Genomic DNA, 54966 nt, shown 5'->3' with positions numbered 1-54966 from the left:
GCCGATCACCACGACCCGCGGCTTTGCGTGGCCATCGGCGCGCAGCATCGGCGCGGCAAGGCTCGCCGTAGCGGCAGCCCCGGTGCCGATAAACATTCGTCTGTCGAGTTTCATTCCGGTCTCCTCCCCATCTGCCCTCAGTTGCCGAGGGTCGTGAAATGCGCAGCGAGCGCGGCGATCTCCTCATCTCCGAGCCGGCTGGCGATCAGCTGCATGGCGGGGTTGGCACGGTGTTTTTGTTTGTAGGCATGCATTGCCGTGACAAACGCCTCCTGCTGCATGTTGATGATAGCGGGAATGCCGTCATTGTCACCGTCGGCCTGATGGCAGGTGGTGCATTCCGCGGCGAGATAGGCGCCGTACTCCGCGTCCCCGTCCAGCGCGAGCACTTCCGGGGAGAGGGCAAAACCCGCCGCCTGCGGGGCCGCGGTGCCTTCGGAGAAGCTGGCGAGATAGGCGATGACATCGGCGCGATCCTCGGGCGCGGCGAGGCCGCGAAATCCCATTTTCGTGCCCGGCATGTAGGCGCGCGGGGAGGCGAGGAACCGGTTCAGCGCCTCGGCCGTCCAGATCAGCTCCTCCGCGCCGGCCTTCGCCATCGCCGGCGAATAGCGGTAGTCGCCCTGCGACGCGGCGGGGGCGCCGAGGATGTCATTGAGCTGCGGCCCGGTGCGGTGGCGCGCGTCCGGCCCGACCTGATGGCAGGCGATACATCTGCGGAAGACCTGTTCGCCCGCCTTCGCGTCGCCCCCAAGCTCGGCGCCCGCCACCGTGGCGAGCAGCGGCAGCGCGCAGATCAGCGCGGCACGCGGCGCGCGCATCAGGAGCCCTCTCCAAAACTGGCGAGATAGGCGGAGATCGCGGCGAGATCCTCCTCCGACCGCAGGCCCGAGAAGGACATTTTCGTCCCCGGCATGTAGGCGCGCGGCTTGGCGAGGAACTCCGCGAGGGCGGCCTCGTCCCAGACGCGCCCCTCCGCTTGCGCCGCTCGGAAGACATCGGAGTATTTGAAGCCGTCGACGCTGCCCATCTCCCGACCAAGCAACCCGTTGAGATGCGGGCCAGAGCGGTTCACCGCCCCCTCGCCGACCTGATGGCAGGCCTTGCATTTGCGGAACACCTGCTCGCCGGCAGCGACCAGCGCGTCGCCGGCGTCGGCGTCGGCGGTTTCCACTTCGGCGGGCGCGGCGGCCTCTGCGGCGGCGGTAGGTGCCTCCGCCGGGGCAGCAGCGGGAATGAACGACGGTCCATCGGCGGTGAAGGACGGCAGGGCCACATCCCGGTTCGGGTTCGGGATCGACTCAGAGCCCCCCTCGGGCGGCGTGCCCACGAGGAAGACCGATCGCATCGTGATCCGCGCCTCATCCTTGCACTCTTGCATGCACGGCTCGGCCCGCCATGCGGGGTATTCCGTTTCCGGGCGATCATCGACGATGAACCCGTCACTATTGTGCATCTCGACCTGAGCAAAATTGGCGTCGCTCAGCTCGAAATCATCGTCCACGAGGTCGTTGGAATAGAGGATGTAGGCCACGATGGCATAGGTGTCGTCGGCACTCAGCGTGCCCGCTTCGCCGAACGGCATGGAGCGGTGGATGTAGTCCCAGGCGGTGGAGAGATAGGGCCAGTAGGAGCCGACCGTCTTGACCGGATCCTCGCGGTCGAGCGTGTCGAACCCGCCCGCGAGGACCGGCCAGTTGCCGACCCCTTCGGCGAAATCGCCGTGGCAGGAGGCGCAGCTCTCGGCGAAAAGCTCCTCGCCGGTCTCCACATCGCCCGCCCCCGGGGGCAGACCCCGCCCGTCGGGCAACACGTCCACATCCCAGGCCGCGATTTCCTCCGGATGCGCTTCGCGCCCAAGCCCGAAGGCGCCATCGGGCAGCGGCGCGGCGGCGGCCTGGATGGGTGCTGAACGGGACGCGGCGGCGGCCTCGGCGACGAGCGTTTCAAGCTCGGCGATGCGCGCGGTGCCGTCTCCGGCGGCGGTTTGTGCGGCGCGCGCCTCGTTCCGCGCGGCGGCAAGACCCGCTTCCAGCGTTTCGATCCGGTCCTGCCCGTAGTCACGATTGACGAGCGCGATCGCCCCGGAGAGCGCCAGCGCCGTCCCGCCAAAGGCCGGCAGGAAGATTTGACTAAGAGGTTTCGACATTTTCAGCGATCCCTTCCGCGTTCACGTACCAGGTCTGGATGCAGTTGTTGTGATAGACCGAGTTCTCGCCACGCACCTCGCGCAGCTGCTCTTTCGTCGGCTGGACATAACCCGTCTCGTCCATCGCGCGGGCCTGCAGGAGCATCGGCGCCCCGTCCCAGTCGATATCGAGATAGAACCGCGTCAGCGCCTTGCTGTCGCCCTGCCGCCCGAGCCGCGCGGCCTCCCATGTGATGCCGCCATCGCGCGAGACATCGACCCGGGCGATCCGCCCATGGCCGGACCAGGCGAGCCCGGAAATTACCAACGGGCCGGGCCCGTGGGGGATCGGCATCTGCGGGCTGGGCGAGGTGATGACGGATTTGGCATCCATCACCCATGTCCATTTCCGCGCGGTGCCGTCTTCGAGCACATCGGTGTATTTCGACGTCTCCTCCCGGCTCTCGACCGCCCGGTCGAGCACCTCGATCCGGCGGAGCCACTTGACCCACATGTTGCCTTCCCAGCCGGGGACCACGAGGCGCACCGGGTAGCCATGCTCCAAGCGCAGCGCCTCGCCATTGGCCTTGAACGCCACGAGCACATCGTCGAGCGCCTTCTCCATCGGGATCGAGCGGCCGTTGGACGAGGCATCCGCCCCCTCGACATAAACCCACTTGTCCGAAGACATATCCGCCCCCGCCTCCCGCAGCAGCGCGCGCAGGGGGATGCCGGTGTATTCCATGTTGTGGATCATGCCGTGGGTGAACTGCGCGCCGTTGAGCTGCGCGCCCGCCCATTCCATGCCGGTGTTGGCCGCGCATTCGCAGAAATAGACATGGGTTTCGCGCGGGAAGCGTTCCAGATCGGCATAGCTGAAGACGAGGGGCCGCTCGACCAGCCCGTTGATCATCAGCCGATAGTCCTCCTTGCGCAGCGAAATCGCGCCGGAATGGTGGCGCTCGAAGGCGCAGCCCTGCGGTGTGATGGTGCCTTCCAGCGCGTGGATCGGCGTGAAGTTGATCGAGGAGATCGGCGAGGCGGTGAGCCATTCGACATTGCGCCGCACCACGTGGGACTCAAACTCGATCGGCATCCCGTAAGGCACCTCGTCGACGCCCACCCCGGTGTAGGAGGCCCAGTCCTGAAGCTCGGTGATCAGCGGGTCGGGCGCGCTCTCGGCGGCAACGGCCCCCGCGGCGCCGCCCGCGGCCATCGCCGCCCCGCCCCGCAGGAAGGCCCGGCGCGAAGGTTTGAAAAATCCGTCCATCTCACATGTCTCCCTGTGTGCTGGCTCAGAGCCCGGTCACCACGACATCGTCGCGCGGCGTGACCGCGACGGTGCCTTGGGCGCGGATGTGGTTTTCGACCACGTCCCAGATCTGAGGCCCTTCCGTTCCCTCGTTGACCGAGGCCCAGCCGGCGACAACGTAGCTTTTGCCCGGATCGATCGGCTCGCCGGTGGCGAGGTGTGTCATGTTGGAAATCCGGCTGCCCTGCGGTTTGGTGATATCGATCGCGTAGCCGAGCCCGCCGGTGCGGACCATGTCGCCGCCCTGCTGATAATAGGGGTCGGGGTTGAAGATGTTGTCGGCCACGTCTTCCAGCACGAGCTTGAGGAAATCGCCGGTCATTTCGGTGCGGTAGGCCTCGCCATAGCTCATCGAGGTCACGTTCCAGATGTCCTCGCGGGTGATGTCCTGACCCGGGATGAGCGAGGGGCCCCAGCGGACGCCGGGCGAGAGCGCAATCTCGGCCTCCCGCTCGCTCAGGAGCGCGTCGCAGATGAGGTCATCCCAGCTTCCGTTGAAGTTGCCGCGCCGATAAAGCAGCCCCTCCGTCTGGCCGATCACCTCGGTGAGCCGGTCCAGATGCGGCGCGCGCTCGGCGTCGATCAGGGCGGCAACCTCCGGGTCGGGCGCGATCACGTCGGAGAAGATCGGGATCAGCTTGGAGCGATAGCCCATCATCCGGCCGTCGCGGATGTCGAGGTCGATGCGGGTGACGAACTTGCCGTTGGAGCCCGACGGGAAGATCAGAGTCTCGCCCGCGAGCACCGGATCGGGCAGCGCGTCATGGGTGTGGCCCGAGAGGATCACGTCGATCCCCGTGACGACCGTGGCCATCTTCTTGTCCACGTCGAACCCGTTGTGCGACAGAACCACGACGCACTCCGCCCCTTGTGCGCGGACCTCATCGACCATCGCCTGCATGTTCTCGTCGCGGATGCCGAAGGCGTATTCGGGGAACATCCAGCCGGGGTTGGCGATGGGCATGTAGGGGAAGGCCTGCCCGATGACCGCGATCTTGGTGCCGCCGCGTTCGAAGAAGGTGTAGGGCGGGAAGAGCTCGGCGGGCTCGTCCCACTCGGCGTCGAAGATGTTCTGGCCAAGCGCGGCGAAGGGCAGCCCCTCGACCAGCTCGGCGACGCGGTCGCTGCCCAGCGTGAACTCCCAGTGGAAGGTCATCGCGTCGGGCTTGAGCGCGTTCATGACGTTGACCATGTCCTGCGCCTGGGTTTGGTAACAGGTGTAGGACCCGTGCCAGGTATCGCCGCCATCGAGCAGGATCGCATCGGGCCGGTCGGCGCGGATGGCGTTGATCACCGTGGCCACCCGGTCGAGCCCGCCCATGCGGCCATAGCCGCGGGCCAGCGCCGAGAAATCCCCCGAGGAGAGCGCGTAATGCGCGGGCGAGCCATCATCGATCCCGTAGAGCCTGCGAAATTCCGCGCCGGTCACATGGGGGACCTCGCCGCGATTGGAGCCCACGCCGATGTTGACCGAAGGTTCGCGGAAGTAGATGGGCTTGAGCTGGGCGTGGATGTCGGTGATGTGGATCAGCGACACGTTGCCGAATGTGTCAAAGTCCAGCAGCTGATCCTGCGTCAGGGCCTGCTGCGCCGCGAGCCGCGACCAGGTTCCGAACCCGGAAGCGCCAAGGAGCGCGGCGGCGGACATGCCGACCTGGAGAAAGTCGCGGCGCGAGATCATGGTGTGCATCCTCTTATCATATGCGCATTTGTGAATGCCTTGGGGGCGAAAAACCCCCGCGAGGCCGGAGCCTGCGGGGGCCTTGGTCGTCTACTGTCGGACTGCGGGCGTCTCGACCGAAAGGCCGTTGGCGCGCGAGGCGACGTAAAGCTCCAGCGCACGGAACTCGTCAGAGCCCTCGGCGAAGGTCTCGGCGCGGGTGTCGCGGATGCAGCCGCGGAACCGGTTGTGGCGCGAGATGAGCTTGGCCTGCTTCAGACGGTAGGTCGGGAAACCGTTGGTCTGGCCCTGCGAGAGGTGGTCCGCGCGGATCATCATGCCGTAGTTGTCTTCGTGGCAATTGGCGCAGCTCAGCTCAAGCTGGCCGTAGCGCGTGTAGTACATCTCCTTGCCGAGCTCCCAGTAGGGCGCGGCCTCGCCGTCGATGGCCACATCCACCGGCATGCCCCGCGACTGGAGCCCGATGAGGGCGACCATCTGCTGCATGTCCTGGCTGGACCATTTCCACGGCTCTTCGCCTTGCGTCTCGGCGCGGTGCCCGTTGAGGAAATCCTCGGTGGTGGTGAGCTTGCCATCCATCACCTTGGGCATCGCGGCGGTGAAGCCCGCGAACTCTTCCGGCCCGTTCTCGTGGCAGGTCGAGCAGGCGTTGCCATTGGCCCCCGCCTCGTCAAAGGCGTCGAGCGCCTGATCGATGAAGACAAACGCCGGGTTCTCGAAGTCGTCAAGCTGAAGCGACTGGGTCTCGTCGGTGCGGAAGCGCCAGCCGGAATAAATCGTCCGCAGATTCTCCAGATGCTCCGGAGCCTCGGTTTCGGTGACGATCTCCAGCCCCTCGATGTTCATCTCGTCGCTGTCCTGCGCCCAGGCCGTGCCTGCGGCGGCAAGCCCCGCGATGATCAGCGCGATAGGTCTGATGCCCATATATGAAGTCCTCCCTTGGCTGGCCATGGTCTGGCTGGCACGCGCCCCGCCACCGGGGCGCGCGGTCGTGTCGTCCTCAGGTTACCGAAATCGATTGGGCGGCCTCATAGACATCCCCGTCGTCATCGTACCATGTGAAGGTGAATTCGCCCGAGGCCGGAACCGTGGCCTGAAACTCGAAATAGGGGTTGGTCGAGATCGCGGGCTCGAGGGCCACATCGATCACGGTCTCGCCGTCAAAGGCCGCCACGAACCGGTTGATGATCGAGCGCGGGATCGGATTGCCGTCGGAATCCTTGCGCTGACCGCTCTCCATCGTGTGGCTGATGAGCGTCTTGATAGTGATCGCCTCGCCCGCCGCTGCGGTCTTGGGGACTTTCACCCGGGGTTTGACACCTGATGCCATGTTCTTGTCCTCCTGTTCGCGGCCTCAGCCGCCGCACCCGCCGATGGTTACCTTGACGTTGGCCGACGCCTTGGCGAACGAGCCGTCCGCCATCTGCGCCACCGCGATCACGTCTTGCGTCCCCGCAAGGCGAATGCGAGTCGCGGCGGACTGGCTTGCCGCGAGCGGGCCGAAGGTGAAGGTGGCCACGTTGGGCACCGGGTTGCCAGCGGCAAAAAGCGCGATCGACACGGCGCCGGGCGCCGACACGTCGATCGGGACGGTATTGCCGTTCTCCGCGATTTCCGGGGCGTTGATCGTGACCCCGCCCTCCACCAGATCCGCGCCGCCGGTAAAGGCCGCGATGGCATCGTCGGTGGCCGAGGCGAAGGCCGGCAGTCCGGGCAATGCGGCGATGGCCAGCGTGCCGGACCCGATCGCGAGCATCTTGCGCCGTGTGAGTTCCATGGATCCCTCCATTTGGTCCAGTTAGTCTTCGGTCAGGGTCAGGAGGAACGATACAACGTCCTCGATCTCCTGCGCGCTCAGAAGGGGCGCAACCTCGCCATCGGCGTGGGCCTTGCCGGTATAGGCATTGCCGAGGCGCACGAACCCTTCGGTCTTGTAGAAGGACGGCATCATCGAGCCGTCGAAGGTCAGCTTGGCATTGGCGACGATCCCGCGCAGCTCTGCCTCGCTCCAGCGATCGGCGACCCCGTCGAGCGGCGGGCCGATCTCACCGTGAAAGGCGAGGTGGTCGAGCGCCGAGACCTGATGGCAGGCGATGCAATTGCCCGCCCCCTTGTTCATGATCTCCGCCCCGCTGTCAGGATCGCCCGGCGCACCGCTCAGTGATGTTGCGACGGCGCCGTTTTCATAGACGACCTCCGTCGGCGCGACGATGTCAGCCAAGGCATGGGACGCGCCGAGCGCCACCACCAGCCCGAGTACTGATGCGTGTTTCATGCATCCTCCCTAAGACGATTCTTATCGTTCGTTGCCTCACTCTAAGCGAGCGGTTCCCGGCCGCGCAACAACAAATTCAAAAGCATGAATTCTTTGATGTTTCCCGGATCCCGTTTTTCTGCACGGAAAAGCCACGGAAAACAATAGCATCACTCGCCCTGCGCCGGAATATTACGCGCATGGTATTTTTGGAAAGGCTCGTCGGTCTCGTAGCCTTTCTCCACCACCCACTTGAGCATGTTGAGCGTCGTCCAGCGGCCGAAGGCGCCCGGCATATGGGCGACGGCGGCCTGCGGCGCGGTCTCGTCCGGGCCGACCTCTTCGGGGAAGAAATAGATCGTCGGCGTGAACAAAGCGCCCCAGCGTTTGGTCATGTCCTTCTCCGGGAGGGTCTCGCCGTCGAAATCGGTGACCTCCACATCGCCGAACATGTTGATCTGGACCGCGAAGAAATTCTCCTCGATGAAGGCCTTGACCTCGGGGTCGGCAATGACCTCCTCGTGCATCTTCTTGCAATAGATGCAGCCGCGCTGTTCGATCATGACCATCAGGCGCTTGCCCTCGCCTGTCGCCTCCTCCAGATCCTCGCCCAGATCCTTGAACGTCTCGCGGAGCCAGGGCTGCTTGTGGAGCCCGTCATCGCCGATCTCGGCGCCGGCGGGGGAGGTGATGGCAAAGGTGAGCGCCAGAAGGGCGGCCAGAAGTCGGGTCATGATCCAGTCCTTTCGCGGTCAGCCAATGGTGCCGAAGACCGGGAAGGTCTCCAGCATCCACTGGGCGATATGGTTGACGGAATTGGTGGCGATCAGCACGCCGAAAACGATGAGCAGCGCGCCCATGAGCTTTTCGATGCGGCCCAGATGGCGGCGAAACCGCGTCATCCACGCCATGAACGGCCCGATGAACAGCGCCGCGGCGATGAAGGGGAGTGTCATCCCCAGCCCGTAGGTGAAGAGCAGGGCGGCGCCCTGACCGGCGCTCTCCTGCCCCGCGGCGGTGAAGAGGATCGCGGCGAGGACGGGGCCGACGCAGGGCGTCCAGCCAAAGGCGAAGGCGAAGCCGATGACGTAGGCGCCCAGCAGGCTCGCGCGCGAGGTATCGCCCGCATCGGCGCGGAACTGCCGGTAGAGCAACCCGATCCGGAGCACGCCGAGGAAATGCAGCCCCATCGCGATGATGATCGCCGCGGCGACCCAGCGCAGCACATCAAAATACTCACGCACCAACCCGCCGAAGACCGTGGCCGTCGCCCCGAGGCCGACGAAGACGGTGATCATCCCCAAGGCAAAGGCGCAGGCCGCGAGCACGGCCCGCAGCCGCACCGCCGGAGACAGCCGGGCGTCGGCGGAGATGTGATTCATGCCCACTCCGGCCAGATAGCTGAGGTAGAACGGGACGATGGGCAGGATACAGGGCGACAAGAAAGAGAGCAGCCCCGCGACCAGCACGCCAAAATAGGTCAGATCAAACATGACTGCGGCCGCCTGTGGCTTGAGATATTCAAAAATCAGATTATGATATAGGTACAACCTTCGTCAATGCGATCCTGATCGCGCCGCAATCCGGGGCCCCATGTTGAAACCACTTCTTCTGTTGCTGGCCATGCTGCTGAGCTTCGGGGCGCCCGGCCCCGCGGCCGCCGAGCCGCGGCTCCTCATGGCCGAGGAGGTGGGCTGCCCGTGGTGCGCGCGATGGAACCGAGAGATCGCGCCGATCTATGCCAATACGCCCGAGGGCAGGGCCGCGCCGCTTGTGCGCTTCGACATCCACGGGCCGAAGCCCGATGTCGAATTTGCCCGCTCGGTCCGTTTCACGCCGACCTTCATCCTCGTCGATGAGGGCCGCGAGCTGAGCCGGATCGAGGGCTACCCGGGCGAGGATTTCTTCTGGGGCCTGCTCGCGCGCATGCTGGTCGAGGCCCGAATACCCTTGGAGGCAGATAGCTGACCCGCTATGACAGTCCCTGTGAACATTGAGCAAAACAGCCCCGATGGCACCGCATCGCGCCTGCCCGTCTTTTCCAAGGACATGTGCGCCGAGGATCTCGACCAGATGGTCGCGAATGCCCAGCAGGCCGCGAATTTCCTCAAGGCGATAAGCCACGAGGGGCGGATGATGATCCTGTGCCATCTGGCCACCGGCGAGAAATCGGTGACCGAACTGGAGGAGCTGCTGTCCGCGCGTCAGGCGGCGGTCTCGCAGCAACTCTCGCGCCTGCGCCTTGAGGGGCTCGTCACGCCGCGCCGTGAGGGCAAGACGATCTACTACAGCCTGACGGACGACCGTCCGCGTCAGATCATGGAGGTGGTCTACGACTTGTTCTGCCGGCGGGACTGACCGCCGCATATCCGCATCCGCTGTTGGGAGGGCACGATGCTGGAGTTCATGGGAGAAGCCAACAGCGCCGCGCTGATCGGCCTGCTCGGGGGCATCGCTCTCGGTCTGGCCGCTCGGATCGGGCGATTCTGCACGCTCGGCGCGATCGAGGACGCTCTCTATGGCGCGGATGACCGGCGCCTGCGCATGTGGGGTATCGCCATCGGCACCGCCATCATCGGCGCGCATCTGGTCATGCATCTTGGCCCGTTCGATGCCGGCGCGACCGTCTATCTCGACCGGGTCTGGAACCCGCTCGCGACCGTGCTCGGCGGGCTCGTCTTCGGCTATGGCATGGCGTTGAGCGGCAATTGCGGCTATGGCGCGCTGGCTCGTCTGGGCGGTGGGGATCTGCGCAGTTTCGTCATCGTGCTGGTCATGGGGCTGAGCGCCTATATGGTGCTCTCCGGCCCGCTCGCGCCGCTGCGCATCTGGCTCTTTCCGGTCGAAGTGGGCGCCGCGCGTCCGCAAGGACTCTCGGCCGCGCTCGCCGGCCACGGCATCCCCCCTCTCCTCACCGCGCTTGCCGCCGGGGGCATGCTGATCCTGCTGTCCCTGAGCTCGGCGGCCTTTCGCGGCGCGCCGGCGATGATCCTCTGGGGCGCGGTTGTTGGCCTCGCGGTGGTCTCGGGCTGGGCGGGCACCGCCTGGATCGCCGCCACCGGTTTTGCCGCCGAACCAGTCGAAACCCACACCTTCGCCGGGCCGATCGGCGACACGATCTTCTACGCGATGACCGCCTCGGGCAACGCGTTGTCCTTCAGCGTCGGCTCGGTGGTCGGGGTGGTGATCGGCGCGGCGGCGGGCTCGCTATCCAAGGGGCATTTCCGCTGGGAAGCCTGCGACGATCCGCGCGAATTGCGCCGCCAGATGCTCGGCGCCGCGCTCATGGGCCCCGGCGCGGTGATCGCGATCGGCTGTAGCGTGGGCCAGGGGATCTCGGCCTTCTCGCTGCTCGCCTACAGCGCGCCCGTCGCCCTCGTCTCGATCTTCATCGGCGGCGCCGTCGGCTTGCGCCAGCTCATCGCCGGGCTCGCCCCGGCCGAATGAGATGCCGCACGAGCCGCGTCGCCCCCAACCGCGTTGCCCACGCGCGCGGGAGACACTCGGGCGACCGGGCCGACCTCTTGGGAAAATCGTGGTGCCGCTGAAGGGACTCGAACCCCCGACCCCATCATTACGAATGACGTGCTCTACCAGCTGAGCTACAGCGGCGCTCCGCGCGGCTTCTAGCGACAAGCGCGGCGCAGTGCAAGCGGGCTTGTCACGCGCGCAGCGGCGCCCAAGCCCACGCCTATGCCCAAGCCCGCCCTCTGCCCGCGCAGACAGCGCAGGGGCGGGAACCGGGGCGGCTTCCCCAACGTTAGGCTGGTGCACCCGCCGGGCAAATACCCTAGGTTCATCACACCCCGGATTCGCCCTCTGCGGCAGGGCGGAGATCAGGGGCGCGACGACGGGCGATGCATAAAGGAGCCGGATGCTTGAAGCTCATGGTGTTTACCGATCTCGACGGGACCCTGCTCGATCATGACAGCTATAGCCACGCCCCCGCCCGCCCGGCGCTGGAGGCGCTTGCGGCGCTCGAGATCCCGCTGATCCTTGCCAGCAGCAAGACCGCGCGGGAGATCGCCCCGCTCCATGCGGAACTCGCGCTCGCCCCCTGCCCGATCATCGCCGAAAACGGCGCGCAGATGGTGACACCGGGAACGGAGGCCGCCGAGGACCGCAGCGCCTATCGCAAAATCCGCGCCGCGCTGGAACGGATGCCCGCCGAGCTGCGTTCATGTTTCACGGGATTTGGCGATATGGACAGGCAAGGCGTGATCGAGGCCACGGGACTGGACCCGCAAAGCGCGGGCTTGGCACAGGCGCGGTGCCACAGCGAGCCGGGCCTCTGGTCCGGGACGGAGGAGGGCTTCGCGCGGTTTGCCGACCTGCTCGGGCAGGAGGGAATTTCCTCGCGCCGGGGCGGGCGCTTCGCGACCCTTTCTTTCGGCGCGACCAAGGCCGACCGGATGCGCGAATTGATCGCCGCGCACGCGCCGGACCATACCATCGCGCTTGGCGATGCCCCCAACGACATCGAGATGATCGAGACCGCCAGCCACGGCGTGATCGTCAGGAACACGCACGGCCCCGGCCTGCCCCCGCTCGACGGGGAGCGGGCTGGCACCGTGCGCCGGACACAGGCCCCCGGGCCGCAAGGATGGAACGAGGCTGTTCTGGATATTCTGGAAGAGCTCGAACTGCACAGGAGAGCAGACTGAAATGGCGGATTTTCATCAAAGCGGCGGTGTCGCGGAGTTTCACAACCTGCGCTCGCGGCCCGTCGAGGACCTGATCAAGGAGCTCGAAAGCTTCTCCCGCAATCGCAAGATCTCGCTGATCCTGCCCTGCCTCTACTCCGAGCTCGAGGGCCCCGCGCTTCAGAACATCCTGAACGAACTCTCGCAGGTCAAATACCTGCACCGGATCATCATCGGCCTCGACCGCGCCAACGAGGAGCAGTACCGCCACGCGCGGGAGTTCTTCTCCGTCCTGCCCCAGGACCACACCGTGATCTGGAACGACAGCCCGCGGATGCTCGAAATCGGGCAGCGGCTGGAGACCCTCGGGCTCGCCCCCGAAGAGCCGGGCAAGGGCAAGAACGTCTGGTCCTGCATGGGCTATCTCATCTCCTGCGCCGACAGCGCCGTGATGGCGATCCACGACTGCGACATCCTCACCTATGACCGTGAGATGCTGGCGCGGCTGGTCTATCCGGTGGCCAACCCCAATTTCCCCTACCAGCTCAGCAAGGGCTACTATCCCCGCGTCGGCGACGGCAAGATGAACGGGCGGGTGACGCGCCTGCTGGTGAGCCCGCTTCTGGTTTCGCTCAAGAAGGTGATCGGCCCGCGCGATTACCTCGATTACCTGCACAGCTTCCGCTACCCGCTCTCGGGCGAGTTCGCGATGCGCACCGGGATGCTCCCCGACCTGCGCATCCCCTCGGACTGGGGGCTGGAGATCGGGGTGCTGTCCGAGGCGTGGCGCAACCTTGCGCCGCTCGCGGTCTGTCAGGTGGAAATCTCCGATGCCTATGACCACAAGCACCAGGAGCTGAGCGCCGAAGACGCCTCCGCCGGGCTCAACCGCATGTCCATCGACATCTGCAAGGCGGTCTACCGCAAGCTCGCCGCCGATGGCACCGTGTTCACCTCCAACGTGATCCGCACGCTCAAGGCCACCTATCACCGCAGCGCGCTGGACTTCCTCGAAGCTTATTACAACGACGCGCGGATGAACGGGCTGGCCATCGACCGCCACACCGAGGAGCGCACGATCGAGGTCTTTGCCGAGAACATCGTCAAGGCCGGGCATCTCTTCATCGAGAACCCGATGGAGACGCCGTTCATCCCGACGTGGAACCGGGTGCAGGCCGCCGATCCGGACCTGCTCACCGATTACCGCAACGCGATTGCCGCGGACGCGGAGGAATTTCGCTGAGGCTCAGGCCCGGTTGGTGAGCCACATGCACTGATAGGGCGCGAGCGTGACCGAGCTGCGCGTCGGATCGAACGGCTCGCCCGACAGCAGATCGACCCAGCTTTCGTCCTCGATGAGGTTCATCAGTTCGGTCGAGACGGTCACCGTCTCGGGGCTCACATTGTGCAGTGAAAAGATCGACTGGCTCCGGTCGAGCGACTGGCGCCAGTTGCCGAAGATGCGGTGATCGAGCGGCAGGGTGAAATGCGTGGCGTTGGGGTGGAACGCCGGCTGCTGCGCGCGGATGCGGAGCCGGTCCGACAGCGCCTTGAGCACCCGCGCGTGCTGGGTCTCGGGATCCGACAGCAGCTCCTTGAGCTTGGGGTAATCCCAGCGGTGGCGGTTGATCGCCCGGTTCATCCCCCGCCGCTCGACTCCCTCGAAATCGTTGGGCGTGGCCAGCATCGAATGGATGTAGAAGGCGGGAATGCCCTCCATCGACATGACGATCGTCTGCGAGCAGATGAACCGCGCGACGTGGTGGGACTCGTCGCCATCAAACGCGCGCCGGGTGGCCTCGAAGAAGGAACTGTTGAGCTCATAGGGCGCCTCGCCGCCATCGGGCAGCGCGCGCATCGACACGAGCCCGCCCGTCTCGCGGACGGTGGCGATCATCCGGTCGATCTCGGGCTGCGGCAAGACGCCCTCGGCGGGGCGCATCCCGATGCCGTCGTGGCTCGCGGTGAAGTTGAGGTAGGCGCAGCCCATCGGCGCAGGCGGCATCGCCCGCTGCCATTCCGTGAGGTACTTGGTGTTGCCCGACAGGACCGCGTGCAGGATGAGCGGCGGCAGCGGGAAATTGTAGACCACATGCGCCTCGTTGCCCTTGCCGAAGTAGCTCAGGTTCTCGGCCTTGGGCACGTTGGTCTCGGTGAGCAGGATCACCGGCTCCAGCTCATAGTTCAGCAGGTGGCGCAGGAGCTGGACGATAGCGTGGGTCTGCGGCAGGTGGATGCAGTTTGTCCCGATCACCTTCCACAGGAAGGCCACCGCGTCGAGCCGCAGGATGCGAATCCCCTGATCCACGTGCAGCCGGATGATCCGCAGGATTTCCAGCAGCACCTCGGGATTGCGGAAATCGAGATCGACCTGATCATGGCTGAAGGTGCACCAGACATTGCGCGGCCCGTCGGATGTCTCGACCTCCTTGAGAAGCGGCGTCGTGCGCGGGCGCGTGACTTGCGAAAGATCCTCGGACGGGTCGGCCTCGAAGAAGAACCGGTCATAGGGCGGCTGCCGCTGCAGGTAGGCGTTGAACCAGACCCCCTGGCTCGAGACGTGGTTGAGCACGAGGTCGGACATGAGGTGAAACTCCTGCCCGATCCGCCGGATATCGGCCCAATCCCCGAGGTTGCTGTCGACCTTGCGATAATCGGTGACGGCAAAGCCATCGTCCGAGGTGAAGGGGAAGAACGGCAGGATATGGACCCCGTTGACCACGCCCTTGAGCCGGGTGAGCAGGAAATCATGCAGCACGTCGAGCGGCTTGTGCGCCCCATCCACGAGCGAGTTGCCATAGGTGATGAGCACCGCGTCGCGCTGCGACCAGAGCCGGTTGCCGTTGGTGCGCGGGCGCATGCGCCGGTGGGTGCCTTCGGGCCAGAAGGTTTCGATGATCTGGCTGGAGAGGATGTCCGCATCGAGATCGGGATAGACCTGTTGCAACAGCTCCTTGAGCTTGGGTCCGAAGGCGTTGGATTTGGCTTTCATGCTCGTCTCTTCGTGTTGCGGCGGGTCGGGCGTCTGATCGGGTTGGGCGTTGGATCGGGTTGGGCGTTGGATCGAGTTGGGCGGTCGGGCTCAGTTCAAACGAGAGCCGCGCCGGGCTCAAGCGCAAACCGCCCGCGCTTTGGTCGCTGCCGCTTTTTTAGGCAAAATACCGGCGCTTTGGAGCGCGCGGCCTCAGGGGATGGGGAAGCCGATGCGGATCTGGACCGTCTCGATCCCGGGGTTCTGGTCAAACAGGCCGGCGTTGGAGCGATGGTCGTAGCCGATGCCGTAGCGCAGGCCGCTTTCCGTCTGGTAGCCGATCTCGATCCCGGAGCGGAATTCCAGCGGCCCGCCGAGGTCGAACCCGGTGTTTTCGGCGTAGAGCCCGGGCATCAGGTGCATCTGGAAATAGCCGCGGTCGCGCGCGAATTGCGAGGTGTAGGTGATGCCGCCACCGAGCCAGACCTCTCCATCCTCGGCCGCCGAGAGCCCGGCCGCGAGGCCGAACGGGCCGCGCAGCTGGGGCAGCTGGTAGCGCATGTAGATCTCGCTCTGGCGATCCGCGCGGCGCTCGACCACCTCGCCATAGGACAGATCCATCCGCGCCTCTGCCGGGCTTTTCGCAAGGCAGCCGCCATCCGCGCCGCAGTGGTTCGCGCGCATGTCCATCAGCCCCGCCAGAAGCAGCAGCCCCGCCATTGTCCCGTTCGCCATCCGCAGCCTCTCCTCTGCACTCCCGGGCCCATGGGTATGCGCGGGACGGGCGCAGCGTCAAGCGGCGGGAGGCGCGATATCGTGAGCGTGTCCTGCGTGCCCCGGTTTGCGGGGGTCAGTGGAAATCCCGGCTGGGAAACAGGCGCTTGGCCTGATCGCGGGGGTGCATGGCGCGGGGTTGGGGCCGCGGGCGCGGGGCGTCGTCGGCTTGCGGCGCGGTGAGCCCCACGGCCCCGTCCATCGGATGGCCCAGACGCGACAGCGCGGGCGAAAGGTCCTCGATCCGCTGCGCAATGAGATGCACCACGATACCCTCGCGCTGGAGATACCCCGTGACCCGCAGCAGCCGCCCGCCCATCACGCTGCGCCGATAGCGCTCATAGACCTTGGGCCAGACGACGATGTTGCTCACCCCGGTCTCGTCCTCCAGCGTGAGGAAGATGACGCCCGACGCCGTCCCCGGGCGCTGCCGGGTGATGACGAGGCCGCAGACGCTATAGCCGCCCGGCGGCACGGTGGCGAGCTTGTCATGGGGCGTGAGGCCGGGCAGCTCGGGGCGCAAGAGCTCCATCGGATGGGCCCTGAGCGTGAGCCGGGTCGAGACGTAGTCCTCCACCACCTCCTCGCCCAGATGCATCGCCGGCAGGGCCACATCCGGCTCGCGGATGCCCTCGCCATCGATCGGGTCGTTGAACAGCGGCAGCGGCGCCTGCCCCCGGATCGCGCGGACCTTCCACAGCGCATCGCGCCGCGTCAGGTCCATCCCCGCAAAGGCATCGGCCTCGGCCAGCCGCTCCAGCGCCGCAGGCGCCACCCCGGCCCGCAGCCAGACGGCCTCCGGATCGGGGTAGCCGTTGCCCCGCGCCGCCACGATCCAGCCCGCGTCCTCCTCGCGGAACCCCTTGATCTGGCGAAACCCGAGCCTGAGGGCCAGCGCCCCGTCGGCCCGGCGCTCCAGCGTGTTGTCCCACTCGCTGGCGTTGACGCAGATGGGCCGCACCTCGACCCGGTGCTCGCGCGCGTCGCGCACGATCTGGGCGGGGGCATAAAAGCCCATCGGCTGGGAGTTCAGCAGCGCGCAGGCGAAGATCGCCGGGTGGTGGCATTTCAACCAGGCCGAGACATAGGCGAGCATGGCGAAGGCGGCGGCGTGGCTCTCGGGGAAGCCGTAATCGGCAAAGCCCTCGATCTGGCCGAAACAGCGCTCGGCGGCCTCTTGGGTGTAGCCGTTGGCCAGCATCCCGGCGATGAACGTGTCGCGATGGGTGCCGATCGTGCCCATGCGGCGGAAGGAGGCGAGGGAGCGGCGCAGGTGGTCGGCCTCCTCCGCGCTGTAGCCCGCGCCCACGACAGCGATCTGCAGCGCCTGTTCCTGAAAGAGCGGCACGCCAAGGGTCCGGGCCGTGACCTCTTCCAGCGCGGGGCCGAAAGCCTGGGCTTTCTCCAGCCCCTGCCGCCGCCGGATATAGGGCTGGACCATGCCGCCCTGGATCGGGCCGGGCCGGACAATGGCGACCTCGATCACCAGATCGTAGAACGTCCGCGGCAGCATCCGCGGCAGGAAGTTCATCTGGGCCCGGCTCTCGACCTGAAACACCCCCACCGCATCGGCCACGCAGAGCATCTCGTAGGTGGCCGGATCCTCCTGCGGGACGTTGTCGATGCGCATGGTCTGGCCCTCGTGCTGCTCCATCAACGCGAAGGCCTTGCGGATGCACGAGAGCATCCCCAGCCCCAACACATCGACCTTGAGGATGCCGAGCGTGTCGATGTCGTCCTTGTCCCACTCGATGAGCGTGCGATCCTCCATCGCGGCATTCTCGATCGGCGCCAGTTCGTCGAGCCGCCCCTTGGTGATGACAAAGCCGCCCACGTGCTGGCTCAGGTGGCGCGGAAAGCCGATGATCTCGCCGATGAGCCGGATGGTCTGGGAGAGCCGCCGGTCCTCCGGATCGAGCCCCAGCTCGCGCAGGCGCTCTGGGTCCGCCCCGCGGCTCGACATGCCCCAGATCTGGCCCGAGATTCCCGCCGTCACGTCCTGGCTCAGCCCCATGACCTTGCCGACCTCGCGGATCGCCGCGCGGCTCCGGAAGTGGATCACCGTGGCGCAGAGCCCGGCGCGGTGGCGGCCGTATTTCTCATAGATCCACTGGATCACCTCCTCGCGGCGCTCGTGTTCGAAATCCACGTCGATATCGGGCGGCTCGCCGCGATGTTTGGAGATGAAGCGCTCGAAGACCATGGCGATCTGGTCGGGGGCCACGTCGGTGATGCCCAGCAGGTAGCACAGGATCGAGTTGGCCGCCGAGCCGCGCCCCTGACAGAGGATGCCCTGCGAGCGGGCGAACTGGACGATGTCGTAGACGGTCAGGAAATAGGCCGGAAAGCCGAGCTCGGCCACCAGCGCGAGCTCCTTGGCCATCAGCGCATGGACCCGCTCGGGGGCGCCATCGGGGTAGCGCCGGCGCAACCCCTCCTCCGTCAGCCGGGTGAGCCGCGCCTGCGGCGTCTCCCCCTCGGCGACCTCGTTGGGGTACTCGTAACTGAGCTCGCCCAGATCGAAGCTGCACCGCGCGGCGATCTCCCAGGTCCGGCGCAGCGCGGCGGGATGATCGCGGAAGACCCGCTCCATGTCCCGCGCGCCCTTCAGCCGCCGCTCGGCATTGGGCAAGGCCCGGATGCCGATCTCGTCGATGGTGATATGCGCGCGCATACAGGTGAGCACATCGGCCAGCTGGCGCCGCGCGGCGCGGTGCATCAGCACATCGCCCACCGCCACCATCGGCGCGGAGGCACGCAGCGCCAGCCGCGCGCAGGTCGCGAGATAGGCCTGGTCCGAGCCGTCGTAGCGCGGGGCGGCCCCGAGGAAGACATGGCCGGGAAAGCGGCGCTGTACCTGCCGGAGCTGCGGCTCCACCTCTGCCGGCGCGCCCTGCGGCAGGGCGATGAGGATCATCCCGCCGCACCCCTCCATCATGTCGGCCAGATCGAGATGGCACTCCCCCTTCTCCGCCCGGCGCTTGCCCAGCGTGAGCAGCCGGGTCAGCCGGGCATAGGCGGCGCGATCCGTGGGCAGGGCGATCCAGTCCGCCGGGCTGTCGCGCAGCACCAGCCGGCAGCCGATGATGAGCTTGGGCAGCGCGCCCGGCTCGGGTCCCGCCTCGGCCTCGGGCCCCGTCTCGGCATCAAGGCCCGTTTCGGCATCAAGGCCCGGCTCGGCATCAAGACCCGGCCGGCCGATCGGCTCCGGCGTCCCGATCTCCTGCCGCGAGCAGGGGTCCACCCGGTGTTGCGAGCGGATGGGAATGCCCGCCCCGGTCTCGCGCCCGAGCTCCTTCAGCGCGCGATAGGCCCGCACCACCCCGGCCAGCGAATTGCGGTCGGTGATCGCGATTGCCGAAAGCCCCAGCTCGGCGGCGCGCACCACCAGCTCCTCGGGGTGCGAAGCCCCGGTCAGGAAGGTGAAATTCGACATCGCGCAGAGCTCGGCGTAGCTCATGGGAATTCCCCCTCGACGAACCAGCCCGGCGCCTGCGGCGTGTGGAAGAGCCAGAGCCGCCGCCCCTGCCGCGTCTCGACCCGCCAGTAATCGCGCACCCCGCTGCGCCAGCTTTCATCGGAAAGCCACCACTCCGGCGCGATCCGTTCCGGCCCGGTGGCGCGCAGCACCTCCAGCGAGAGTCGCCGCCAGCGAAAGCGCCGCGGCGGGCGCGGGCCGGTGCCGGGCACGGGCTCGGGCGGGAACAGGCTGAGCGGGCGCGCGCGCGGGCTGGCCCAGCCGCCGCCCGGCTCGGAATAGGCCGCCACCGCGACGGTATAGGCGCGCTCGGGGATGTGACTGTCAGCGGGCAGAACGCGGCGGATCTGCTCCAGCCCGACGCGGGTCCCGATCCGGCTGATGAGATCGTCCAGCCGGTCGGCCTGCCCGGTGGAGACATGGCTGAGCTGGCGGGCGGGGAGCGGGGCCACCTGCGTGGCCTCGAGGCGAAGCTGGTCGATGCCGAAGCCCGCGTCGATCTCCCCCGCCCCGCGCGCCAGAAGCGGCAGGATCCTCTCGGGATCGCGCAGCGGGCGGGCGAGCCGCAGCTCCACATGCTGGGCCCCCTGATCGACCCGCCGCAGGGTGAGGCAGAGCGCGCGCGCCCCCGCCTCCCGCGCCGCCAGCCGCGCGCAGAGCCGGTCCAGCAGGCGGGCCGCGCCGGCCATGACATCGGCCTCAAGCCCGATCGGCTCGGGCAGGGTCATGCGCACGCCGTAATGCGGCGGCTCGGCCTGGGGCGTGATCTCTTCGGGCTGGCGGCTGAGCGCCTGATCCAACCGCAGCATGAGGCCGGGGCCGAAGCGGCGGGCGAGCGGCGCGCGGGCCGCCGCGTCGAGCGCGCCGATGGTCCGCAGGCCGAGGCGTTGCAGCGCGGTCACGGTCGTCTCGTCGAGCCGCAGCGCCGCCACCGGCAGCCCGGCCAGCGCCTCCAGCGGCGCGCCGGGCGACGCGCAGCCCTCGCCGTGGCGGGCCAGGGCCCAGGCCGCGCCGCGCGTATCCCCCAGCCCGATCCGCGCCGAGAGCCCCGCGCGGCTGAGCCGCCGCCGCATGTCCACAAGCAGCATCGCCTCGCCGCCGAAAAGATGCGCCGCGCCGGTGATGTCGAGCACCAGCCCGTCGTCGCCCTCAAGCCCGACCCAGGGGCAATAGCGCGTCGCCCAGCGGCGCAGCACCCGCAAGAACCGCGCGTCCCCCGCCGGATCGGCCGGGCAGCTCTCCAGCTCGGGACAGAAGGCGCGCGCGTCGGCATAGGTCATGCCCGGCTCCAGCCCCTGCCGCGCCGCCGCCGGGTTGAGGCAATAGAGCCGCTCGGCATTGGCCTGTTTCAGCGTCACCACGAAGGGCCCTTCCGCCGCCGCCCCAGAGGCGCGCAGGCGCAATACCCGGTCGCTCGCGAGCCGGGGAAACCAGATCGATACTATGCGCCGCTGCTGCGCTCGGCCCATGCGACTCGGCCTCCAGGTCCCGTTTTAGTTCCCGCTTTGTTCTTTTTAGATCCGCGCCCCGCCCCTGTCGAGTCACAGGTTGTCGCGTCACGCGGAATCAGCCCTCGGGCGGATCGTCCTCGTCCAGCAGAATCCGCGCGGCATTGCCGCTGTCATCGTCATATTGCCGGCTGCGAATCGTCCACAGGAACCCGGCAAGGCCGAGCCCTCCGAGAAAGAGCGAGACCGGGATGAGCACCAGAAGAACGTTCATGACCTGACCTTTCGCACCCGCATCGCATTGGCGAGAACCGTGAGCGAGGAGGCCGACATCGCCAGCGCGGCGATGAGCGGGGTGGCCAGCCCCACCAGCGCCACGGGCACGGCGATGGCGTTGTAGCCCAGAGCGATCCCGAAATTCTGCATCGAGAGCCGGCGCGCCCGCTCGGCGGTTTGCAAGACCATGGGAAGCGCCCCGATATCCTCGCGCGTCAACACGATATCGGCCGCGGTGCGTGCCGCATCGATGGCCGAACTCGGCGCGAGCGAGACATGGGCTGCGGCGAGCGAGGGCGTATCGTTGAGCCCGTCGCCCACCATCAGGACCCGGCAGCCCTCGGCGGCCAGCCGCTCCAGCACGCGGTGTTTTTCCTCCGGGACGACCCCGGCGATGACCTCCTCGATCCCGAGCGCCCGGGCGATGCCCTCGGCCGCCTGCTGCCGGTCCCCGCTCAGCATCACGATCCGTTTGCCAGTCGCGCGAAGGCCCGCCACGGCCTCCTCGGCGCCGGGCCGCAGCCGCTCGCGCTTGGCCAGCGGCGCATTGCGCGCGCCGATGCGGTAGCCGAACCCGCCGACGCGCGCGCCGATCCAGCTATCGTTCCCGAGCCGGACCTCCTGGCCCCGGTATTGGCCCTCTATCCCCTGTCCCGCGACTTCGTGGATCTGGTCGAGCGCCGCCGGGCGCTCCTCCGCCAGAGCCTCGCGCAGCGCGCGGGCGAGCGGGTGGGACGAGGCCTGCGCCAGCCCCAGAAGGATCGGCCGGTCCTCCGGCGCGATCCCCTCCACCGCCACACCGGGCAGGGTCAGCGTGCCGGTCTTGTCGAAAACCACCGTGTCCGCATCGGCCAGCCGCTCCAGCGCGCTGCCCGATTTGACGAGGTAGCCGCGCCCGTAGAGCCGCGAGATCGCCGCCGTCGAGACCGCCGGGACGGCAAGGCCGAGCGCGCAGGGGCAGGTGATGATCAGCACCGCGATGGCGACGTTGAGCGCGTGTCGGATGTCGCCATCCCACAAGGCCCAGCCGAGGAAGGCGGCGAGCGCCAGGAGATGCACCGCGGGCGCATAGATCGCCGCGGCGCGGTCAGCCAGATCGGTGTAGCTGTTGCGCGCGTTTTCCGCCGTCTCGACCATCGCGGCGATGCGGCGCAAGGTGGTGTCCTCGCCGACCGCCGTGGCGCGCAGGGTGAGCGGCGCGCCGAGGTTGACCTCGCCCGCATGGAGCCGCGCGCCCGCGGCGGCGGTCACGGTCTCGCTCTCACCGGTGAGGAAGGCGCGGTCAAGCTGGGCGCTCTGGGACAGAAGCTCTCCGTCCACCGGCAGGCGCATCCCCGTCGCGATGAGCAGCCGGTCGCCCACGGCGAGATCGGCGATCGGCGTCGGGATCGCGCGGCCCGCATCGTCGAGCCGGTCCGCCCGGAACTGCTCCAGCGCCGAAAGCTCGCGCGCGGCGGAACGTGCGGCGGCGCGGGTGCGGTGGTCGAGATAGCGCCCGATGAGCAGGAAGAAGGTCAGCGAGAGGGCGGCGTCGAAATAGGCATGCGCCCCGCTGTGCAGCGTCTCGTAGAGCGACATGACGGTCGCGAGCAGGATGGCGAGCGAGATCGGGACATCCATGTTGAGCCGGCGCGCGCGCAAGGCGCCCGTGGCGCTGGCAAAGAACGGCTGGCCCGCATAGACGACCACCGGCGTCGCCACGAGGGCGGAGATCAGGTGGAAGAAATCGCGGGTCGCATCGGTCGCGCCGGACCAGACGGCGACGGACAGCAGCATCACGTTCATCATCGCAAAGCCCGACAGGCCCATGCGCCAGAGCAGATCGCGGCCCGTGGCATCGCCGCCGCCTTCGAGCATCTCGGAGGAGAGCGCATGCGCCTCGAAGCCCGCCTCGGCCAGCGCCGCGATGATCCGGTCCTCGGGCAGAGACGTCCCCACGGACACGCGCTTGAGCGAGAGGTTCACCCGCGCGAACCGCACGCCGGGCAGCGCGCCGAGGCTCTCCTCCACCCCGCGGATGCAGCCCGCGCAATGGATGCTCGGCAGCGACAGGGCCATGTCCGCCACCCCGTCCCGCGCCCGCTGGGCGGCGATCGGCGCCGCGGTGCAGGCCGGGCAGGCCATGCTCATCGGCGCGTCTCCACCACGAGGCGCTGTTGAAAGACCGTGCCGTCCTCGGCTTGGGCGACGAGCCGGAGGTTCCAGTTGCCGCGCCCCGCGCGGACCTCGGCGATGTGGCGCGTGCCGTCGAAGGCGAAGGCGGGGCTCTGATCCTCGGTCACGTTGGTGGCGCGACCGAAGACGGCGCTTTCGATCCGGGGGGCGACGGGGCGGCCGTCCTGCGCGATCTCCAGCACGAGCCGGTCGCCGTCGAGCCAGGCGCTGACCTCCCAGCCGAGCGCGGTCTGGGCGGCGCGATCGGCGTCAAACGACTGGCTCGCGACGTAGGAGTTGCGGACTTCGAGACCGGGGAAGGTGCGCACCGCGTTGAAGGCGAGCGTGAGGTTGACCGCGATGATGATCCCGAAGCCGAGCCCGAAGCCCGCCAGCACGTGCCAGCCCTTGATTTCCGTCATGGTTGCACCCTTCCGTTGAATGTCGTGGCCCGGCTTGCGCGCGCGCCGCTGGCGAGATCTTCGACCCAGAGCCGCAGCTCGGTCACATCTTGCGAAGCGGCCGGCGCGCCGGGCTCGGCGGTGATGTAGATGCGTTGCAGCCGGGTGCTGTCGGCGTCGATCTCGATGTCCTGCGCGGGGCTGCCCTCCACGGCGATGTCGAGATCGGTCTCGGCGCCGAGCGACAGGCGGAACACCCGGGCCTCCCCCAGCTTGTTGCGCAGCCGCACGTCATAGATGTTGCGCACCGAGCCGTCGGACTGGACCACGAACGTGGGGTTGCGCAGGGGCGCGACGGTGAGATCGATGTCGGAGCGGATGAAAAGCGCGTAGAGCATCCCGACCCCGATCGCGCCCCAGAGCGCCGTGTAGGCGATGGTGCGCAGGCGGTAGATGTGTTGCCAGACGGGGCGCGGCGGCTGGCCCGCGCGTTCGGCCGGCTCGTCGGAAAGCGCCAGATAGTCGATCAGCCCGCGCGGCTTGCCGACCTTGGCCATGATGTCATCACAGGCGTCGATGCAGAGCGCGCAGGTGATGCATTCCATCTGTTGGCCGTCGCGGATGTCGATCCCCATCGGGCAGACGGCGACACAGGCGTTGCAGTCAATGCAATCGCCGAGCTGGTCGGATTGGGCCGATTTGCGGTGCTTGCCCCGCGGCTCGCCGCGCCAGTCGCGATAGGCGACGGTGATGGTGTCGGGGTCCATCATCGCGGCCTGAATCCGCGGCCAGGGGCACATGTAGATGCAGACCTGTTCGCGCATGAACCCGCCGAAGACGAAGGTCGTCGCGGTCAGGATGGCGATGGTGGTGTAGGCGATCGGATCGGCCGAGGCGGTCAGCAGATCGCGCGCCAGCGTCGGCGCGTCGGTGAAGTAGAAGACCCAGGCCCCGCCGGTCGCCATCGCGATCAGCAGCCAGACCGCCCATTTGAAAAGGCGCAGCCGCGCCTTGCGCAGATCCCACGCGGCGTTGTGCAGGCGGATGCGGGCGTTGCGGTCGCCCTCGATCCAGCGCTCCACAAGGATGAAAAGATCGGTCCAGACCGTCTGGGGGCAGGTATAGCCGCACCAGACTCGGCCAAGAGCCGAGGTGAAGAGAAACAGCCCCAGCCCCGCCATGATCAGGAGCCCGGCCACGAAATAGAACTCATGCGGCCAGATCTCGATCCAGAAGAAATAGAACCGGCTGTGGGCGATATCGACCAGAACGGCCTGATCGGGCAGGTTCGGCCCCCGGTCCCAGCGGATCCAGGGCGTCAGGTAATAGATGCCGAGCGTGACCAGCATGATCCCCCATTTCAGGCGGCGGAAGGTGCCGGAGACACGTTTGGGGAAGATCGGCACGCGGGCGGCGTAGAGGCTGGCTGGCTGATCGGTCATGCGGCGTGGTCCCTTGGGTCGCGCCATCCTAGCCGGGGCGCGGCAGCGCCTCATTGATCGAGGTCAATCCCGGGGGCGTTTGGGCGGTGAGAACGAGGCCCGGGCCCCCGGTTTGAACAGGGGCCCGCGGCGGGAGAGCTATGCCCGGCGGCTTCGGTCTATTCGCCACCGCCCAGGGCGTGGACATAGACCGAAACCGCGCGGACATCGGCCTCGGAGAGCCGCTGACCCCAGGCCGGCATCACGCCGAAGCGTGCGTAGCGGACCGTCTCCTCCAGAGCGGCGCGATCGCCTCCGTAGAGCCAGATCGCATCCCCGAGGTTGGGCGCTCCGAGACCGCGGTCGCCGGAGCCATCCTCCATATGGCATGCGGCGCATTGCGCGGCGAAGACCTCCCCGCCCGTCGCGGCGAGGGCGCTGTCGGCCTCCGCGCTGGAGAGGGAGACCACGTATTCGACCACGGCCTCGATCTCGCCATCCGAGAGCATCTCGTCAAAGGCGGGCATTTCCGAGTAGCGGGCGTCGATATCGGTATCGTTGCGGATGCCGTGGCGGACGCTGTAGGCGATATCGTCCATCGCGCCGCCCCAGAGCCAGTCGTCATCGAGCAGGTTGGGATACCCGCGCGCGCCGGCGGCGCCGGAGCCGTGGCACTGGCTGCATTGCGCGCGAAAGACCGCCGCCCCGCGCGCCACGCCGTAGCGGTGCAGATCGTCGCTGCTGCTCATCACTGCGAGATCGGCCTCGACCAGCCCGATCGCAAGATCGGCGTTGCGCGCCTCGTGGGCCTCGATGTCGGCGGCCACATTCGCGCGGGTCGACCAGCCGAGCACGCCGCCCGTCGCCCCGCTGATCATCGGCCAGGCGGGATAGGCGATGGTATAGCCGATGCCCCAGATGATCGTGAGGTAGAAGGTCCAGAGCCACCAGCGCGGCAGCGGGTTGTTGAGCTCTTCGATCCCGTCCCAGGAGTGGCCGGTCGTCTCGACCCCCGTGGCATCATCGATTTTCTTGTGATCACTCATCGTCTCGGTTCGCAATGCTCTGGTTACGGAAAGGGATCATGCTGGCGTCGTCCCGGTCGCTTCGCAGGCTCGGCCAGTAGGCCCAGAGACCCACGCCGAGAAAGAAGAGGACCATGCCCAGAAGGACCCAGCTGTCGGCGAATTCACGCAAGAGGGAATAGGTATCCATCGGCGCCTCCTATCGGCTCGGCTCGGGGGTGAAGGTCGAGAAATCGACCATCGTGCCCAGCACCTGCATGTAGGCGATGAGCGCATCCATCTCGGTCAGCGCCTCCTGCCCGTCGAAATTGCCGATGGCCGCGCCGGGATAGCGCTCCAGCAGCCCGTCGGTATCGGCATCCGGGTCGGCCTGGGCATTGAAATCCGCGTAGGCCGCGCTGATCTGCTGGTCGGTGTAGGGCACGCCGACGAAGCGGTGCGTCTCCATCAGGGCTTCGATGTGATCGGGCTCGATCGGGGCGCGGGCGAGGAAGGCGTATTTCGGCATGACGCTTTCGGGCACCACCGATTGCGGATCGGTGAAGTGATCCACGTGCCACTCGTTGGAATAGCGCCCGCCGACCCGCGCCAGATCCGGCCCGGTGCGCTTGGAGCCCCATTGGAACGGGTGGTCATACATGCTCTCGGCGGCGAGGCTGTAGTGCCCGTAGCGCTCGACCTCGTCGCGCATCGGGCGGATCATCTGGCTGTGGCAGACGTAGCAGCCCTCGCGGACGTAGATGTCGCGCCCGGTGAGTTCCAGCGGGCTGTAGGGGCGCACGCCCTCCACCTCCTCGATCGTGCTTTCCAGCCAGAAGAGCGGCGCGATTTCCACGATCCCCCCGATGGTCACCACCAGCAGCGAGAAAGTCAGCAGCAGCGACGGGCTTTTTTCAAGAACCGCGTGTTTGTCGAGAATGGCCATGATCGCGTTCCTTATTCAGCCGGTGCCGCGTGGGGCAGCGGGGCGTGGGCGGGCTTGGCGCCGCGGATGGTCGCCCAGATGTTCCAGACCATGACCAATGCACCGGCGAGGTAGAGAACACCGCCCAGACCGCGCACCACGTACATCGGGAACTTGGCGCTCACGGTGTCGGCGAAGGAGTTCACGAGGAAACCCTGGTCATCGACCTCACGCCACATCAGCCCCTCCATGATGCCGGTCACCCACATCGAGGCGGCGTAGAGAACGATGCCGATGGTCGCGAGCCAGAAGTGGGCATTGATCGCCGAGATCGAGTGCATCGCCTTGCGTCCCCAGAGCCGCGGCACGAGGAAGTAGAGCGCGCCGAAGGTCACCATGCCGTTCCATCCGAGCGCACCGGAGTGCACGTGGCCGATGGTCCAGTCTGTGTAGTGGCTGAGCGAGTTGACCGCGCGGATCGACATCATCGGGCCCTCGAAGGTCGACATGCCGTAGAAGGCGAGGGAGATGACGAACATCCGGATGATCGGATCGGTGCGCAGCTTGTCCCACGCGCCCTGCAGCGTCATGAGCCCGTTGATCATCCCGCCCCAGGAGGGCATCCAGAGGATAATCGAGAACACCATGCCCAGCGTCGAGGCCCAGTCGGGCAGCGCGGTATAGTGCAGATGGTGCGGCCCCGCCCAGATGTAGAGGAAGATCAGCGCCCAGAAGTGGATGATCGAGAGCTTGTAGCTGTAGACCGGGCGGCCCGCCTGTTTCGGGACGAAGTAGTACATCATCCCCAGAAAGCCCGCGGTGAGGAAGAAGCCCACGGCATTATGGCCGTACCACCACTGCGTCATCGCATCCTGCACCCCGGAGAAAACCTGCACGGATTTGGAGCCCCAGATGCTGACGGGGATGCTGATGTTGTTGACGATGTGGAGCATCGCCACGGTGATGATGAAGCTCAGGTAGAACCAGTTCGCCACGTAGATATGCCGCTCGCGGCGCACCACGATGGTCCCGAGATAGACCACGAGATAGGCGACCCAGACGATGGTCAGCCACAGATCGGTGTACCACTCGGGCTCGGCGTATTCCTTGGATTGCGTCCCGCCCAGCAGGTAGCCGGTCGCGGCCAGCACGATGAAGAGCTGGTAGCCCCAGAAGACGAACCACGCGAGCTTGCCGCCGAAGAGCCGCACGCCGCTGGTACGCTGCACCACGTAGAAGGAGGTCGCGATCAGGGCGTTGCCGCCAAAGGCGAAAATCACCGCGCTGGTGTGCAGCGGGCGCAAGCGGCCGAAGTTGGTAAAGGGCTGCCCCCATTCGAAATTCAGCTCGGGAAAGGCGAGCTGGAAGGCGATGAACGTGCCCACGAGGAAGCCGACCACCCCCCAGAAGGCCGTCGCGATGACGCCGTAGCGGATGACATCGTCGAAATAGCCGGTGTGCGGGTCGGCCACGGGTTTGGGCTCGTCGGTATTGCGCAGCACCCAGATGAACATCGCGGAGGCGATCAGCATGATCAGAACGGCATGCACCTGATAGGACAGGTCATGGGCGTAGTTCGCCCCCATCGCCGCAAAGAGCGCGATCAGCCCCAAAATACTCAGTTTTAGATAATCCATGGACGCCTCTGAAGTTGCATCTGCCCGCGTGGCCGGTTGGTCTTTGGACCCGTGCTACCGGGCCCGGGGCCGCGCTTCGTTGATCTGGGTCAATCGGGCCGGCCTAAACGGCCAGGCTGTGGCGGTCGGGGGAAGGTCTCGCCGCATCGAGCGCACTCGCGACGATCCGGATGAACGGGGTATGGTGCGGCCCGACCCGGAGCACCGCGCCATCCCACTCCAGCAGATCGGGAAATTGGCGGAGCAGGTCTTCGGCCAGTGCCTGCGGGTGCACCTGCGCATCCTGAAACACCCGCGACAGATCGCTCACATGGATCGACCCGTAGCACATGACCTCCTCGATCATCGTGGCGATCACGCAATCGGACACGCTCATCTCATGGCCCTTGGCGCCGGCCAGACCGTGGCGCCCGATCCGCTCCTGATAGGCCGCCGTGGCCACCGCGTTCTGGACATAGCCTTGCGGGAAGCGCGAGATCGCCGAGGCCCCGAAGCCCAGCAGGACCTCCGCGGGATCATCGGTGTAGCCCTGAAAATTCCGCTTGAGCCGCCCGGCCCGCTGCGCGAGCGCCAAGCCATCGGAGGGCTGCGCGAAATGGTCGATGCCGATCGCGACATACCCCCCGGCGGTGAGCCGGTCCGCCGCGCGTTCGGCCATCTCCAGCCGCGCTTTCGGGTCCGGAAGCGCCTCGTCCGGGATCATCCCCTGCCGCTTGGACATCCAGGGCACATGGGCATAGCCATAAAGCGCCAACCGGTCTGGCCGCAGGCGCAGGACCGTCTCGATCGTCTGCATCAGGCTCATCTCGTCCTGATGCGGCAACCCGTAAAGCAGATCGAAATTGATGCTCCGCAACTTGGCCGCCCGGAGGTAATTCACCACGCGCACGGTCTGGGAGACGGATTGCATCCGCCCGATCGCCTTCTGCACACCCGGCTGGAAATCCTGAATGCCGATGGAGGCGCGGTCGAGCCCGTGGGCCAGCAACACATCGAGCACCTCTTCGGGCGCGTCCGTCGGATCGACCTCGACCGAAAACTCGAAGTCCGGCGCCGTGCCGAAGGCAGAGAACACCGCCGTGAGCAGCCTGTCCATCAGCGCGGGCGCGAGGATCGTCGGCGTCCCGCCCCCCAGATGCAGCCGCGACATGCGGATCCCGGGCGCCAGATGCCGCCGCGCGCTCTCTATCTCCCGCAGCAGGTGCTCGACATAGGCCTCCACCGGCCGCATCGTCTGTGTCCCCTGCGTGCGGCAGGCGCAAAACCAGCAGAGCCGCCGGCAGAACGGGATGTGGATGTAAATCGAGACGGTCTCGTCATCGTCCAGCGCGTTCAGCCAGACGGCCTGACGGCGATGCCCCATCCCGTCTTCGAACCGGTTGGCGGGCGGGTAGCTCGTGTAGCGCGGCACCCGCGATGAAAACAGGCCATACTTTTCAAAAAGATCATGCTCCATGCCCCCCGCTCTACGCGACGCCGGGCCGGTAACGTTTGATCTGAATCAAAATCCTCGGTCAAAGAGGGCGCCGCGCGTCGTTTCGCGGGGGTTTGGATCCAGGCCGGCTCCTCAGGATCCGCTTGCCCAATGGCCCGGCTCCGCGTCCCGGTCCGGCCCTTTCGGCGCGCGCACCCGTGAGGCCAGCCAGTTCGGCCCGGCGAGAAGCGCGCCGAGCACCGGCGCCTTGCGGGCCTTCGCCTTGAGCTTCTCGATCTGCATCACGTCGTCGATCCGCCGATCGAGGAACTCCCAGGTCTGCTGGTGCCCGGGGCTGGTATCGCCCAGCCAGTAGAGCACCGTCGAGGAGTAGACGCCCGACAGCGTGGCGCGCTTGGTGTACCAGTTGAGATCATCCGAGCTATCGCCCAGCGTGGTCCAGATGAGATCGCACGTCCCCCAGATCAGCTTGGCCCCTTCCGGCGCATGAGGCGGCAGGGCAAAAAGCGTGACCCCGCGGCGCACCGCTTCCTTGTCTTGCGTCGCCTCCAGCCGGTAGCGCACCGCCGCCGCGATCCGGTCGCGGAACCGCATCCCGGCCAGATCCGCCGCCTCCAGCCGCGCCACCATCTGCGCATCCCCGCGCCGGTGAAAGGCGACCGCGAGGTCCAGCGCCCCGCGCGGACAGATCGCCTCGGCCAGCGCCGGATCGATGCCGGAATCGCGCACCGCCGCGGTGAAACTGGCCCGGGTCCAGCCATCGAACGGCACATGCATCAGCGCCGCATCAAGCAGCTTTGCGCGGATATCCTCATCGTCTGCGGTCATCGTTTCACCTTCCCTGCACGGCTCTGGACAAACTAGGGCACCCTTGCTATACGGCCACCTCCTGCAAATCTTTGCAACTCAAACTAGGAAGGTGGTGACAACCACATGCAGGTTAGTGTTCGCGACAACAACGTCGATCAGGCACTGCGCGCCCTGAAGAAAAAACTTCAGCGCGAGGGTGTGTTTCGGGAAATGAAGCTCAAGCAACATTTCGAGAAACCGTCCGAGAAAAAAGCGCGGGAGAAGGCCGAAGCGATCCGCCGTGCGCGTAAACTCGCGCGCAAGAAGGCGCAACGCGAAGGGCTCCTCTAAGAGCTTATTCTACGAGAGCTTTGCTCAGACGACCCCCGCGGCCCCGCCCCGGGGGTTTGTCGTTTTTGGGGGGTGCCTTTCGCGAGTCAGCCGCGGCCCCCAACGCAAAACGCCCGAGCCATGGCCCGGGCGTCTGTTTCGATTTCATGGCCTGCCGGCCCGCGCGATCACTTCTTGAGAAGCTCGCGGATATCCATCAGCAGGTCTTTCTCGGAGGGGCCCGTGGGGACCTCTTCGGCGACATCCTCATCGCGTGTGGCCGATTCCTTGACGCGGTTGACCATCTTCACCAGCATGAAGACGACCCATGCGATGATGAGGAAGTTGATGATCGCCATGATGAAGTTGCCATAGGCAAAGATCGCACCGTCTTCGCCTTCGCTCAGGCGGATGCCGAGGCCGGAGAAGTCTATACCGCCGGTGAAGAGGCTGATGATCGGGTTGATCAGATCGCTCACGAGCGAGGTGACGATTGCGGTGAAGGCCGCGCCGATGATGATACCAACGGCCATGTCCATGACGTTGCCCTTGGCGATGAAGTCCTTGAATTCCTGAAGCATGTTCACTGTCCCTTTGCGGAATAAACCTTGGCCGTTTTGGCCATTCACTTGTTGATCGACATGCGTCCCATGACGAGCACCCAGCATCGATGGGGCTCGGTTAATGTGACTTCGGGGCAATGTCCACAGTTTGAGTAAAGAATGGGCGGGCGGCGCAAAGCGACGTTAGGTCATTTCCCGCCCCGGCGATCTGACGCCGGGGTTGCCAATCGTCGGCGCGATCAGCCGGGCAGCGCGCCCGTCAGCACGTAGCGCAAGATCTCCACCACCTGCCGCGGCTCCGAGGCCACCGCGAGCGCCGCGGCGTCCACCTCCTTGAGCGCGTGCTGGTGATCCGGCCCGTGCAGGATGATCAGCGACTTGCCGAGCGCCGCCGCATAGCCCGCGTCAAACGCCGCATTCCACTGCTTGTACTTCTCGCCGAACCGGACGACGACGACATCCGCGTCCTCGATCCCCTTGCGCGTGCGGATCGCGTTGACCATCGCGCCCTTGTGGTCGTGCCAGTACTTGTCGGCCTCGGCGCCGAGTATCGCCACGCCGCAGTCATCGGAGGCCGCGTGATCGGTCACGGGGCCGTGGAACGCCACGTCGAGCCCCTCGGCGCCCGCAGTGATCTGCTCGCGCCAATCGGTGTGGATTTCGCCGGAAAGATAAACCTTGAGGGTCATGACTGTCTCCTTTTTGCGCCTCAACCGCGCAACGTGCCACCGGTGGCCTTGGCCACTTTCTCCACGATCTTGGCCGACACCGCTTCGATATCCGCGTCCTTGAGCGTGCTGTCCCTGGGCTGCAGGCGCACGGTGATCGCGAGGGATTTCTTGCCCTCGCCGAGGCTGCCGCCGATGAATTCGTCGAACACGCGGACCTCGTCGATCAGCGCCTTGTCCGCGCCCTGCGCCGCGTTCAGCAGCGTGAGCGCCTCGACGCCCGCGTCCACCACAAAGGCGAAATCGCGCTCGACGGCCTGAAGGTCATTGAGCTCCAGAGCCGGGCGCGAGACGCTGGCATTGCGCGCCATGGGCACTTCGGCTGGCCAGATCACGAAGCCCACCGCCGGGCCTTTGACATCCAGCGCGCTGAGCACCTTGGGGTGCAGCTCGCCGAAGACCGCCAGCGTTTTCTTGGGCCCGAGGCAGATGCGCCCGTGCCGGCCCGGATGCCACCAGCCCTCGCCACCGCGCAGGATCTGCACTTTGGCGGGCGCCCCGATCGCGGCCAGCACCGCCTCGCAATCGGCCTTGGCATCATAGAGATCGACGGGCCGCGCCGCGCCGTGGACATCCTTGTCGCCGGTCTGTCCGATGAGCACCCCGGCCACCGAGAGGCTCTGCTCCTCCGGCTCCCCGCCGTGGAACGTCGCGCCGACCTCGAAGAGCGCCATGTTGCCCGCGCCCCGCGCCTGATTGCGCGCCGCGGCCCGCAGCAGGCCCGGCAGAAGCGAGGGGCGCATGTGGCTCAGATCGCGGCTGATCGGGTTGGCGAGCATGGTGCCGTCATCGCCGCCGCCGAAAAGCTTGGCCGCCGCCTCGTCGATGAAGCTGTAGGTCACGCATTCATTGTAGCCGAGCGCCGCCGTCGTCCGCCGCGCCGCGCGCTCGCGCAGTTGCGCCGGCGTCATGACCGGGGCGGGTACGCCGTCCGAGAGCCGGGGCATGGGTTTGCCCTGAAGCCGGGTGAGCGAGGCCATCCGCGCGACCTCTTCGACCAGATCCGCCTCGCCCAGAACATCGGGCCGCCAGCTCGGCACATGGGCCATATCGCCATCCAGTCGGAAGCCGAGCTTGGTCAGGGTCTGGCGCTGTGCGCTCTCGGAAATCTCCATCCCCACGAGCGATTCCACCCGCTTGGCATTGAGCCGATAGGCGCGCGACGTGTCCGGGACCTTGCCCGCAGTCACCACCTCCGACGCCTCGCCGCCGCACAGCTCGAGGATCATCGCCGTCGCGGCCTCCAGCCCCTCGGGCGTGAACGCGGGATCGACGCCACGTTCAAAGCGGTAGCGCGCGTCGGAATGGACCTTGAGCGCGCGGCCCGTGAGCGCGATGCGCACCGGGTTCCAATAGGCACTCTCCAGGAAGACATTGACCGTCTCACCGGTGCAACCCGTCTCCTCACCGCCCATGATCCCGGCGATGCTTTCCGGCCCGTTGGCATCGGAAATCACCAGCATGCCGGGCTCGAACCTGTAGGTTTTCTCGTCGAGCGCCTCCAGCGTCTCGCCGCCCGCGGCCCGGTGCACGCGCAGATCGCCCGTGACCTTGTCCGCATCGAAGACGTGCAGCGGCCGGTTCTGATCGAAGGTGAAGAAGTTGGTGATGTCCACCAGCGCGGAAATCGGGCGCAAGCCGATGGCGGTCAGCTTGTCCTGCAACCACTGCGGCGACGGGCCGTTCTTGACGCCCCGGATGACACGGCCACAGAAAAGGGGGCAGTCTTCGAGCGCATTCTCATCGATCGAAACCCCGATGGGCGAGGCAAACTGGCCGGGCACCGCGGCGATCTCCTGCGGCTTCAGCGTCCCGAGCCCGCGCGCCGCGAGATCGCGGGCAATGCCGCGCACGCCGAGCGCATCGGGGCGGTTGGGGGTGATCGCGATCTCGATCACCGGGTCCACCTTGGCCGGATCGTTCTGCGCCAGCCAGTCGACGAACCGCCCGCCGACCTCGCCGGATGGCAGCTCGATGATCCCGTCATGCTCCTCCGAGAGCTCCATCTCGCGCTCGGAACACATCATGCCGAAACTCTCGATGCCGCGGATCTTGCCGACGCCGATGGTCGTGTCGATGCCGGGCACATAGACGCCGGGCCTGGCGATCACCACCGTGATCCCCTCCCGCGCATTGGGCGCGCCGCAAATGATCTGGGTCTCGCCCTCACCGGTCTCGACCTGACAGACCTTGAGCTTGTCCGCATCGGGGTGCTTCTCGGCCTTCACCACCTTGCCGATGGTGAAATCCGCCAAACGGGCCGCGCGATCCTCGACCCCTTCAACCTCGAGCCCGAGATCGGTCAGAACCTCGACGATCTCGTCAAGCGTGCTTTCGGTTTCCAGATGCTCCTTGAGCCAGGACAGCGTGAATTTCATCGTATTCTCTCCTTGAGGAGAAGGCTTTGGGATTTGACGGGGTCGTCGTATCAAACAGCGCGTTAATCGATATCTAGTTTAACGCCAAAGTGGCCTTGGTCCTCACCATCTTTCCACCCACCTACCACGACCGCTTTAACTCGCACTCTTGGTAAATCAGGGTGATGTCGTCCTAATCTTTTCCGAAAGGCTTTGGCATCTTTAACTCTTTTGTCTGCCAAACCAACTGAACACTATTCACATAGCCCCCCATGCAGCGTCGGCACGTTCAGCGCGCTGAACCCGTAGTGCCGCAACCAGCGCAGATCACTGTCGAAGAAGGCGCGGAGGTCCGGAATGCCGTATTTCAGCATGGCGATCCGGTCGATTCCCATGCCGAAGGCAAAGCCCTGCCACTCGTTGGGGTCGATGTTGCCGGCCTCGAGCACCTTGGGGTGGACCATGCCGGAGCCCAGCACTTCGAGCCAGTCGTCGCCCTCGCCGACCTTGACCGTGCCCCCTTCCCACGAACACTGAATATCGACCTCGGCGGAGGGCTCGGTGAAGGGGAAATGCGAGGCGCGGAACCGGGTCTTCACCTCGGTGCCGAAATAGGCGCTGAAGAACTCTTCGAGGACCCATTTGAGGTTGGCCATCGAGATGTCCTTGCCGAGCGCAAGCCCCTCGACCTGATGGAACATCGGCGTGTGGGTCTGATCATAATCGGCACGATAGACGCGGCCGGGCGCAATTATGCGGATCGGCGCGCCCTGCGCCTGCATGGTGCGGATCTGGACCGGCGAAGTGTGGGTGCGAAGAACATGCGGGGGGCGATTGTCGCCCTCGGCGCGGTGCATGTAAAACGTGTCCATCTCGGCGCGGGCGGGGTGGTGGCCGGGGATGTTCAGCGCGTCGAAGTTGTACCAGTCATCCTCGATCTGCGGCCCCTCCGCCACGGCAAAGCCCATCTCGGCGAAAATCGCGGTGCACTCTTCCCAGACCTGGCTCACCGGATGGATCGTCCCGCGGCGCTGCGGCCGCACCGGCAGCGTCACGTCCAGCCACTCCTCGCGGAGCCGCGCATCGAGCGCGGCATCCGCGAGGGCCGCCTTCTTGGCGGCCAGCGCGGCGTTGATCTCGTCCTTCAGGGCATTGAGCTTCGGGCCTGCGACCTGGCGCTCCTCCGGGGTCATCCGCCCCAGCTCACGCATCTTGAGGCTGACCTCACCCTTCTTCCCGACGGCCTGCACCCGCAGCGCTTCGAGCCCCGTCTCGTCCGCGGCATCCGCAATGGCCGCAAGATATTTTTCGCGCAGATCGTCCATCCGACCCTCCAGCTTCGTCGCCCGCCTGACTAGCGACAGGAGCCACGGGGCGCAAGCCGCTTGGGCCGGGCCGCAAGGCCCGGACCGAGCTCATGTCGCAGGCGCCGCAAGGCGCCTTCCGCTTATGAAGAGCCCCAAACGCGAAACGCCGCGGGGTCGACCCGCGGCGTTTCAAAATCACATTGCTCGGGCGATCAGGCCAGAGCGGCTTTCGCCTTCGTCACGATCTCGCCGAACGCGGCGGGCTCGTGCACGGCTAGATCGGCCAGAACCTTGCGGTCCACTTCGATCCCCGCCAGCGTCAGCCCGTTGATGAAGCGCGAATAGGTCAGCGCCTCGTCGTGGCTGCGCACGGCTGCGTTGATCCGCTGGATCCACAGGGCGCGGAAGTTCCGCTTGCGGTTCTTGCGGTCGCGCGTGGCGTACTGGTTGGCCTTGTCGACGGCCTGCGTGGCGACACGGAAGGTGTTCTTGCGGCGGCCGTAATAGCCTTTCGCTGCCTTGATGACCTTCTTGTGGCGGGCGTGTGTGGTAGTACCACCTTTAACTCGGGACATGCTTCAGGCTCCTTTAGCGGTCATAGGGCATATAGCCCTTGACGATCTTTGCATCCGGTGCGGAGAGGGTCGTGGTGCCCCGAGCGTCGCGGATGAATTTCCTGGTTCGCTTGATCATGCCGTGCCGTTTGCCCGCCTGGGCGGCAAGGACCTTGCCGCTTGCGGTCGTCTTGAAGCGCTTCTTGGCGCTCGACTTCGTCTTCATCTTTGGCATTTCCGTCTCCTGTCTTGAGGTCGGTCTAACGCGCGACTCGGCATGCCATACCGGCCGGCCACGCATCGAAGCGCGCTCCTACGACAAACGCGGAGCGCTGGCAAGGGGGATCTTGGCGCCATGTGCGCGCCAAGACCCTGGCTTACGCACTCGGACTCACTCTTCGTGTTCGTCGGCCGAGATCAGATGTTCGGCGCAGGGCGCGACGCGCAGGATGTTTGTCGTCCCGGTCTGGTTGAACGGCACGCCCGCGGTCACGACGATGAAATCGGTCTCTTCGGCATAGCCCAACTCGCAGGCCGCCCGTATCGCGCCGGTCACCGCCTGCTTGAAGCGGGTCATGATCTCGGGCGAGTAGAACGTCGTCGTCCCCCAGCTCAGCGTCAGGCGCCGCGCCGTCCCCATAAGCGGAGAGAGCGCGACGATCGGCACGCCCGGACGCTCGCGCGAGGTGAGCAACGCGGTGGTGCCGCTCTGGGTATAGCAGCAGATCGCCTTGATATCGGTCGCTTCCGCGATTTCGCGAGCCGCCGAGACGATCGCATCGGCCACGCTCGCGCGATCCACCGACCGCGACGCCGCGAGGATGCCCGCATAGTTGGGATCGCCCTCGACCTCGATGGCCACGTCGTTCATCACGCCCACGGCTTCGATCGGGTAGGAGCCGGCCGCCGATTCCGCCGAAAGCATGATCGCATCCGTGCCCTCGTAGATCGCCGCGGCCACGTCGGAGACCTCGGCCCGCGTCGGCATCGGGCTCTCGATCATGCTCTCCAGCATCTGCGTCGCAACAACCACCGGCTTGCCCGCCTTGCGGCACATCCGCACGAGGCGCTTCTGAATGGTCGGTACGTTCTGCAACGGCATCTCGACGCCGAGATCGCCCCGCGCCACCATGATCCCGTCAGACGCGTCGAGGATCTCGGCAAAGGCCGTCACCGCCGCCGGTTTCTCGACCTTGGTCATGATCGCGACCTTGCCGCCCGTCAGTTCGCGCGCCTCTTCGATGTCTTCCTTGCGCTGCACGAAGGAAAGCGCCAGCCAGTCGAATTCGAGCGTCATGGCAAAGGCGAGATCGGCGCGGTCCTTCTTGGAGAGCGCCGCCAGCGGCAGCACCACGTCGGGCACGTTCACGCCCTTGCGGTCGGAAATCATGCCGCCCGCGACCACTTCGCAATCGGCGTAATCATTGCCGCAGTCGAGCACCTTGAGCCGCACCTTGCCGTCATTGACGAGCAGCCGCGCACCGGGCTCCAGCGCCGCGAAAATCTCCGGGTGTGGCAGGCACACGCGGCTCTCATCGCCCGGCGCGGGATCGAGATCCATGCGGAATTTCGCCCCGGCCTGGAGATCGAACGCGCCGTTGGCAAAGGTGCCAACGCGCAGCTTCGGGCCCTGCAGGTCGACCAGAATGCCGATCGGGCTGTTGAGGTCCGACTCGACCTTGCGGATGATGTCGTAGCGCGCCTGAACGTCCTCGTGGCTGCCGTGGCTCATGTTGAGGCGGAACACATCCGCCCCCGCCTCGTGCAGCGCCCGGATCGTCTCATAGTCGCTCGACGCCGGTCCGAGCGTCGCCACAATCTTGACCTTCCTGTCGCGTTTCATCTGCCTGTTGTCCCTTTGTGTCGATGCCCCTCGCGGCCCCGGCAGATCGATGCCGTCGCCCTGCGGGCGGAGCTTTTACCGCGGCGGAGCACTCACTTTGCCCCACGCGTTACCGCTAACAAGTTCGGCCGCGTTATGACCCAATTCCATTTCCCGCACAACTGCTCTAAGGGGTGTCCGAGCAATATGACGCAGACATGACATACCAGCCTTTTTACACCATTCCCGCCCCCTCGCCCAGCCGGTGGCTGCTGACCTGCGATCACGCGAGCAACACCGTCCCGCCCTTCGTCGGCGGCGGCGAGCTGGGCTTGCCAATGTCGGACATGGCGCGCCACATCGCCTATGACGTCGGCGCGGCAGGGGTCACGCGGCGCCTTGCTGAAGCGCTCGGCGCAAGCGCGGTCCTGTCCAACTTCTCCCGCCTCGTGATCGATCCGAACCGCGGCGAGGATGACCCCACCGTGCTGATGCGGCTCTCTGACGGCTCGATCATCCCCGCGAACCGCCACGCGGACGCGGCGGAAAAGGAGAGGCGGCTGGAGCGCTGCCACCGGCCCTATCACCGCGCGATCGCCGAGACGGCGGCGGCGATCGAGGATCCGGTTCTCGTCTCGGTCCACAGCTTCACGCCGCAGCTGCGCGGGAGGCCCCACAGGCCCTGGCAGATCGGGCTGCTCTTCGCCGAGGACACGCGTCTCGCCCGGCCGGTGCTCGACATCCTTCGGACCGACCCCGAGATCGCCGAGGCCGTGCGGCAGGAAAGCGGCGCGCCGCTCTGCGTGGGGGTAAACGAGCCATACTCGGGCTATCTGCCAGGTGACGCGATCGACCGCCACGCGACGGCAACCGGCCGGCTGAACCTGCTGATCGAGCTGCGCAATGACCTCATCGAACACGAGGACGGCCAGCGCGCCTGGGCGCATCGCCTCGCCTCGGTGCTTGACCGCGCCCTGCCGCGCGCCATGATGACAGAGCAGGAGGAGATGCAGAATGGATGACCAGACCCGGATCGAGCTCGAGGCCGCCGCCTTCCGCCGCTTGCGCCAGCACCTGATGGAAGACCGCACGGACGTGCAGAACATCGACATGATGAACCTCGCCGGTTTTTGCCGCAACTGCCTGTCGCGCTGGTACCAGGAGGCCGCCAACGCGCGCGGCATCGAGATGGGCAAGGACGAGGCGCGCGAGATCTTCTACGGCATGACCATGGCCGAGTGGAAAGCCAACCATCAGACCGATGCGAGTGCCGGGCAACAGGAGGCCTTCAAGGAGTCCTTCGCCAAGAACGTGGGCGAGAGCTGAGCGCGATGCGCCCCGCCGACCGGCTTGTGGGCTTCGTCGGAGAGGCCCTGCGCGCCGGGCGCAGCCGGGCCGATATCGAAGCGGCGATGATCGGCGCGGGCTGGTCGGAAAGCGAGATTCGCGCCGCGCTCGGGGCCTGGGCCGAAACCGGGTTCACCCCGCCGGTCCCCCGCCCGCGCACCGGGCCCTCGCCGCGCGAGGCGGTGATCTTCGGGCTGATGTTCGTCGCGCTCGTGATCAGCACGGTGTCAATCCTGCGCCTTGGGTTCGAGCTTGCCGATGCGCGGCTGGGCGATCCCTTTGCCGAGCGCGGCCTCGGCAACTGGGGGATCCGGCGGGCGCTGGCCGGGCTGATCGTGTTCTTCCCGCTCTTCCTCTGGCTGGACCGCAAGGTCCGCCGCCTGACCCTCGCCGATCCGGCCAGCACGCGCTCGCCCGTGCGGCGCTGGTTCGCGGCGCTGACCTGCTTCATCGCGGCGCTCGCCCTGCTGACCGACCTGCTCTTCGTGATTCAGGGCCTGCTCGGCGGGGAAACCGCCCTGCGCTTTTTTGCCAAGGCGACCCTCGTCGCCGCCGTCGCCGGCGCGATCCTGCTGTACTATCGCAGCGAAATGCAGAGCCCGGACGAGGCGGCCTGACCTCCGCTCCCGCCCTGAAATGCGCCCCTCAGACGGCGGCTTTGCGGCTTTCCTCGAGATAGATCTCGCGCAAGCGCTTCGCGACCCGGCCGGGCGTGCCCGCGCCCACCGCCGCGCCGTCGATTTCGACCACGGGCATGACAAAGGTGCTCGCCGAGGTGATGAAGGCCTCGTCCGCGTCCTGCGCCTCTTCGATGGTGAAGTTGCGCTCCTCGACCTGCATCTGTGCCTCGCGGGCAAAGCGCAGCACGGCGGCGCGGGTGATGCCATGGAGGATGTCGGTCGACAGGCCGCGCGTGATGATCTTGTCGCCCTTGACGATATAGGCGTTGTTCGAAGTGCCCTCGGTCACGAACCCGTCTTCGACCATCCAGGCATCATCGGCGCCTGCGGCCTTGGCCATCATCTTGCCCATGGACGGGTAGAGGAGCTGCACCGTCTTGATGTCGCGCCGGCCCCAGCGGATGTCCGGGATCGAGATGACGCTGATGCCGGTCTTGGCCGCGGGGGCCTCGGCCATGCCGGGCTTGGACTGGGTGAAGAGCACCACGGTCGGCGCGACATCCGGCCCCGGAAAGGCAAAATCGCGGTCGGCGGGCGCGCCGCGCGTGACCTGGAGGTAGATCATCCCGTCGGTGAGGTCGTTGCGGATGACCAGCTCGCGGTGGATCTCCAGCAGCGCGTCCTTGCTCATCGGCTCGGCCATGTCGAGCGCATCGAGCGACCGCTTGAGCCGGACCGCGTGGCCGTCGAAATCGATCAGCTTGCCGCCCAGAACGCTGGTGACTTCATAGACCCCGTCCGCCATGAGAAAGCCGCGATCGAAGACGGACACCGTCGCATCCGCCTCCGGCACATAGTCTCCGTTGACATAGACAATTCTCGACATCTCGTTTTCTCCTTCGTCAGCTCTCAGCCCCACAGCGCGGGACGGGCGGGATGGACGCCGCGCGCATCGTAGTGCAGCGGCGCCTCGCGGTCTTCCGCCAGAAGCAGGGGCGCGTCAAGATCCGTCACCGCCGCGCCCTGCGCCACCAGCGCCGCCGGGGCCATGGCGAGCGACGAGCCGATCATGCAGCCGACCATGATCGCATAGCCCTCCGCCAGCGCCGCGTCCCGCAGGGCCAGCGCTTCGGTCAGACCGCCGGTCTTGTCGAGCTTGATGTTCACCATGTCGTATTTCCCGCGCAGGCCGGGCAGGCTGGCGCGGTCATGGCAGCTCTCGTCGGCGCAGATCGGCACCGGCCGCTCCATCTCGGCCAGCGCGTCATCGGAGCCCGCGGGCAGCGGCTGCTCGACCATCTCGACCCCGAGGCGCATCAGGTGCGGCGCGAGCGCGGCGTAGCTCTCCGGGCTCCAGCCCTCGTTGGCATCCACGATGATCCGCGCGTCCGGCGCCCCGGCCCGCACGGCCTCCAGCCGCTCCAGATCGTCCTCGGTGCCGAGCTTGATCTTCAGCAGGGGGCGCGCGGCATTGGCCCGGGCCTGGTCGCGCATCTTCTCGGGCGCGTTGAGCGAGAGGGTGTAGGCGGTGATCTCCGGGCCAGGGCGGGGCAGGCCCGCAAGCTCCCAGACCGGGCGGCCCGCTTGCTTGGCCTCCAGATCCCAAAGCGCGCAATCGACCGCGTTGCGCGCCGCGCCGGCGGGCAGCAAGTCCTGCAGGCCCGCGCGATCGAAGGCCGCCGGCAGGCCCCGAATCTCGGCCTCTACGCTCTCAAGGCTCTCATCATAGCGCGCGTAGGGCACGCATTCGCCGCGCCCGATGTGCCCGCCCTCGGCGATCTCGACCGTCAGGACATGTGCCGCCGTGCGCGAACCGCGCGAGATGGTAAAGGCCTGGGCCAGGCGGAAAACGTCGCGCCGGATGGTGATCTGCATCGCCCGCCCCCTCAGGACGCGATCAAGGCATCGACCAGCCGGGCCGCGCCCTGCCGGAACGGATCGACCGCGGGCAAGCCCATGCGCGACTCCACCTCGGCGAGATATCGGACCGCCTCTTCCTCGGAGAGCGCCGAAGTGTTGACCGAAACCCCAATGATCCGCACGTCCGGATTGGCGATCCGCGCGATCGGCAGCACCAGATCGCGCAACGCCTCAAGGCTCGGCACCGCCCGGTCCGGCAGGCCTCGCAGATGCGCGCGCGTGGGCTCATGGGCGAGCACAAGCGCATCGGGCGCCCCGCCGTGGATGAGCGCCATGGTCACGCCGGAAAAGGAGATGTGAAACAGGCTCCCCTGCCCTTCGATGTGGTCCCAGTGATCGGGGTCCTGATCCGGGGTCAGCCACTCGACCGCGCCGGCCATGAAATCGGCCACCACCGCATCGAGCGGAACGCCGTTGCCGGTGATGAGAATGCCGGTCTGGCCGGTGGGCCGGAAGCTTGATTTGAGCCCCCGGTTCTTCATCTCCAGATCCATCGCGAGCCCGGTGTACATCTTGCCGACGCTGCAATCGGTCCCGACGGCAAGACAGCGCTTGCCCGTCCGCGGCAGGCCGTTGGCGATGGGATAGCTCTCGCTCGGAACGCGCACGTCATGGAGATGCACGCCTGTCGCCTCAGCCTTTGCCACAAGGTCGGCCTCTTCGCGAAGCAGATTGTGCAGGCCCGAGGCAATGTCGAAGCCAAGGTCCATCGCCTCCAGCAACACCGATTTCCACGCCTGCGAAATGACGCCGCCGCGATTGGCCACCCCGATGACGAGCGTCTTGGCCCCGGCCGCGCGCGCTTCTTCGAGCGTCATATCCGGCATGCCCACGCTCGCCTTGCAACCTTCCATGCGCAATTGGCCAACCGCGTTTTGCGGGCGCCAGTCGCGAATGCCCTGCGCGACCTTGGCCGCGAGTTGATCGGGTGCATCCCCAAGAAACAGAAGGTAAGGTGTCGGGATCATTGATCTCTCCGAAAAAATGTGTCGCCCCTGACAAACCGTGTGCCGGCGAAGCCGTCAAGCCGGAGCCTTCGATCTCATGCGGTCGAGGCCCTGTCGCGTGTGGGCGGGACGCAAATTCGACCAATAGCGACACGGGCGCGACACGGGCGGACGCGCCCCACCCGCGCGCCGCGGCGCAGCAGCCGTTTCTGCGCCGCAACATTTTCCGCCTTGCGATTGCGTGCGCAATTTAATAACCACCAAGGCAGTTATTGCGACACATCCTTACTCGGAGGCCCGAAATGAGCTTCAAGATCCAGCCCGCCGCGCCCGCGCGCCCGAATCGCTGCCAGCTCTTCGGCCCCGGCTCCCGGCCCGCGATTTTCGAGAAGATGGCCGCCAGCGCGGCCGATGTGATCAACCTCGATCTCGAAGATGCGGTCGCCCCGGCGGACAAGCCCGAGGCGCGGCGCAACATCATCGAGGCGATCGGCGATGTGAATTGGGGCGACAAGACACTCTCCGTCCGGATCAACGGGCTCGACACGCCCTATTGGTACCGCGACGTGGTGGACCTGCTGGAGAACTGCGGCGAGCGGCTGGACCAGATCATGATTCCCAAGGTCGGCTGCGCCGGCGATCTCTATGCGGTCGACGCGCTGGTCACGGCGATCGAAGCTGCCAAGGGGCGCAAGAAGCGCATCGCCTTCGAGGTCATCATCGAGACCGCCGCGGGCATCGCCCATGTGGAAGAGATCGCCGCGGCCTCGCCCCGGCTGGAAGCGATGAGCCTCGGGGCCGCGGATTTCGCGGCGTCCATGGGCATGGCCACCACCGGGATCGGTGGCACGCAGGAAGACTATTACATGATACGCGAGGGCCAGAAATACTGGTCCGACCCGTGGCACTGGGCCCAGACCGCCATCGTCGCAGCCTGCCGGACACACGGCATCCTGCCCGTCGACGGGCCGTTCGGCGATTTCTCCGACGACGAGGGATTCCGCGCCCAGGCGCGGCGCTCGGCCGTGCTCGGGATGGTCGGCAAATGGGCGATTCACCCCAAGCAGATCGCGCTCGCCAACGAGGTTTTCACCCCCTCGGACGCAGCCGTCACCGAGGCGCGCGAGATCCTCGCCGCGATGGAAGAGGCACAGGCGCGCGGCGAAGGGGCGGCGGTCTACAAGGGGCGGCTGGTCGATATCGCCAGTGTGCGGCAGGCGGAGGTGATTGTCCGTCAGGCGGAACTCATCGGCCTCTAGACCCCGGCCCGCCCATCCTTGGGCGAGCCCATGACCACATAGGTCACAAGCCGCGTGACCTGCGGAATCGTGCCCAGCACATCACCGTGAAACCGCTTGTAGGCGGCCAGATCCGCGCAATCCACGCGCAGCAGGTATTCGATCGTGCCGGTCACGTTGTGGCATTCCGTGACCTCCGGCGCGGTTGCGACCACGCGCTCGAAGGCGTCCTGCGCCGCGCGCGAATGCTCCGTGAGCCCCACGCCCACATAGGCCGAAAACCCGCGCCCCAGCTTGGCCGGATCGAGCACCGCGCGATAGCCCGCGATCACGCCCGCCGCCTCCAGCGCCGCCACCCGCCGCAAACAGGCCGACGCAGACAGCCCGACCCGTTCGGCCAGCGCCTGGTTGGAGATCCGCCCGTCGGCGGTGAGGGTCTGCAATATCTTGCGGTCAATCGCGTCCATGGCGGCATCTTATTGCGCAAATTGCGCCAGACGTCGAGAGATCGCAATTTCATCGCGCGGGCGCGGCGTTAAACCTTGCGCCATGACCTTGGTTACGCTTCTCCCGCTTGTGGGCTTCTGCCTCTCCTCCGCGCTCTCGCCCGGCCCCAACAACCTGATGCTCATGGCGTCGGGCGCCAATTTCGGCCTCCGGCGCAGCGTGCCGCACATGGCCGGCGTGGGGCTCGGCTTTCCGGCGATGGTCGCGCTTGTTGGCCTCGGAGTGATGGGCCTTTTCGACCGCGTGCCGGGCAGTTACGAGGTCCTGCGTATCCTCTCGGCGCTCTACCTTCTCTGGCTCGCCTGGAAGATCGCCACGGCCCAGCCCACCGGCGCGGCACAGCCCGATGCCCGAGGGCGCCCGCTGAGCTTCCTGCAGGCCAGCGCATTCCAGTGGGTCAACCCCAAGGCGTGGTCCATGGCGCTCTCGGCAATCACGCTCTTCGCCGCCTCGCGGGATGTCCTCGGCGTCGCCCGCGTGGCCGGGGTTTACGTCTCGGTTTCGGTGCTCACCACCACGAGCTGGGTCCTGCTGGGCATTTTCGCCGCCCGCCTGCTCGACACGCCGCGACGGCTCGTCTGGCTCAACCGGGCAATGGCGCTCCTTCTCGCCGCAACGCTCCTTCAGGTACTGCGCCTCGGGTAGGGGCACGGGTAACGCCATGGTTGCATCGCCCCCGGTTTGGCCTATATGCGGAACCCAACGGGAGACGGGCTGAGGCACACGCGCATGAACAACTATCTCGACTTCGAGAAACCTCTGGCCGAGATCGAGGGCAAGGCCGAAGAGCTGCGCGCCCTCGCACGGCAGAACGCGGACATGGACGTCAATGACGAGGCCGCGGCGCTCGACACCAAGGCCGCGAGCATGCTCAAGGACCTCTACTCCAAGCTCACGCCCTGGCAGAAATGCCTCATCGCGCGCCACCCCGAACGCCCCCATTGCCGCGATTACATCGAGCGCCTCTTCTCCGAATACACCCCGCTCTCCGGCGATCGGAACTTCGCCGAGGACCACGCGGTCATGGGCGGGCTCGCGCGGTTCAACGACCGGCCCGTGGTGGTCATCGGTCACGAGAAGGGCCACGACACCAAGAGCCGCATCGAGCGCAATTTCGGCATGGCCCGGCCCGAAGGCTACCGCAAGGCCGTGCGCCTGATGGACCTCGCGGACCGGCACCGGCTGCCGGTTATCACGCTCGTCGACACGCCCGGCGCCTACCCCGGCAAGGGGGCCGAGGAGCGCGGCCAGTCCGAAGCGATCGCCCGCGCCACCGAGAAGTGCGTCCAGATCGGCGTGCCGCTGGTGTCGGTCATCATCGGCGAAGGTGGCTCCGGCGGGGCCGTGGCCTTCGCAACGGCCAACCGCGTGGCGATGCTGGAGCATTCGGTTTATTCGGTGATCTCGCCGGAGGGCTGCGCCTCGATCCTGTGGAAGGATGCCGACAAGATGCGCGATGCGGCCGAAGCGCTCCGCCTGACGGCCCAGGATCTGCAGAAGCTCGGCGTCATCGACCGCATCATCGCCGAGCCGCAAGGGGGCGCGCACCGCAGCCGGGCGCAGGCGATGGACGCGGTCGGCGCGGCGATAACCAGCATGCTCGACGATCTCGCCAAGGCCGATGCCAAGACGCTGATCCACAACCGGCGCGCCAAGTTCCTGTCGATGGGCGCCCGCGGCCTCGCGGCCTGAGGTCTAGCCAGAGGTCAGCCGTTTGTGCCGCGTGACCGGCCCGTCGCCCTGCGCGGCGATCCGGCCCGTCGCTTCGGCCAGCCCCTCAACCGCGACGGCCATGTGATGCACATTCGCGTGGATCACGTGATCCGCATCACGCACCCAGGCCACATGCCCTGTCCAGAAGAGCAAATCCCCGCGCGCGGGCGGCGTACCCGCCGGCACATCCTCGCCCAACGCTTCGGCCTGCAGATCGCTATCCCCCGCGGCCGCGATCCCATGGGCGAGACAGGCGGCCTGCACCAAGCCGGAACAATCGATGCCGAACCCGGAATTCCCGCCCCAGAGGTAGGGCGTGCCGATAAACCGCTCCGCCTCCGCAACCGGATCCAGCGCAGGACGAGACAACGGCTCCAGATGCGCTGACGGCAAAAACCCCTGTGGCGTCTCGCAAAACCGCCCCGAAGTGCCGATAACCTGGACCCGCGCGCCATAACTCAGCGCCGCAAGATCCGCGGCCTTGAAATCCGCCTCCGCATAAAGATGCGTCGACCGCGCAGAGATCCGATGCGTCACCGGCAGAGCTTCCCCCAAAACCCCCGCGCGCAGGTACCCGCAGTAACCGCAGCGCGCGAGCGTGACAAAGGCCCAACCGTCCTCGATCTCCCAGACCGTGACACCCTCGCCCGTCACCACCTGGCGCTGTCTTTTGCCGCGCGGCGCGTGCAAGAGATCCGCCACGGGCGCCGAAATCTGGCGCGCCGCTCCCTCGACAAATCGCGCGGCGGTGACGTGTCCGCGCAGGGCGGCGGAGGCCACGCGGCCGTTGGCGGGCGTCAGGCGCGGATCGCGCGCGGGATCGCTCACAGCCCCAGAGCGTCTGGCACCGCGGCCAGCAGGGCGCGGGCGCCCTGACCGGCCCCGCCCTTGGGCCGGGCGGGCGCCGCCGCGGGTTGCCAGCCGTAGATGTCGAAATGCGCATAGCGCGCGCCGGCGGTAAAGCGGCGCAGGAAGAGCGCCGCGGTGATCGACCCGGCAAATCCGCCGGCGGGCGCGTTGTCGAGATCGGCGATCCCGGGCTCGATTATCGCTTCATAGGCAGGGTGAAACGGCATCCGCCAGACCGGATCGGCCGCGCCCGCGCCCGCCGCCGAGAGCCCCGCCGCGAGCCCATCGTCATCGGTATAGAAGGGCGCGAGATCGGGTCCGACGGCCACCCGCGCAGCGCCGGTGAGCGTGGCCATCGACACCAGCAGATCGGGCGCCTCTTCCGCAGCCAGGGCCAGCGCATCGGCCAGCACGAGCCGCCCCTCGGCATCGGTGTTGTTGATCTCGACCGTCAGCCCGTTGCGCGCCGTCAGGATGTCTTGAGGCCGGAAACTTTCGCCCGAAACGCTGTTTTCCACCGCCGGGATCAGCACCCGCAGCCGCAGGGGCAGCTCGAGCGCCATGATCATCCGCGCCAGCCCAAGCACCGTCGCCGCACCGCCCATGTCCTTTTTCATCAGGCCCATGGAGCTTCCCGGTTTGAGGTTGAGCCCGCCCGTATCGAAACAGACCCCCTTGCCGACCAGCGTCAGTTGCGGGCCCGCCGCGCCCCAACGCAGATCGAGCAGCCGCGGCGCACGCGGCGAGGCGCGCCCGACTGCGTGGATCATCGGGAAATTCCGGTCCAGAAGATCGGCCCCGACGATTTCCTCGAAGCGCGCCCCGAACTCCACCGCCAGCGCCTTGGTCGCGGCCGAGAGTTCTTCGGGGCCCATGTCGGAGGCCGGGGTGTTGATCAGATCGCGTGTGAGCGCCTCGCCCGCCGCCATCGCCTCGATCTGAGCCGCATCGATGCCTTCGGGCGCCACAAGCCGCGCGCCATTTGCCGCGCCGGATTTGTAGCGGGTAAAGCGATATTGCGAGAGCAGCCAGCCGAGCGCCTCCGAGGCAAGCGCCTTCTCGGGCACCCCGCCATCGAGGGCATAGTCCCCGGCGGGCAGTTTCGCCGCCGCGGCGGCAAGGTGAAACCGGCCCCGTTCCCGCGATTTGGCATCGCCGTAGCCCGCCAGCGCCAGCGCAGGGCGCCCTGCGTCATCGAGCAGCAGAGCCGCCTGCCCCAACGCGCCGGTGAACCCCAGCGACCGGGCTGCGGCCGCCTGGGGCGCATCGAGCGATGCGAGCGTTTCGTCAATCTGAGAGGTGTCCACCGCCAGCACAGGCACGGCGGCGGAAGAAGGCGCGGCAAAACTCAAAGGCATGGAGGCTCCGGCAAAGGGGTGTTTGCCCGAACCCTGCCTCGCCGGCGCGCCCGGCGCAAGACCGATCCCCCGGCGCCCCGCCGGCCCGGCCCCGAGGCCGTCTCAGCAGCCGTATTCCTGCCGCTCCCAGAAGGCCATGAGCGAGGCCTCCCCGAGCCGCATCAGCCGCGCCTCGATGGCCGCGCGCGCCACTTGATCGTCATTCGACAGCGATTGCTGCAAATCACCCGCCACCTGCACCAGCCGGATCATCCCGAGCCGACCGGCGACCTTGGAGACCCCCGAGGCTGCCATCCGGATCCCGGCCTCATCGCGCGCGGCGCAGATGCGCTCCAGATGACCAAGCCGAACGGCGAGCTCCTCCAGCGCATTGCAGAGCACCTCTTCGGCCTGATAGGGATCCAGCACCCGCGTCAGTATTTCCAGAGGCGCAGCTTCCAGCCCCGCACACTCTGTCCGTCGGAGTTCACTCACCTTACCCACTCACTGTCCTTTCCTTCAAAGGCCCCCACGGCCACACGCCCGATCTAGATGCAATTCTTTCCCAAATCGTTGAAGCCGCCCCCCGGGCCGCGCGAATTGCGTCTCGAATTTCCCGAAAATCCAAGATAGTTGATCCCGCGACGACCATCAGGAGAGAGACATGCAACACGCCAAGCCCCTCCCGGGATACCTCGTCCAGCGCTACCAGGGCTGGAAAGCGACCACCTACGCCGAGAACCACAGCTGGTACCGGCGGCTTGCCGAAGAGGGCCAGCGCCCGCGCGCGATGGTCATTTCCTGCTGCGACAGCCGCGTGCATGTGACCTCGATCTTCGGCGCCGATCAGGGCGAGTTCTTCATCCACCGCAACATCGCGGCGCTCGTCCCCCCCTGCGAGCAGGACGGCGCGCAACACGGCACGTCGGCGGCCGTGGAATATGCGGTCACGGTGCTGCGCGTCTCCCATCTGGTGGTGATGGGGCATTCGGCCTGCGGCGGGGTGAAAGGCTGCCTCGACATGTGCTCGGGCCACGCGCCGCAGCTTGAGGGCAACGACAGTTTCGTCGGCCGCTGGATGGATATCCTGCGCCCCGGCTATGCCCGCATCGAGGATATCGCCGACCCGGACGAACAGGCCCGCGCGCTGGAGCATCAGGCCGTCATCGTCTCGCTGGAAAACCTCATGACCTTTCCCTTCGTCGAAGAGGCGGTGAAATCCGGGCAACTCTCGCTGCACGGGCTGTGGAACGACATCGGCGCGGGGAGCCTTTCGCAATTCGATCCCAAATCCGGCAAGTTTGAAGCGATCTGAAGCGCGGGGGCGCGCGCATGCGCGGGATTCGGATTGCGCGCTCCGGCGCGTCCGGCCATCTGTGGCGCCATGACCACGCCGCGCCTCTCTCCGCTGAGCCTTGCGCTTTTGCTTCTGCTCGCGCTGATGTGGGGCAGCTCGTTTCTCTTTTTCGAGATCGCCCTGCGCGCCCTGCCGCCTCTGACGGTGACCCTGCACCGTGTCGGATGGGCGGTGCCGGTCCTGTGGCTCATCCTGCGCGCCAGCGGTCAGCGCATCCCGCGCGGATGGGGCGTCTGGGGCGCCTACCTGGTGCTGGGGCTCTTGAACAACGTCATCCCCTTCACGCTCATCGGCTGGGGCCAGACCTCGATCGAAAGCGGCCTCGCGGCTATTCTCAACGGCACCACGGCGTTTTTCGGAGCGATCGTCGCGGGGCTCTTGCTCGCGGACGAGCGGCTCACGGCGGGCAAGCTGGCCGGGGCCGCGATCGGGCTCGGCGGCGTTGCGGTGATCATGGGGCCCTCGGCGCTGACCTCTTTCGATCCGCGTGATCTGGGCCAGCTGGCCATCCTCGGGGCCGCGCTCTCCTATGCATTCGCCGGGGTCTGGTCGCGCAGCCGGCTCTCGGGCCAGGATCCCATCGCCAACGCCTTCGGCATGGTGAGCGCCAGCGCCGGCCTCAGTCTTGCGCTCCAACTCGCCGTGCTCGGCCCGCCGAAACTGTCACTCGCGCTCGAGACCTGGGCGGTGATCTTCGCGCTCGCGGTGCTCTCCACCGCGCTCGCCTACGTGCTCTATTTCCGCATCCTCGCGCTGGCCGGCGCGACAAACCTGCTGATGGTGACGCTGCTGGTGCCCCCGGTGGCGATCCTGCTCGGCTGGCTCGTTCTGGACGAAACCCTGCCGGCTTCGGTTGGAGCGGGCTTCGGGCTCATCGCGCTCGGGCTGGTGGTGAGCGACGGGCGCCTCCTGCCCCGGCGCGGCAAAAAACCCGCCTCGGGGTGAGGCGGGTTTCGGTTGTGTCTTGAGTTGTCGGCTCAGGCCTTCTTCAGCACCCGGTTGCCCAGCGTCTCCGCGATCTGCACCGCGTTCAGCGCCGCGCCCTTGCGCAGGTTGTCCGAGACGCACCACAGGTTCAGCCCGTTGTCGATGGTGCTGTCCTGCCGGATCCGGCTGATGAAGGTGGCGAAATCGCCGACGCATTCGATGGGCGTCACGTAGCCGCCGTCCTCGCGCTTGTCGATCACCATGATCCCCGGCGCCTCGCGCAGGATGTCACGCGCCTCGTCCTCGTCGAGGAATTCCTCGAACTCGATGTTGATCGCCTCGGAGTGGCCCACGAACACCGGCACGCGCACACAGGTCGCCGTGACCTTGATCGACGAATCGACGATCTTTTTGGTCTCCGCCACCATCTTCCACTCTTCCTTGGTCGAGCCGTCGTCCATGAAGACATCGATGTGCGGGATGACGTTGAAGGCGATCTGCTTGGGATAGACCTTGCGCTTGAAATCGTCGGTCGGATTGTAGATCGATTTCGTCTGGTCCCAGAGCTCGTCGATCGCCTCCTTGCCGGAGCCGGAGACGGATTGATAGGTCGAGACCACGACGCGCTTGATCTTCGCCCGGTCATGCAGCGGCTTGAGCGCCACGACCATCTGCGCGGTGGAGCAGTTGGGGTTGGCGATGATGTTCTTCTTGGCGTAGCCCTCGACGGCCTCGGGGTTGACCTCCGGCACCACGAGCGGAACGTCCGGATCGTAGCGGTAGAGCGAGGAATTGTCGATTACCACGCAGCCCTGGCTGGCGGCCTTGGGCGCATAGGTTTTGGTCGCCTCCGAGCCAATGGCGAAGAGCGCGATGTCCCAGCCGGTAAAGTCGAAGGTGTCGAGGTCCTTCGTCTTCAGTGTCGTCTCGCCAAAGCTCACTTCCGTCCCCAGCGACTTGCGCGACGCGAGCGCGGCGATCTCATCGACCGGAAACTGGCGCTCGTCCAGAATGTTAAGCATTTCCCGGCCCACGTTCCCCGTGGCGCCGACAACGACGACCTTGTAGCCCATAACGGCTCTCCTTTGCGTGACAAGCCCGCCCGGCGGTCCGGAGGGGCGCGCGCGTCATAGCGCAAGGCGGGGGCAGAGGAAAGGGGCTGTCGCCGCGCCTTGAAGCCGATGACGGCACGCCCGCCCGCCGGGGCCCTTGATCTACCCGATCCGAGCGTTCATCACAGACGTCATGCAGCGCACGCTTCTCTCCTTTGGACACGGCTATTCCGCGAGGGCCCTCGGGGCTTTGTTGCTGCCGCAAGGCTGGCGCATCATCGGGACGACTCGAAGCGCGGAGAAGGCGGAGGCGATCGCGCAGAGCGGGGTCACGCCGCTGCTCTTTCCGGGCGAGGACATCCGGCCCGCGCTCGATGGCGCGACCCATCTCCTGATCTCCGCTGGACCGACGGCGGAGGGCGATCCGGTGCTCGGCGCGCTCGGGGATGAGATCGCGGCGCGGGCGGGGCAATTTGATTGGGTCGGCTATCTCTCGACCACCGGGGTTTACGGCGATCATCAGGGCGGCTGGGTCGATGAGACGACCCCGTGCACCCCCTCGACCCGGCGCGGGCAATGGCGCGTGGCGGCCGAAGAGGCCTGGCGCGCGATCCCCGGCTTGCCGCTTCACATCTTCCGCCTCGCGGGCATCTACGGCCCCGGTCGCGGCCCGTTTGCCAAGGTGCGCAACGGGACGGCGCGGCGGATCATCAAGGAGGGCCAGGTCTTCTCGCGCATCCACGTGGAGGACATCGCACAGGTCCTCGCCGCCTCCATCGCGCAGCCCCGCCCCGGCGCGATCTACAACCTTTGCGATGACGACCCGGCCCCGCCGCAGGACGTCATAGCTTTTGCAGCCGAACTGCTCGGGCTGCCGCTTCCGCCCGCCGTGACCTATGACGCGGCCGATATGACGCCCATGGCGCGGAGCTTCTACGCGGAATCCAAACGCGTCCGGAATGACCTGATCAAAAGCGAGCTTGGCGTGCGCCTCCGGCACCCCGACTACCGGACCGGGCTTCAGGCGTTGCTGGCCGAGGACCCGACCTGACCCCCAAGGGCGCATGGTTCACACCCAATGCAGCGTGTTTGCCAGATCCGCATCGCTGTTCGATGGCAAAACCTGGTCTGCTGCCACGTCGCGACTTGACCTGCCCCGACTGTTACCAAGATGGCAGATTGTCCGGATCGAACAGGCACCATTCCCCGGCCTTCACAACCGTAGCCGTAAAGCCCTCGGCCGAGAACTGGCCGTAGATCCACCGCTCGCCCAGCTCCACGCGATCCAGAGCCACTTCGACGATGCCGGTCGCGCCCCGCACCATGGACATCATGTCGGGCACGAACCCCGTCGTCAGGCTCGCGAAATCGCCCCGAGAATCCCAGCCCGTCGACATTTCCTCGCCAATCCAGCTCTCTTCTCCATCAACGAAGATGACGACAGGATCGTTTGGCCCCCAGGGATCATCGACCTCCCCCGGATAGGGGGCATACCGGTATTCGAAACTGGCGTCGTACCCCCGTTCCGGAAAGCTGAAGACAAGGGCACCGGACGTCTCCCGCGATGATCTGAGCGAATAGACGTGACAGATATGGCCGATTTTGACGGTCGCCCAGGCGCCATGCTCGAAATAGGCCGCGCGCGCCGCCGTTGTGTGAATCAGGAGGGTCAGAACGGCGAGTGTCAACGCTTTCAAGGGATCGGTCCTTTCGCAAGTGCTTGCAGACTATGCCGCAGACTTGACCGTCAAATCTTAGCAAAAGATTTCCGAATGATCCCCGCAGGATGGATCAATCCCTAAAACTGGAACGACCCCAATGCGCCCGCGCCGCCGGGCGTGGGAACGGACCCGCGCCCGCCCCCGCTCTTGTCCGATCCGCCGCGCGTCAGTCGCGCAGCAGCTCGTTGATCCCGGTCTTGGAGCGGGTCTTTTCGTCCACCCGCTTGACGATCACGGCGCAGTAGAGGTTGACCCCGTTCTTCGACGGCATCGAGCCCGACACCACGACCGAATAGGGCGGCACTTCGCCGTAGCTGACCTCGCCGGTTTCGCGATCCACGATCTTGGTGGACTGGCCGATGAAGACGCCCATGCCGATGACCGAGCCTTCGCGCACGATCACGCCCTCGACCACTTCGGAGCGCGCGCCGACGAAGCAGTTGTCTTCGATGATGGTCGGGTTGGCCTGCATCGGCTCCAGCACGCCGCCGATGCCGACGCCGCCCGAGAGGTGGACGTTCTTGCCGATCTGGGCGCAGGAGCCGACCGTGGCCCATGTGTCGACCATCGTGCCCTCATCGACATAGGCGCCGAGGTTGACGAAGGAGGGCATGAGCACCACGCCGGGCGCGATGTAGGCCGATTTGCGCACAACGCAGTTGGGCACCGCGCGGAAGCCCGCGGCCTTCCACTGGCTATCGCCCCAGCCGACGAACTTGCTGTCGACCTTGTCCCACCAGCCGCCGCCCTGGGGGCCGCCCGGCTGCTGTTCCATGTCCTTGATGCGGAAGCCGAGCAACACGGCCTTTTTCGCCCACTGGTTCACATGCCAGTCGCCGCCGCGCTTTTCGGCGACGCGGAGCGCACCGCTGTCGAGCGCGCCCAGCGTGTCCTCGATGGCCTCGCGCGTTTCGCCGGTGGTGGCGGGCGTGATCGTGTCACGCGCCTCCCAGGCGGCTTCGATGGCGGTTTCGAGCTGTGCGGTCGACATGGGCGGTCCCTCCTGCGTATCGGTCGCCCGCCCTATAGCTGGCGCGGC

57 protein-coding genes and 1 tRNA gene (1 of these 58 only partly in view) are annotated in these 54966 nt (G+C 66.8%); 15 read left to right on the top strand and 43 right to left on the bottom strand.

Features of this window, described 5'->3' with window-relative positions:
• The 11 genes from BM353_RS09485 to BM353_RS09435 form a co-directional block, all read right to left on the bottom strand.
• On the bottom strand, positions 1–114 hold the beginning of the coding sequence (locus BM353_RS09485; RefSeq protein WP_092079843.1) for an NAD(P)/FAD-dependent oxidoreductase. Its footprint begins 1155 nt before the window's first position; the window shows 114 of its 1269 coding nt (coding positions 1–114); its start codon is at positions 112–114; its stop codon lies beyond the left edge, outside the window.
• A 23-nt stretch (positions 115–137) separates the two neighbouring features.
• Entirely contained in the window at positions 138–821 is a 684-nt protein-coding gene (locus BM353_RS09480) for a c-type cytochrome (protein WP_092079840.1), read from the bottom strand.
• Positions 821–2149 (bottom strand): c-type cytochrome, encoded by a 1329-nt coding sequence (locus BM353_RS09475; RefSeq protein WP_092079837.1) that lies wholly within the window; start codon positions 2147–2149, stop codon positions 821–823. The genes BM353_RS09480 and BM353_RS09475 overlap by 1 nt, the downstream gene beginning before the upstream one ends.
• Positions 2133–3398 (bottom strand): sulfite dehydrogenase, encoded by a 1266-nt coding sequence (gene soxC / locus BM353_RS09470; protein ID WP_092079834.1) that lies wholly within the window; start codon positions 3396–3398, stop codon positions 2133–2135. Before soxC ends, BM353_RS09475 begins: the two co-directional genes overlap by 17 nt.
• 25 nt (positions 3399–3423) lie before the next feature.
• Positions 3424–5121 (bottom strand): thiosulfohydrolase SoxB, encoded by a 1698-nt coding sequence (soxB, locus tag BM353_RS09465; RefSeq protein WP_092080032.1) that lies wholly within the window; start codon positions 5119–5121, stop codon positions 3424–3426.
• 90 nt (positions 5122–5211) lie between these two features.
• Positions 5212–6045 (bottom strand): sulfur oxidation c-type cytochrome SoxA, encoded by an 834-nt coding sequence (gene soxA / locus BM353_RS09460; RefSeq protein ID WP_092079832.1) that lies wholly within the window; start codon positions 6043–6045, stop codon positions 5212–5214.
• Positions 6046–6121: 76 nt separating this feature from the next.
• Positions 6122–6451, bottom strand: coding sequence for a thiosulfate oxidation carrier complex protein SoxZ (gene soxZ / locus BM353_RS09455; protein ID WP_092079829.1), 330 nt, complete (start codon positions 6449–6451; stop codon positions 6122–6124).
• Between the two features lie 24 nt (positions 6452–6475).
• Entirely contained in the window at positions 6476–6898 is a 423-nt protein-coding gene (gene soxY / locus BM353_RS09450) for a thiosulfate oxidation carrier protein SoxY (RefSeq protein ID WP_092080029.1), read from the bottom strand.
• 21 nt (positions 6899–6919) lie between these two features.
• The gene (gene soxX, locus BM353_RS09445) at positions 6920–7396 is read right to left on the bottom strand and encodes a sulfur oxidation c-type cytochrome SoxX (RefSeq protein ID WP_092079826.1); all 477 of its coding nucleotides are present in this window, start codon (positions 7394–7396) and stop codon (positions 6920–6922) included.
• A 149-nt stretch (positions 7397–7545) separates the two neighbouring features.
• The gene (locus BM353_RS09440; protein WP_092079823.1) at positions 7546–8109 is read right to left on the bottom strand and encodes a thioredoxin family protein; all 564 of its coding nucleotides are present in this window, start codon (positions 8107–8109) and stop codon (positions 7546–7548) included.
• A gap of 18 nt (positions 8110–8127) precedes the next feature.
• Positions 8128–8868 carry a cytochrome c biogenesis CcdA family protein gene (locus BM353_RS09435; RefSeq protein WP_092079820.1) on the bottom strand — a complete coding sequence of 247 codons (741 nt, stop codon included), beginning with the start codon at positions 8866–8868 and terminating at the stop codon, positions 8128–8130.
• Between the two features lie 100 nt (positions 8869–8968).
• Here BM353_RS09435 and BM353_RS09430 point away from each other — a divergent pair, with 100 nt between their 5' ends.
• The 3 genes from BM353_RS09430 to BM353_RS09420 are packed head-to-tail and all read left to right on the top strand — an operon-like array spanning position 8969 to position 10822.
• Positions 8969–9343 carry a thioredoxin domain-containing protein gene (locus BM353_RS09430; protein WP_092079817.1) on the top strand — a complete coding sequence of 125 codons (375 nt, stop codon included), beginning with the start codon at positions 8969–8971 and terminating at the stop codon, positions 9341–9343.
• A gap of 6 nt (positions 9344–9349) precedes the next feature.
• On the top strand, positions 9350–9733 hold the full coding sequence (locus BM353_RS09425; RefSeq protein WP_092079814.1) for an ArsR/SmtB family transcription factor: 384 nt from the start codon (positions 9350–9352) through the stop codon (positions 9731–9733).
• Positions 9734–9769: 36 nt separating this feature from the next.
• Positions 9770–10822: a YeeE/YedE family protein gene (locus tag BM353_RS09420; RefSeq protein ID WP_092079812.1), complete on the top strand. Its 1053-nt coding sequence runs from the start codon at positions 9770–9772 to the stop codon at positions 10820–10822.
• 89 nt (positions 10823–10911) lie between these two features.
• Here the strand turns inward: BM353_RS09420 and BM353_RS09415 are convergent.
• Positions 10912–10987: transfer RNA gene (locus BM353_RS09415), tRNA-Thr, on the bottom strand.
• Positions 10988–11262: 275 nt separating this feature from the next.
• On the opposite strand from BM353_RS09415, the gene BM353_RS09410 reads away from it, so the two are divergent.
• A complete protein-coding gene (locus BM353_RS09410; protein ID WP_342742210.1) occupies positions 11263–12039 on the top strand; it encodes an HAD-IIB family hydrolase in 777 nt (258 codons plus the stop codon).
• Position 12040: 1 nt separating this feature from the next.
• Positions 12041–13261, top strand: coding sequence for a glycosyltransferase family protein (locus BM353_RS09405; RefSeq protein WP_092079805.1), 1221 nt, complete (start codon positions 12041–12043; stop codon positions 13259–13261).
• 3 nt (positions 13262–13264) lie between these two features.
• On the opposite strand, the gene BM353_RS09400 is transcribed toward BM353_RS09405, so the two are convergent.
• From BM353_RS09400 to BM353_RS09335, 14 genes are all read right to left on the bottom strand, one after another.
• Positions 13265–15010 (bottom strand): alpha-amylase family glycosyl hydrolase, encoded by a 1746-nt coding sequence (locus BM353_RS09400; RefSeq protein WP_092079802.1) that lies wholly within the window; start codon positions 15008–15010, stop codon positions 13265–13267.
• Between the two features lie 192 nt (positions 15011–15202).
• Positions 15203–15724 (bottom strand): acyloxyacyl hydrolase, encoded by a 522-nt coding sequence (locus BM353_RS09395; RefSeq protein ID WP_092079799.1) that lies wholly within the window; start codon positions 15722–15724, stop codon positions 15203–15205.
• 115 nt (positions 15725–15839) lie between these two features.
• Positions 15840–19223: an error-prone DNA polymerase gene (locus BM353_RS09390; protein WP_092079796.1), complete on the bottom strand. Its 3384-nt coding sequence runs from the start codon at positions 19221–19223 to the stop codon at positions 15840–15842.
• Positions 19220–20710 carry a Y-family DNA polymerase gene (locus BM353_RS09385; protein ID WP_092079793.1) on the bottom strand — a complete coding sequence of 497 codons (1491 nt, stop codon included), beginning with the start codon at positions 20708–20710 and terminating at the stop codon, positions 19220–19222. Before BM353_RS09385 ends, BM353_RS09390 begins: the two co-directional genes overlap by 4 nt.
• A gap of 97 nt (positions 20711–20807) precedes the next feature.
• Positions 20808–20963, bottom strand: a complete 156-nt coding sequence (gene ccoS, locus BM353_RS09380) for a cbb3-type cytochrome oxidase assembly protein CcoS (protein WP_092079791.1) — start codon at positions 20961–20963, stop codon at positions 20808–20810.
• Positions 20960–23095, bottom strand: a complete 2136-nt coding sequence (locus tag BM353_RS09375; RefSeq protein ID WP_092079787.1) for a heavy metal translocating P-type ATPase — start codon at positions 23093–23095, stop codon at positions 20960–20962. Before BM353_RS09375 ends, ccoS begins: the two co-directional genes overlap by 4 nt.
• Positions 23092–23541 (bottom strand): FixH family protein, encoded by a 450-nt coding sequence (locus BM353_RS09370; protein WP_092079784.1) that lies wholly within the window; start codon positions 23539–23541, stop codon positions 23092–23094. The genes BM353_RS09375 and BM353_RS09370 overlap by 4 nt, the downstream gene beginning before the upstream one ends.
• A complete protein-coding gene (gene ccoG, locus BM353_RS09365) occupies positions 23538–24962 on the bottom strand; it encodes a cytochrome c oxidase accessory protein CcoG (protein WP_092079781.1) in 1425 nt (474 codons plus the stop codon). Before ccoG ends, BM353_RS09370 begins: the two co-directional genes overlap by 4 nt.
• A gap of 158 nt (positions 24963–25120) precedes the next feature.
• Positions 25121–25987 carry a cytochrome-c oxidase, cbb3-type subunit III gene (gene ccoP, locus BM353_RS09360; RefSeq protein ID WP_092079778.1) on the bottom strand — a complete coding sequence of 289 codons (867 nt, stop codon included), beginning with the start codon at positions 25985–25987 and terminating at the stop codon, positions 25121–25123.
• Positions 25980–26156: a cbb3-type cytochrome c oxidase subunit 3 gene (locus BM353_RS09355; protein WP_092079775.1), complete on the bottom strand. Its 177-nt coding sequence runs from the start codon at positions 26154–26156 to the stop codon at positions 25980–25982. Before BM353_RS09355 ends, ccoP begins: the two co-directional genes overlap by 8 nt.
• Before the next feature lie 9 nt (positions 26157–26165).
• Positions 26166–26891, bottom strand: a complete 726-nt coding sequence (gene ccoO / locus BM353_RS09350; RefSeq protein ID WP_092079772.1) for a cytochrome-c oxidase, cbb3-type subunit II — start codon at positions 26889–26891, stop codon at positions 26166–26168.
• Positions 26892–26902: 11 nt separating this feature from the next.
• The gene (gene ccoN, locus BM353_RS09345; RefSeq protein WP_092079769.1) at positions 26903–28507 is read right to left on the bottom strand and encodes a cytochrome-c oxidase, cbb3-type subunit I; all 1605 of its coding nucleotides are present in this window, start codon (positions 28505–28507) and stop codon (positions 26903–26905) included.
• A gap of 103 nt (positions 28508–28610) precedes the next feature.
• Positions 28611–29963 (bottom strand): oxygen-independent coproporphyrinogen III oxidase, encoded by a 1353-nt coding sequence (hemN, locus tag BM353_RS09340; RefSeq protein WP_092079766.1) that lies wholly within the window; start codon positions 29961–29963, stop codon positions 28611–28613.
• 111 nt (positions 29964–30074) lie between these two features.
• Positions 30075–30770: a COQ9 family protein gene (locus BM353_RS09335; RefSeq protein WP_092079763.1), complete on the bottom strand. Its 696-nt coding sequence runs from the start codon at positions 30768–30770 to the stop codon at positions 30075–30077.
• Positions 30771–30875: 105 nt separating this feature from the next.
• On the opposite strand from BM353_RS09335, the gene rpsU reads away from it, so the two are divergent.
• Entirely contained in the window at positions 30876–31082 is a 207-nt protein-coding gene (gene rpsU, locus BM353_RS09330; protein WP_005614280.1) for a 30S ribosomal protein S21, read from the top strand.
• Positions 31083–31249: 167 nt separating this feature from the next.
• Here rpsU and mscL read toward each other — a convergent pair whose 3' ends face one another.
• From mscL to pyk, 7 genes are all read right to left on the bottom strand, one after another.
• Positions 31250–31642 carry a large-conductance mechanosensitive channel protein MscL gene (gene mscL / locus BM353_RS09325; protein ID WP_092079760.1) on the bottom strand — a complete coding sequence of 131 codons (393 nt, stop codon included), beginning with the start codon at positions 31640–31642 and terminating at the stop codon, positions 31250–31252.
• Positions 31643–31863: 221 nt separating this feature from the next.
• Positions 31864–32313 (bottom strand): YtoQ family protein, encoded by a 450-nt coding sequence (locus BM353_RS09320; RefSeq protein ID WP_092079757.1) that lies wholly within the window; start codon positions 32311–32313, stop codon positions 31864–31866.
• Positions 32314–32333: 20 nt separating this feature from the next.
• The gene (gene pheT, locus BM353_RS09315) at positions 32334–34730 is read right to left on the bottom strand and encodes a phenylalanine--tRNA ligase subunit beta (protein WP_092079755.1); all 2397 of its coding nucleotides are present in this window, start codon (positions 34728–34730) and stop codon (positions 32334–32336) included.
• A gap of 233 nt (positions 34731–34963) precedes the next feature.
• Positions 34964–36034 carry a phenylalanine--tRNA ligase subunit alpha gene (gene pheS, locus BM353_RS09310; RefSeq protein ID WP_092079752.1) on the bottom strand — a complete coding sequence of 357 codons (1071 nt, stop codon included), beginning with the start codon at positions 36032–36034 and terminating at the stop codon, positions 34964–34966.
• Between the two features lie 194 nt (positions 36035–36228).
• On the bottom strand, positions 36229–36591 hold the full coding sequence (gene rplT / locus BM353_RS09305) for a 50S ribosomal protein L20 (protein ID WP_092079749.1): 363 nt from the start codon (positions 36589–36591) through the stop codon (positions 36229–36231).
• 13 nt (positions 36592–36604) lie between these two features.
• Positions 36605–36805 (bottom strand): 50S ribosomal protein L35, encoded by a 201-nt coding sequence (gene rpmI, locus BM353_RS09300; protein ID WP_092079746.1) that lies wholly within the window; start codon positions 36803–36805, stop codon positions 36605–36607.
• A 156-nt stretch (positions 36806–36961) separates the two neighbouring features.
• Positions 36962–38413, bottom strand: a complete 1452-nt coding sequence (gene pyk / locus BM353_RS09295; protein WP_092079743.1) for a pyruvate kinase — start codon at positions 38411–38413, stop codon at positions 36962–36964.
• A gap of 197 nt (positions 38414–38610) precedes the next feature.
• Between pyk and BM353_RS09290 the strand changes: the two genes are divergently transcribed.
• From BM353_RS09290 to BM353_RS09280, 3 genes are read left to right on the top strand one after another with little or no spacing between them, the layout of a single operon-like run.
• The gene (locus BM353_RS09290) at positions 38611–39414 is read left to right on the top strand and encodes an N-formylglutamate amidohydrolase (RefSeq protein WP_092079740.1); all 804 of its coding nucleotides are present in this window, start codon (positions 38611–38613) and stop codon (positions 39412–39414) included.
• A complete protein-coding gene (locus BM353_RS09285) occupies positions 39407–39718 on the top strand; it encodes a DUF1244 domain-containing protein (protein WP_092079737.1) in 312 nt (103 codons plus the stop codon). The genes BM353_RS09290 and BM353_RS09285 overlap by 8 nt, the downstream gene beginning before the upstream one ends.
• Positions 39719–39723: 5 nt before the next feature.
• On the top strand, positions 39724–40356 hold the full coding sequence (locus tag BM353_RS09280) for a DUF5671 domain-containing protein (protein ID WP_092079735.1): 633 nt from the start codon (positions 39724–39726) through the stop codon (positions 40354–40356).
• Positions 40357–40384: 28 nt separating this feature from the next.
• On the opposite strand, the gene BM353_RS09275 is transcribed toward BM353_RS09280, so the two are convergent.
• From BM353_RS09275 to dgcN, 3 genes are read right to left on the bottom strand one after another with little or no spacing between them, the layout of a single operon-like run.
• Positions 40385–41245, bottom strand: coding sequence for a D-amino-acid transaminase (locus tag BM353_RS09275; protein WP_092080026.1), 861 nt, complete (start codon positions 41243–41245; stop codon positions 40385–40387).
• Between the two features lie 23 nt (positions 41246–41268).
• On the bottom strand, positions 41269–42234 hold the full coding sequence (dgcA, locus tag BM353_RS09270; RefSeq protein ID WP_092079732.1) for an N-acetyl-D-Glu racemase DgcA: 966 nt from the start codon (positions 42232–42234) through the stop codon (positions 41269–41271).
• 11 nt (positions 42235–42245) lie between these two features.
• The gene (dgcN, locus tag BM353_RS09265) at positions 42246–43247 is read right to left on the bottom strand and encodes an N-acetyltransferase DgcN (protein WP_092079729.1); all 1002 of its coding nucleotides are present in this window, start codon (positions 43245–43247) and stop codon (positions 42246–42248) included.
• Positions 43248–43528: 281 nt separating this feature from the next.
• Here dgcN and BM353_RS09260 point away from each other — a divergent pair, with 281 nt between their 5' ends.
• Positions 43529–44485, top strand: a complete 957-nt coding sequence (locus BM353_RS09260; RefSeq protein ID WP_092079726.1) for an L-malyl-CoA/beta-methylmalyl-CoA lyase — start codon at positions 43529–43531, stop codon at positions 44483–44485.
• Here BM353_RS09260 and BM353_RS09255 read toward each other — a convergent pair.
• The gene (locus tag BM353_RS09255; RefSeq protein ID WP_092079723.1) at positions 44482–44931 is read right to left on the bottom strand and encodes an Lrp/AsnC family transcriptional regulator; all 450 of its coding nucleotides are present in this window, start codon (positions 44929–44931) and stop codon (positions 44482–44484) included. The genes BM353_RS09260 and BM353_RS09255 overlap by 4 nt on opposite strands.
• Before the next feature lie 82 nt (positions 44932–45013).
• Between BM353_RS09255 and BM353_RS09250 the strand changes: the two genes are divergently transcribed.
• Together BM353_RS09250 and BM353_RS09245 are read left to right on the top strand one after the other, a co-directional pair.
• Positions 45014–45616, top strand: coding sequence for a LysE family translocator (locus tag BM353_RS09250; RefSeq protein ID WP_092079720.1), 603 nt, complete (start codon positions 45014–45016; stop codon positions 45614–45616).
• Positions 45617–45700: 84 nt separating this feature from the next.
• Positions 45701–46663: an acetyl-CoA carboxylase carboxyltransferase subunit alpha gene (locus BM353_RS09245; RefSeq protein WP_092079717.1), complete on the top strand. Its 963-nt coding sequence runs from the start codon at positions 45701–45703 to the stop codon at positions 46661–46663.
• Between the two features lie 3 nt (positions 46664–46666).
• Here the strand turns inward: BM353_RS09245 and BM353_RS09240 are convergent, their stop codons facing one another.
• The 3 genes from BM353_RS09240 to BM353_RS09230 all read right to left on the bottom strand — a co-directional run bounded on the left by BM353_RS09240 (position 46667) and on the right by BM353_RS09230 (position 49365).
• Positions 46667–47512 carry a C40 family peptidase gene (locus tag BM353_RS09240; protein WP_092079715.1) on the bottom strand — a complete coding sequence of 282 codons (846 nt, stop codon included), beginning with the start codon at positions 47510–47512 and terminating at the stop codon, positions 46667–46669.
• Complete coding sequence (locus tag BM353_RS09235) at positions 47509–48891, bottom strand: leucyl aminopeptidase family protein (RefSeq protein ID WP_092079712.1); 1383 nt, start codon at positions 48889–48891, stop codon at positions 47509–47511. Before BM353_RS09235 ends, BM353_RS09240 begins: the two co-directional genes overlap by 4 nt.
• A gap of 102 nt (positions 48892–48993) precedes the next feature.
• On the bottom strand, positions 48994–49365 hold the full coding sequence (locus tag BM353_RS09230; RefSeq protein ID WP_143104136.1) for a hypothetical protein: 372 nt from the start codon (positions 49363–49365) through the stop codon (positions 48994–48996).
• 169 nt (positions 49366–49534) lie between these two features.
• Between BM353_RS09230 and BM353_RS09225 the strand changes: the two genes are divergently transcribed.
• Positions 49535–50185: a carbonic anhydrase gene (locus BM353_RS09225; protein ID WP_092079706.1), complete on the top strand. Its 651-nt coding sequence runs from the start codon at positions 49535–49537 to the stop codon at positions 50183–50185.
• 69 nt (positions 50186–50254) lie between these two features.
• Positions 50255–51172, top strand: a complete 918-nt coding sequence (locus BM353_RS09220; RefSeq protein ID WP_092079703.1) for a DMT family transporter — start codon at positions 50255–50257, stop codon at positions 51170–51172.
• A gap of 32 nt (positions 51173–51204) precedes the next feature.
• On the opposite strand, the gene BM353_RS09215 is transcribed toward BM353_RS09220, so the two are convergent.
• On the bottom strand, positions 51205–52227 hold the full coding sequence (locus tag BM353_RS09215) for an aspartate-semialdehyde dehydrogenase (RefSeq protein ID WP_092079701.1): 1023 nt from the start codon (positions 52225–52227) through the stop codon (positions 51205–51207).
• Positions 52228–52399: 172 nt separating this feature from the next.
• Here BM353_RS09215 and BM353_RS09210 point away from each other — a divergent pair, with 172 nt between their 5' ends.
• Complete coding sequence (locus BM353_RS09210) at positions 52400–53257, top strand: SDR family oxidoreductase (protein WP_092080023.1); 858 nt, start codon at positions 52400–52402, stop codon at positions 53255–53257.
• A 112-nt stretch (positions 53258–53369) separates the two neighbouring features.
• Here the strand turns inward: BM353_RS09210 and BM353_RS09205 are convergent, their stop codons facing one another.
• Positions 53370–53903 (bottom strand): hypothetical protein, encoded by a 534-nt coding sequence (locus BM353_RS09205; RefSeq protein ID WP_143104135.1) that lies wholly within the window; start codon positions 53901–53903, stop codon positions 53370–53372.
• Between the two features lie 190 nt (positions 53904–54093).
• The gene (gene dapD, locus BM353_RS09200) at positions 54094–54918 is read right to left on the bottom strand and encodes a 2,3,4,5-tetrahydropyridine-2,6-dicarboxylate N-succinyltransferase (RefSeq protein ID WP_092079695.1); all 825 of its coding nucleotides are present in this window, start codon (positions 54916–54918) and stop codon (positions 54094–54096) included.
• Positions 54919–54966: the final 48 nt, after the last annotated feature.

The sequence above is a fragment of the Poseidonocella sedimentorum genome, assembly GCF_900116005.1.
Taxonomy (GTDB): Bacteria; Pseudomonadota; Alphaproteobacteria; order Rhodobacterales; family Rhodobacteraceae; genus Poseidonocella; species Poseidonocella sedimentorum.
This window is presented reverse-complemented; position numbering and strand designations above follow the sequence as displayed.

Excerpts from the sequence above, each read along its gene's own strand:
- soxC (WP_092079834.1), bottom strand. The coding sequence starts at position 3,398 with ATGGACGGATTTTTCAAACCTTCGCGCCGGGCCTTCCTGCGGGGCGGG.
- BM353_RS09475 (WP_092079837.1), bottom strand. The coding sequence starts at position 2,149 with ATGTCGAAACCTCTTAGTCAAATCTTCCTGCCGGCCTTTGGCGGGACG.
- ccoG (WP_092079781.1), bottom strand. The coding sequence starts at position 24,962 with ATGACCGATCAGCCAGCCAGCCTCTACGCCGCCCGCGTGCCGATCTTC.
- BM353_RS09235 (WP_092079712.1), bottom strand. The coding sequence starts at position 48,891 with ATGCCTTTGAGTTTTGCCGCGCCTTCTTCCGCCGCCGTGCCTGTGCTG.
- BM353_RS09210 (WP_092080023.1), top strand. The coding sequence starts at position 52,400 with ATGCAGCGCACGCTTCTCTCCTTTGGACACGGCTATTCCGCGAGGGCC.
- BM353_RS09375 (WP_092079787.1), bottom strand. The coding sequence starts at position 23,095 with ATGAGCATGGCCTGCCCGGCCTGCACCGCGGCGCCGATCGCCGCCCAG.
- hemN (WP_092079766.1), bottom strand. The coding sequence starts at position 29,963 with ATGGAGCATGATCTTTTTGAAAAGTATGGCCTGTTTTCATCGCGGGTG.
- BM353_RS09390 (WP_092079796.1), bottom strand. The coding sequence starts at position 19,223 with ATGAGCTACGCCGAGCTCTGCGCGATGTCGAATTTCACCTTCCTGACC.
- dgcN (WP_092079729.1), bottom strand. The coding sequence starts at position 43,247 with ATGATCCCGACACCTTACCTTCTGTTTCTTGGGGATGCACCCGATCAA.
- BM353_RS09435 (WP_092079820.1), bottom strand. The coding sequence starts at position 8,868 with ATGTTTGATCTGACCTATTTTGGCGTGCTGGTCGCGGGGCTGCTCTCT.
- soxY (WP_092080029.1), bottom strand. The coding sequence starts at position 6,898 with ATGGAACTCACACGGCGCAAGATGCTCGCGATCGGGTCCGGCACGCTG.
- BM353_RS09220 (WP_092079703.1), top strand. The coding sequence starts at position 50,255 with ATGACCACGCCGCGCCTCTCTCCGCTGAGCCTTGCGCTTTTGCTTCTG.
- BM353_RS09400 (WP_092079802.1), bottom strand. The coding sequence starts at position 15,010 with ATGAAAGCCAAATCCAACGCCTTCGGACCCAAGCTCAAGGAGCTGTTG.
- pheT (WP_092079755.1), bottom strand. The coding sequence starts at position 34,730 with ATGAAATTCACGCTGTCCTGGCTCAAGGAGCATCTGGAAACCGAAAGC.
- soxX (WP_092079826.1), bottom strand. The coding sequence starts at position 7,396 with ATGAAACACGCATCAGTACTCGGGCTGGTGGTGGCGCTCGGCGCGTCC.
- BM353_RS09395 (WP_092079799.1), bottom strand. The coding sequence starts at position 15,724 with ATGGCGAACGGGACAATGGCGGGGCTGCTGCTTCTGGCGGGGCTGATG.
- BM353_RS09440 (WP_092079823.1), bottom strand. The coding sequence starts at position 8,109 with ATGACCCGACTTCTGGCCGCCCTTCTGGCGCTCACCTTTGCCATCACC.
- rplT (WP_092079749.1), bottom strand. The coding sequence starts at position 36,591 with ATGTCCCGAGTTAAAGGTGGTACTACCACACACGCCCGCCACAAGAAG.
- pheS (WP_092079752.1), bottom strand. The coding sequence starts at position 36,034 with ATGGACGATCTGCGCGAAAAATATCTTGCGGCCATTGCGGATGCCGCG.
- soxZ (WP_092079829.1), bottom strand. The coding sequence starts at position 6,451 with ATGGCATCAGGTGTCAAACCCCGGGTGAAAGTCCCCAAGACCGCAGCG.
- BM353_RS09405 (WP_092079805.1), top strand. The coding sequence starts at position 12,041 with ATGGCGGATTTTCATCAAAGCGGCGGTGTCGCGGAGTTTCACAACCTG.
- BM353_RS09275 (WP_092080026.1), bottom strand. The coding sequence starts at position 41,245 with ATGTCGAGAATTGTCTATGTCAACGGAGACTATGTGCCGGAGGCGGAT.
- rpsU (WP_005614280.1), top strand. The coding sequence starts at position 30,876 with ATGCAGGTTAGTGTTCGCGACAACAACGTCGATCAGGCACTGCGCGCC.
- ccoS (WP_092079791.1), bottom strand. The coding sequence starts at position 20,963 with ATGAACGTTCTTCTGGTGCTCATCCCGGTCTCGCTCTTTCTCGGAGGG.
- pyk (WP_092079743.1), bottom strand. The coding sequence starts at position 38,413 with ATGAAACGCGACAGGAAGGTCAAGATTGTGGCGACGCTCGGACCGGCG.
- BM353_RS09290 (WP_092079740.1), top strand. The coding sequence starts at position 38,611 with ATGACATACCAGCCTTTTTACACCATTCCCGCCCCCTCGCCCAGCCGG.
- BM353_RS09215 (WP_092079701.1), bottom strand. The coding sequence starts at position 52,227 with ATGGGCTACAAGGTCGTCGTTGTCGGCGCCACGGGGAACGTGGGCCGG.
- BM353_RS09430 (WP_092079817.1), top strand. The coding sequence starts at position 8,969 with ATGTTGAAACCACTTCTTCTGTTGCTGGCCATGCTGCTGAGCTTCGGG.
- BM353_RS09410 (WP_342742210.1), top strand. The coding sequence starts at position 11,263 with ATGGTGTTTACCGATCTCGACGGGACCCTGCTCGATCATGACAGCTAT.
- BM353_RS09250 (WP_092079720.1), top strand. The coding sequence starts at position 45,014 with ATGACCTTGGTTACGCTTCTCCCGCTTGTGGGCTTCTGCCTCTCCTCC.
- BM353_RS09355 (WP_092079775.1), bottom strand. The coding sequence starts at position 26,156 with ATGGATACCTATTCCCTCTTGCGTGAATTCGCCGACAGCTGGGTCCTT.
- BM353_RS09260 (WP_092079726.1), top strand. The coding sequence starts at position 43,529 with ATGAGCTTCAAGATCCAGCCCGCCGCGCCCGCGCGCCCGAATCGCTGC.
- BM353_RS09370 (WP_092079784.1), bottom strand. The coding sequence starts at position 23,541 with ATGACGGAAATCAAGGGCTGGCACGTGCTGGCGGGCTTCGGGCTCGGC.
- BM353_RS09480 (WP_092079840.1), bottom strand. The coding sequence starts at position 821 with ATGCGCGCGCCGCGTGCCGCGCTGATCTGCGCGCTGCCGCTGCTCGCC.
- BM353_RS09285 (WP_092079737.1), top strand. The coding sequence starts at position 39,407 with ATGGATGACCAGACCCGGATCGAGCTCGAGGCCGCCGCCTTCCGCCGC.
- BM353_RS09280 (WP_092079735.1), top strand. The coding sequence starts at position 39,724 with ATGCGCCCCGCCGACCGGCTTGTGGGCTTCGTCGGAGAGGCCCTGCGC.
- BM353_RS09245 (WP_092079717.1), top strand. The coding sequence starts at position 45,701 with ATGAACAACTATCTCGACTTCGAGAAACCTCTGGCCGAGATCGAGGGC.
- ccoN (WP_092079769.1), bottom strand. The coding sequence starts at position 28,507 with ATGGATTATCTAAAACTGAGTATTTTGGGGCTGATCGCGCTCTTTGCG.
- soxB (WP_092080032.1), bottom strand. The coding sequence starts at position 5,121 with ATGATCTCGCGCCGCGACTTTCTCCAGGTCGGCATGTCCGCCGCCGCG.
- BM353_RS09225 (WP_092079706.1), top strand. The coding sequence starts at position 49,535 with ATGCAACACGCCAAGCCCCTCCCGGGATACCTCGTCCAGCGCTACCAG.
- dapD (WP_092079695.1), bottom strand. The coding sequence starts at position 54,918 with ATGTCGACCGCACAGCTCGAAACCGCCATCGAAGCCGCCTGGGAGGCG.
- ccoO (WP_092079772.1), bottom strand. The coding sequence starts at position 26,891 with ATGGCCATTCTCGACAAACACGCGGTTCTTGAAAAAAGCCCGTCGCTG.
- BM353_RS09420 (WP_092079812.1), top strand. The coding sequence starts at position 9,770 with ATGCTGGAGTTCATGGGAGAAGCCAACAGCGCCGCGCTGATCGGCCTG.
- BM353_RS09425 (WP_092079814.1), top strand. The coding sequence starts at position 9,350 with ATGACAGTCCCTGTGAACATTGAGCAAAACAGCCCCGATGGCACCGCA.
- BM353_RS09320 (WP_092079757.1), bottom strand. The coding sequence starts at position 32,313 with ATGACCCTCAAGGTTTATCTTTCCGGCGAAATCCACACCGATTGGCGC.
- BM353_RS09385 (WP_092079793.1), bottom strand. The coding sequence starts at position 20,710 with ATGGGCCGAGCGCAGCAGCGGCGCATAGTATCGATCTGGTTTCCCCGG.
- rpmI (WP_092079746.1), bottom strand. The coding sequence starts at position 36,805 with ATGCCAAAGATGAAGACGAAGTCGAGCGCCAAGAAGCGCTTCAAGACG.
- BM353_RS09255 (WP_092079723.1), bottom strand. The coding sequence starts at position 44,931 with ATGGACGCGATTGACCGCAAGATATTGCAGACCCTCACCGCCGACGGG.
- mscL (WP_092079760.1), bottom strand. The coding sequence starts at position 31,642 with ATGCTTCAGGAATTCAAGGACTTCATCGCCAAGGGCAACGTCATGGAC.
- BM353_RS09335 (WP_092079763.1), bottom strand. The coding sequence starts at position 30,770 with ATGACCGCAGACGATGAGGATATCCGCGCAAAGCTGCTTGATGCGGCG.
- dgcA (WP_092079732.1), bottom strand. The coding sequence starts at position 42,234 with ATGCAGATCACCATCCGGCGCGACGTTTTCCGCCTGGCCCAGGCCTTT.
- ccoP (WP_092079778.1), bottom strand. The coding sequence starts at position 25,987 with ATGAGTGATCACAAGAAAATCGATGATGCCACGGGGGTCGAGACGACC.
- soxA (WP_092079832.1), bottom strand. The coding sequence starts at position 6,045 with ATGGGCATCAGACCTATCGCGCTGATCATCGCGGGGCTTGCCGCCGCA.